This window comes from Agrobacterium sp. LY4 (genome assembly GCF_001526585.1).
GTDB classification, from domain to species: domain Bacteria; phylum Pseudomonadota; class Alphaproteobacteria; order Rhizobiales; family Rhizobiaceae; genus Agrobacterium; species Agrobacterium leguminum.
Window position 1 is genome coordinate 115344 of the sequence record NZ_ASYA01000005.1, and the last position, 57671, is coordinate 173014.

General features: G+C 57.0%; 50 protein-coding genes and 2 pseudogenes (2 of these 52 cut by a window edge). 18 read left to right on the forward strand and 34 right to left on the reverse strand.

Going from position 1 to position 57671, the window contains the following annotated elements; genetic code table 11:
• From arsB to L904_RS07560, 4 genes are all read right to left on the reverse strand, one after another.
• Positions 1–440, reverse strand: the 5' portion of a protein-coding gene (gene arsB, locus L904_RS07545) for an ACR3 family arsenite efflux transporter (RefSeq protein WP_020810061.1). Its footprint begins 631 nt before the window's first position; the window shows 440 of its 1071 coding nt (coding positions 1–440); its start codon is at positions 438–440; its stop codon lies beyond the left edge, outside the window.
• 84 nt (positions 441–524) lie between these two features.
• Positions 525–959, reverse strand: a complete 435-nt coding sequence (arsC, locus tag L904_RS07550) for an arsenate reductase (glutaredoxin) (protein WP_020810062.1) — start codon at positions 957–959, stop codon at positions 525–527.
• Between the two features lie 143 nt (positions 960–1102).
• Positions 1103–1630: an arsenate reductase ArsC gene (locus L904_RS07555; protein ID WP_020810063.1), complete on the reverse strand. Its 528-nt coding sequence runs from the start codon at positions 1628–1630 to the stop codon at positions 1103–1105.
• A complete protein-coding gene (locus tag L904_RS07560; protein WP_020810064.1) occupies positions 1627–1980 on the reverse strand; it encodes a helix-turn-helix transcriptional regulator in 354 nt (117 codons plus the stop codon). Before L904_RS07560 ends, L904_RS07555 begins: the two co-directional genes overlap by 4 nt.
• Before the next feature lie 721 nt (positions 1981–2701).
• On the opposite strand from L904_RS07560, the gene L904_RS07565 reads away from it, so the two are divergent.
• Together L904_RS07565 and L904_RS07570 are read left to right on the forward strand one after the other, a co-directional pair.
• Entirely contained in the window at positions 2702–5098 is a 2397-nt protein-coding gene (locus tag L904_RS07565) for a methyl-accepting chemotaxis protein (protein ID WP_020810065.1), read from the forward strand.
• A 65-nt stretch (positions 5099–5163) separates the two neighbouring features.
• Positions 5164–5658: a dual specificity protein phosphatase family protein gene (locus L904_RS07570; RefSeq protein WP_020810066.1), complete on the forward strand. Its 495-nt coding sequence runs from the start codon at positions 5164–5166 to the stop codon at positions 5656–5658.
• Between the two features lie 346 nt (positions 5659–6004).
• On the opposite strand, the gene phnE (L904_RS07575) is transcribed toward L904_RS07570, so the two are convergent.
• The 4 genes from phnE (L904_RS07575) to phnD form a co-directional block, all read right to left on the reverse strand.
• Positions 6005–6823: a phosphonate ABC transporter, permease protein PhnE gene (phnE, locus tag L904_RS07575; protein WP_020810067.1), complete on the reverse strand. Its 819-nt coding sequence runs from the start codon at positions 6821–6823 to the stop codon at positions 6005–6007.
• A complete protein-coding gene (gene phnE, locus L904_RS07580; RefSeq protein ID WP_020810068.1) occupies positions 6823–7638 on the reverse strand; it encodes a phosphonate ABC transporter, permease protein PhnE in 816 nt (271 codons plus the stop codon). Before phnE (L904_RS07580) ends, phnE (L904_RS07575) begins: the two co-directional genes overlap by 1 nt.
• Complete coding sequence (gene phnC, locus L904_RS07585) at positions 7638–8477, reverse strand: phosphonate ABC transporter ATP-binding protein (protein WP_031233837.1); 840 nt, start codon at positions 8475–8477, stop codon at positions 7638–7640. Before phnC ends, phnE (L904_RS07580) begins: the two co-directional genes overlap by 1 nt.
• Before the next feature lie 74 nt (positions 8478–8551).
• Complete coding sequence (gene phnD / locus L904_RS07590; protein WP_020810070.1) at positions 8552–9505, reverse strand: phosphate/phosphite/phosphonate ABC transporter substrate-binding protein; 954 nt, start codon at positions 9503–9505, stop codon at positions 8552–8554.
• A gap of 135 nt (positions 9506–9640) precedes the next feature.
• Here phnD and L904_RS07595 point away from each other — a divergent pair, with 135 nt between their 5' ends.
• A complete protein-coding gene (locus tag L904_RS07595; protein WP_245267290.1) occupies positions 9641–10486 on the forward strand; it encodes a metalloregulator ArsR/SmtB family transcription factor in 846 nt (281 codons plus the stop codon).
• A gap of 6 nt (positions 10487–10492) precedes the next feature.
• On the opposite strand, the gene L904_RS07600 is transcribed toward L904_RS07595, so the two are convergent.
• Genes L904_RS07600 through L904_RS07625 form a run of 6 tightly spaced genes read right to left on the reverse strand, consistent with a single transcriptional unit; the run spans position 10493 to position 15641 of the window.
• Entirely contained in the window at positions 10493–11155 is a 663-nt protein-coding gene (locus L904_RS07600) for a winged helix-turn-helix domain-containing protein (protein WP_020810072.1), read from the reverse strand.
• A 5-nt stretch (positions 11156–11160) separates the two neighbouring features.
• A complete protein-coding gene (gene phoU, locus L904_RS07605; RefSeq protein ID WP_020810073.1) occupies positions 11161–11862 on the reverse strand; it encodes a phosphate signaling complex protein PhoU in 702 nt (233 codons plus the stop codon).
• Between the two features lie 10 nt (positions 11863–11872).
• Positions 11873–12715, reverse strand: coding sequence for a phosphate ABC transporter ATP-binding protein PstB (gene pstB / locus L904_RS07610; protein ID WP_020810074.1), 843 nt, complete (start codon positions 12713–12715; stop codon positions 11873–11875).
• Positions 12716–12732: 17 nt separating this feature from the next.
• Entirely contained in the window at positions 12733–13680 is a 948-nt protein-coding gene (pstA, locus tag L904_RS07615; protein ID WP_049832284.1) for a phosphate ABC transporter permease PstA, read from the reverse strand.
• Complete coding sequence (gene pstC, locus L904_RS07620; RefSeq protein ID WP_020810076.1) at positions 13680–14603, reverse strand: phosphate ABC transporter permease subunit PstC; 924 nt, start codon at positions 14601–14603, stop codon at positions 13680–13682. Before pstC ends, pstA begins: the two co-directional genes overlap by 1 nt.
• A gap of 57 nt (positions 14604–14660) precedes the next feature.
• Positions 14661–15641, reverse strand: coding sequence for a PstS family phosphate ABC transporter substrate-binding protein (locus L904_RS07625; protein ID WP_059775495.1), 981 nt, complete (start codon positions 15639–15641; stop codon positions 14661–14663).
• Between the two features lie 414 nt (positions 15642–16055).
• Between L904_RS07625 and phoB the strand changes: the two genes are divergently transcribed.
• From phoB to glp, 8 genes are all read left to right on the forward strand, one after another.
• Entirely contained in the window at positions 16056–16748 is a 693-nt protein-coding gene (gene phoB / locus L904_RS07630; protein WP_020810080.1) for a phosphate regulon transcriptional regulator PhoB, read from the forward strand.
• Between the two features lie 110 nt (positions 16749–16858).
• On the forward strand, positions 16859–17773 hold the full coding sequence (locus L904_RS07635; RefSeq protein WP_245267296.1) for a PhnD/SsuA/transferrin family substrate-binding protein: 915 nt from the start codon (positions 16859–16861) through the stop codon (positions 17771–17773).
• Positions 17770–19236 carry a sensor histidine kinase gene (locus L904_RS07640; protein ID WP_020810082.1) on the forward strand — a complete coding sequence of 489 codons (1467 nt, stop codon included), beginning with the start codon at positions 17770–17772 and terminating at the stop codon, positions 19234–19236. The genes L904_RS07635 and L904_RS07640 overlap by 4 nt, the downstream gene beginning before the upstream one ends.
• Entirely contained in the window at positions 19226–20554 is a 1329-nt protein-coding gene (gene aioR, locus L904_RS07645) for an arsenic response regulator transcription factor AioR (RefSeq protein WP_020810083.1), read from the forward strand. The genes L904_RS07640 and aioR overlap by 11 nt, the downstream gene beginning before the upstream one ends.
• 155 nt (positions 20555–20709) lie before the next feature.
• Positions 20710–21219: an arsenate reductase (azurin) small subunit gene (locus L904_RS07650; protein WP_020810084.1), complete on the forward strand. Its 510-nt coding sequence runs from the start codon at positions 20710–20712 to the stop codon at positions 21217–21219.
• Between the two features lie 12 nt (positions 21220–21231).
• Entirely contained in the window at positions 21232–23769 is a 2538-nt protein-coding gene (locus tag L904_RS07655) for an arsenate reductase (azurin) large subunit (protein ID WP_020810085.1), read from the forward strand.
• 68 nt (positions 23770–23837) lie between these two features.
• Entirely contained in the window at positions 23838–24221 is a 384-nt protein-coding gene (locus L904_RS07660; RefSeq protein ID WP_031233843.1) for a cytochrome c family protein, read from the forward strand.
• A 58-nt stretch (positions 24222–24279) separates the two neighbouring features.
• On the forward strand, positions 24280–25548 hold the full coding sequence (gene glp / locus L904_RS07665; protein WP_020810087.1) for a gephyrin-like molybdotransferase Glp: 1269 nt from the start codon (positions 24280–24282) through the stop codon (positions 25546–25548).
• A 350-nt stretch (positions 25549–25898) separates the two neighbouring features.
• Here the strand turns inward: glp and L904_RS07670 are convergent, their stop codons facing one another.
• From L904_RS07670 to L904_RS07685, 4 genes are all read right to left on the reverse strand, one after another.
• Positions 25899–26960 carry a LacI family DNA-binding transcriptional regulator gene (locus tag L904_RS07670; protein ID WP_020810088.1) on the reverse strand — a complete coding sequence of 354 codons (1062 nt, stop codon included), beginning with the start codon at positions 26958–26960 and terminating at the stop codon, positions 25899–25901.
• A 41-nt stretch (positions 26961–27001) separates the two neighbouring features.
• Positions 27002–28387: an aminotransferase gene (locus L904_RS07675; RefSeq protein WP_020810089.1), complete on the reverse strand. Its 1386-nt coding sequence runs from the start codon at positions 28385–28387 to the stop codon at positions 27002–27004.
• Positions 28388–28402: 15 nt separating this feature from the next.
• On the reverse strand, positions 28403–30325 hold the full coding sequence (locus L904_RS07680; RefSeq protein ID WP_020810090.1) for a hydantoinase B/oxoprolinase family protein: 1923 nt from the start codon (positions 30323–30325) through the stop codon (positions 28403–28405).
• A gap of 67 nt (positions 30326–30392) precedes the next feature.
• Positions 30393–32435 (reverse strand): hydantoinase/oxoprolinase family protein, encoded by a 2043-nt coding sequence (locus L904_RS07685; protein ID WP_020810091.1) that lies wholly within the window; start codon positions 32433–32435, stop codon positions 30393–30395.
• A 349-nt stretch (positions 32436–32784) separates the two neighbouring features.
• Here L904_RS07685 and L904_RS07690 point away from each other — a divergent pair, with 349 nt between their 5' ends.
• The 5 genes and pseudogenes from L904_RS07690 to L904_RS26825 all read left to right on the forward strand — a co-directional run bounded on the left by L904_RS07690 (position 32785) and on the right by L904_RS26825 (position 38336).
• Complete coding sequence (locus L904_RS07690) at positions 32785–33900, forward strand: substrate-binding domain-containing protein (RefSeq protein WP_020810092.1); 1116 nt, start codon at positions 32785–32787, stop codon at positions 33898–33900.
• Positions 33901–34031: 131 nt separating this feature from the next.
• Entirely contained in the window at positions 34032–35084 is a 1053-nt protein-coding gene (locus tag L904_RS07695) for an ABC transporter permease (RefSeq protein ID WP_020810093.1), read from the forward strand.
• Complete coding sequence (locus tag L904_RS07700) at positions 35081–36568, forward strand: ATP-binding cassette domain-containing protein (RefSeq protein WP_020810094.1); 1488 nt, start codon at positions 35081–35083, stop codon at positions 36566–36568. The genes L904_RS07695 and L904_RS07700 overlap by 4 nt, the downstream gene beginning before the upstream one ends.
• Positions 36569–36570: 2 nt before the next feature.
• Positions 36571–37080, forward strand: a pseudogene (locus L904_RS07705) (SDR family NAD(P)-dependent oxidoreductase); the annotation flags it as partial.
• A 298-nt stretch (positions 37081–37378) separates the two neighbouring features.
• Positions 37379–38336 (forward strand): IS630 family transposase gene (locus L904_RS26825; RefSeq protein ID WP_245267291.1). Its coding sequence is split into 2 segments (ribosomal slippage): positions 37379–37729 and positions 37731–38336, totalling 957 coding nucleotides; the frame shifts between segments, so codons are not numbered across the junction.
• A 60-nt stretch (positions 38337–38396) separates the two neighbouring features.
• Here L904_RS26825 and L904_RS07720 read toward each other — a convergent pair.
• The 3 genes and pseudogenes from L904_RS07720 to L904_RS07730 form a co-directional block, all read right to left on the reverse strand.
• The gene (locus L904_RS07720; protein ID WP_020810098.1) at positions 38397–39491 is read right to left on the reverse strand and encodes a nitrilase-related carbon-nitrogen hydrolase; all 1095 of its coding nucleotides are present in this window, start codon (positions 39489–39491) and stop codon (positions 38397–38399) included.
• A gap of 213 nt (positions 39492–39704) precedes the next feature.
• A pseudogene (locus L904_RS07725) lies at positions 39705–40311 on the reverse strand (alpha/beta hydrolase); the annotation flags it as partial.
• Between the two features lie 62 nt (positions 40312–40373).
• A complete protein-coding gene (locus tag L904_RS07730) occupies positions 40374–41345 on the reverse strand; it encodes a carbon-nitrogen hydrolase family protein (RefSeq protein ID WP_020810099.1) in 972 nt (323 codons plus the stop codon).
• 177 nt (positions 41346–41522) lie between these two features.
• Here L904_RS07730 and L904_RS07735 point away from each other — a divergent pair, with 177 nt between their 5' ends.
• Complete coding sequence (locus L904_RS07735; RefSeq protein WP_020810100.1) at positions 41523–42434, forward strand: helix-turn-helix domain-containing protein; 912 nt, start codon at positions 41523–41525, stop codon at positions 42432–42434.
• Positions 42435–43391: 957 nt separating this feature from the next.
• On the opposite strand, the gene L904_RS07740 is transcribed toward L904_RS07735, so the two are convergent.
• Genes L904_RS07740 through L904_RS07755 form a run of 4 tightly spaced genes read right to left on the reverse strand, consistent with a single transcriptional unit; the run spans position 43392 to position 48582 of the window.
• Positions 43392–44819 (reverse strand): arabinose isomerase, encoded by a 1428-nt coding sequence (locus L904_RS07740; protein WP_020810101.1) that lies wholly within the window; start codon positions 44817–44819, stop codon positions 43392–43394.
• Positions 44820–44849: 30 nt separating this feature from the next.
• Entirely contained in the window at positions 44850–45860 is a 1011-nt protein-coding gene (locus tag L904_RS07745; protein WP_020810102.1) for an ABC transporter permease, read from the reverse strand.
• Positions 45857–47422 (reverse strand): sugar ABC transporter ATP-binding protein, encoded by a 1566-nt coding sequence (locus L904_RS07750; protein ID WP_020810103.1) that lies wholly within the window; start codon positions 47420–47422, stop codon positions 45857–45859. The genes L904_RS07745 and L904_RS07750 overlap by 4 nt, the downstream gene beginning before the upstream one ends.
• Before the next feature lie 26 nt (positions 47423–47448).
• Entirely contained in the window at positions 47449–48582 is a 1134-nt protein-coding gene (locus L904_RS07755) for a sugar ABC transporter substrate-binding protein (RefSeq protein WP_245303277.1), read from the reverse strand.
• 248 nt (positions 48583–48830) lie between these two features.
• On the opposite strand from L904_RS07755, the gene L904_RS07760 reads away from it, so the two are divergent.
• Positions 48831–49691: an AraC family transcriptional regulator gene (locus tag L904_RS07760; protein WP_245267297.1), complete on the forward strand. Its 861-nt coding sequence runs from the start codon at positions 48831–48833 to the stop codon at positions 49689–49691.
• A 132-nt stretch (positions 49692–49823) separates the two neighbouring features.
• Here the strand turns inward: L904_RS07760 and virB11 are convergent, their stop codons facing one another.
• The 9 genes in view from virB11 to L904_RS07805 are tightly spaced (at most 36 nt apart) and all read right to left on the reverse strand, a layout consistent with a single transcriptional unit that may run on beyond the window.
• Positions 49824–50825: a P-type DNA transfer ATPase VirB11 gene (virB11, locus tag L904_RS07765; protein WP_020810105.1), complete on the reverse strand. Its 1002-nt coding sequence runs from the start codon at positions 50823–50825 to the stop codon at positions 49824–49826.
• An 8-nt stretch (positions 50826–50833) separates the two neighbouring features.
• A complete protein-coding gene (gene virB10 / locus L904_RS07770; RefSeq protein ID WP_020810106.1) occupies positions 50834–52006 on the reverse strand; it encodes a type IV secretion system protein VirB10 in 1173 nt (390 codons plus the stop codon).
• 12 nt (positions 52007–52018) lie between these two features.
• Positions 52019–52873 carry a P-type conjugative transfer protein VirB9 gene (virB9, locus tag L904_RS07775; protein ID WP_020810107.1) on the reverse strand — a complete coding sequence of 285 codons (855 nt, stop codon included), beginning with the start codon at positions 52871–52873 and terminating at the stop codon, positions 52019–52021.
• On the reverse strand, positions 52870–53541 hold the full coding sequence (locus L904_RS07780; protein WP_020810108.1) for a virB8 family protein: 672 nt from the start codon (positions 53539–53541) through the stop codon (positions 52870–52872). Before L904_RS07780 ends, virB9 begins: the two co-directional genes overlap by 4 nt.
• A gap of 3 nt (positions 53542–53544) precedes the next feature.
• Positions 53545–53811, reverse strand: coding sequence for a hypothetical protein (locus L904_RS07785; protein ID WP_020810109.1), 267 nt, complete (start codon positions 53809–53811; stop codon positions 53545–53547).
• A 36-nt stretch (positions 53812–53847) separates the two neighbouring features.
• Entirely contained in the window at positions 53848–54783 is a 936-nt protein-coding gene (locus L904_RS07790) for a type IV secretion system protein (protein WP_020810110.1), read from the reverse strand.
• A gap of 4 nt (positions 54784–54787) precedes the next feature.
• A complete protein-coding gene (locus tag L904_RS07795) occupies positions 54788–55021 on the reverse strand; it encodes an EexN family lipoprotein (protein WP_020810111.1) in 234 nt (77 codons plus the stop codon).
• A complete protein-coding gene (virB5, locus tag L904_RS07800; RefSeq protein ID WP_020810112.1) occupies positions 55018–55716 on the reverse strand; it encodes a P-type DNA transfer protein VirB5 in 699 nt (232 codons plus the stop codon). The genes L904_RS07795 and virB5 overlap by 4 nt, the downstream gene beginning before the upstream one ends.
• Positions 55716–57671, reverse strand: the 3' portion of a protein-coding gene (locus L904_RS07805) for a VirB4 family type IV secretion/conjugal transfer ATPase (RefSeq protein ID WP_031233844.1). 426 nt of this gene lie beyond the right edge of the window; 1956 of the gene's 2382 nt are visible here — the last part of the coding sequence; its start codon lies beyond the right edge, outside the window — the gene reads right to left on this strand; the stop codon is at positions 55716–55718. The genes virB5 and L904_RS07805 overlap by 1 nt, the downstream gene beginning before the upstream one ends.

The window sequence follows — 57671 nt, forward strand, 5'->3', positions numbered from 1 at the left end:
ACGAGGCCCGCAACATACTGGTTGTCACCCTTGGCAAGCTGGTTCCAGACCAGCACCATGGCGATGCAGCGCGCAAGACCGATCAGGATCAGGCCTGTCATGTATTCGGGATAATCCCGTAGAAAAATTACCGCCAGAGCAAACATCAGGACCGGACCGATGATCCAGTTCTGTAGCAGGGAAATACCGAGGACACGCTTGTCGGCAAAGACCTGCGGCAACTCGTCAAAGCGGACCTTTGCTAAAGGTGGATACATCATCAGGATAAGGCCGATGGCTATCGGAATGTTGGTCGTTCCGACGGACAGGCTGTCGAGCGCGGCTGGCAGACCGGTAAAAACTGTGCCGAGAAGCACGCCGAGTGCCATGGCTGCAAAAATCCAGACCGTCAGGTAGCGATCGAGGAAAGATAGGCGAAGTGTTGGTTCCTTGGGACGCATTGGCGTTCTCCCTGGCAAAGGAACATCGTCCGCAGTCTTCACAGGAAGATTGCGGTGACACGAGTTCGGATTGAAAGTTTCAGACTAGATGACGCGGCGGCCGGCTTCGTCGACGACGACCTCACCATCTTCCTTGGTAAAAGCCGCCCTCTGTTCGGACGGCAAAATATCGAGCACGGCTTCCGATGGACGGCAGAGTTTAACGCCCAACGGCGTGACGACGATCGGACGGTTGATGAGAATAGGATGCTCCATCATAGCATCGACAAGGTGCTCATCCGTCAAAGATGTGTCGCCGAGCCCGAACTCGGAGTACGGCGTTCCCTTTTCGCGAAGTAATTCGCGTGGGGAAATCCCCATGCGAACAATCAATTGCTCCAAGAGCGGCCTGGAGGGCGGCGTTTTAAGATACTCGACCACATGCGGTTCGATGCCCGCGTTGCGGATCATGGCCAGCGTATTGCGCGAGGTGCCGCATTCGGGATTGTGGTAGATGACGATGTCAATTTGGTTGCCCATAACGATTGGACCCTTTATCAAATGAATCTGAACTGCGTCGCCAGCAGCCGACGCCGACGCGCTCTTCTCATGCACAGTGTGCCGGCAAGACCGGGAAGCACCAGCCATCGGCTCTCTTTTTGCTCACCTTACCGTCCAGGATATTAGGCTGAAGTCCGTTCAGGGCTGGTGGACCCTTCTGTGGTGCCAATCTGCCGTAGCCTGGTCTCGAGCGCCATGCGATCAAGTGATTCCAACGGCAGGCTGAGAAACGCCGCGATCCTGTTTTTCAGGAAACGGGCCGCCTGGGCGAAAGCGCGCTGCACTTCCATCTCTGAGCCTGTAGCGGCTGCGGGATCTTCGATACCCCAGTGAGCGGTCATTGGATGGCCGAGCCAAACCGGACATGCTTCACCCGCCGCGCTGTCGCAGACCGTGAAGATGAAATCCATCTGCGGAGCACCCGGCTCGGCGAATACGTCCCAACTTTTCGAGGAGAAGCCGGTCGACGGATAACCAAGAGCGGCCAACTCCTTGAGAGCATGCGGATTGACTTCGCCCTTTGGCTGACTGCCAGCCGAATAGGCGACAAACCGGCCAGCGCCTTCCTTGTTGAGAATCGATTCAGCCAGTATTGAGCGCGCCGAGTTTCCCGTGCACAGAAACAGCACGTTGAATGTCTTTTCGGTCATGAGAGTACCTTTTCCGGGGTGCAGCATGGAGTGAGTTCAGCGATGAGCGGCGCGCAGAGTTCCGCGTTGCCGCCACAACAATCCTTGAGGAGAAAAAGCGTCAATTCTCGCAGTCTCTCCATCTCTGCACGGTACGTAATGACCCTGCTCCGACGCTGAGACGACACCAGTCCTGCACGTGACAGAATGTTAAGGTGCGCGGACATCGTATTTTGTGGCACGATAAGCGCACGGGCAATATCGCCCGCCGGCAAGCCATCGGGCTCGTGCTTGACGAGAAGACGAAAGGTTTCGAGCCGGGTTGGCTGGGCGAGTGCCGCGAGGGCGAGAATTGCGTTTTCCTGTTCCATATATCCAGATTACTGGAAATGTGGACAAAGTCAATTGGCTCGGTTTTATTTTACCGTCTACCAGCTGTCCCCATGGGTGCGGCGTCGAGATGGAAGGCGGGGCCAGAACAGAACAGCCGCTTGAGGATCGAAATAAATTGGCCCGGGGGATACATAATAGATGCAACGACGCGCTCATCTCTTTTTAGAGCCGGCTGCTTCAGCGCATTGAACGCTCCCGTCACGACTGCAATCAGCAGCGCCGCCCTAAGAAGCTCCCAGGAACGACGCGGATGCGTGAGGCGTTTATCCGATGCGCGATGCCTGGAAAGAAAACTCACTTGGTGCGCTTCGCTGATCAGCCCATGGCGCACGCATACGGAAAGCACAATACGTGTGCGAATGAAACCAGTTTGCAGTGTTCGGATTTCCGAACATCATTGAAATAAATGCCGTTATTTTGTGCAGTATAGATTGATTAATATGTTTTATTTATAATATAAATTTTTGCTACATAGCAGTATTCGGATTTAATCGGAGCCAGCATTTGCTTATTGCTACATATATAAACACCTATAAGCTCTAATATGATTCTTTTATGACAATAATATCGAAAAATTAACTATGCGATCCCAGTATACCCTTGCCGAAACCAGGGGGTATCCACGTGTCGAACTACGCAAATCAGCCGCTCATTCCATTTTCGAAAAGTCTGAGAACGCGATTCTTTGCGCTGTTCCTCATGTTTATCCCGCTAGTCGCAGGTCTCGGCGGCTACTTCGCTTACAATTTTTATTGGCAAGAAGTTGGAACGTCGCTCGGTGGACTGATGAATTTCGTCGACGCTAAACAGCAGGGCGTCATTCGGTTTCTCGGCCAGAACGAAAAGCAGGCCAAGCAATTGGCTGGGCTGGCCGAAGACCTGAACGCGACCCAACTTTCAGATCACTTTGCGCGCATCGTAAAATCCGATGTCTTTAATATTGAAGATCACCCTTTCAAAGATGAGATCAAGAGCGGCTCGCGGCACATCGCGGCAACCACCGTCTACCATTACATTGACTACGTCGTCGGAGACAAGATCGCCGCCTCTTCGGACCAGAAACGCATCGGCCAGAGCTTCGACAAAAAAACCGACGTGAAGCCAGGCTATTCCGATGTTTGGCGTGATAGCTCCGGCAATGCCGTCTTGACGTTCGCAGCCACAACCAAAAGCGGGACTGTCTATGTCCATGCCAACGCAATGATGTTGAGCAACATTGTCGACGGTGAGATTGGGAACCTTGAGGGCGGAGCTGGCGCATTCTATCTTGCGGGTATCGGCAAGACCTTCGACTATTACATCGTCAACAAAGATAACGTGATGATCACGGAATCTCGAGTCATCCCGAATGCGGTATTGTCCGCAAAGGGCAGCCAGGAACCATGGCAACTGACCATGATGACGGCGGGAGTTGTTTGCTCGTCCAGCGGAAAATATGTCACGAGCGGCAACTGCACCACCGGATGCCGCGAGGCAATGGGCTTTTATACGGGTCCAACGGGGAAAGAAATGCTTGGCGTTTCCATGCCATTTTACGATTCCGGCTGGACGATCGTCGTTGAGCAGGAAGCGTCGGAATTGCTCGGACCAATGCATCGGATGTTTCTGACAGTTGCGGCGATTGCGATTGTTGCATTTTCGCTGCTAGGCGCATTCATTGTTTACATGGTGTTGGGAATGACCGGCCGCATCACAACGCTCACCAATAAAATGGCGTCCCTGGCGGCGGGTGATCTTAGCGTCGAAGTTCCGTTTGCCGATCGGGCCGATGAGATTGGCTCGATGGCAGGCGCGGTTGAAGTGTTCAAGAGAAATGGGCTGGCTGTTCGAGACCTAAATGCGCAAGAAGCTGTTCTTCGCGGTAAAAGTGCTGAACTGCAATCGAGCATCGCGACTGTTGTCGCCGCCGCTGCGGCAGGCGATTTCACGGGAAGAATCGACAAAGACTATGACGATCCTGACCTGAACAGATTCGCTGGGAGCGTAAATGCACTCGTAGAGAGCGTCGATGGCGGAATCAACGAGACAAGAAGAGTTATTGCATCCCTGGCGGCCGGCGATCTTACAGAAAGCATGACGGGCCGATTCCAGGGAGCATTTGCGGAGCTTCAGACGAATGTGAACGAGACGCTTGCCACATTGCAACGAACCTTGGCAGAAGTTCGGACGACCAGCGATACCATCAATGGCAACTCATCTGAACTGAGGTCGGCCGCTGACGATTTGTCGAAGCGAACCGAACAACAGGCGGCTGCACTTGAGCAAACATCCGCCGCTTTGGATGAGATCACCTCAGCGGTCCGCCAGTCCAGTGATCGTGCCCAGGAGGCGACACAGTTCGTCAGTGATGCCAAGAAGAGCGCGGCTCAATCGTCAACCGTGGTGAAAAGTGCCGTTGACGCCATGGGGCGCATCGAGCAAGCTTCGGTCGAGATTGGACAAATCACCAACGTAATCGATGAGATCGCTTTCCAAACCAATCTTCTTGCTTTGAACGCAGGCGTCGAGGCGGCGCGAGCCGGAGAGGCTGGTAAAGGCTTCGCGGTTGTTGCGCAGGAAGTTCGTGAGCTGGCGCAGCGAGCAGCGTCCGCTGCAAAAGACATCAAGCAGCTGATTTCAAAATCAGGCTCTGAAGTGGCAATGGGGGTCAAGCTGGTCCAGGAAACTGGTTCCGCGCTCAGCACAATTGAAACTCAGGTTTTAAAAATCAACGATCACATTCAGGCCATAGCCACCGCTGCGCGGGAACAATCCACCGGGCTGGCCGAAGTCAGCAGTGCCGTAAACCAGATGGACCACGTCACACAACAGAACGCTGCTATGGTGGAAGAAGCCAATGCTTCGACCCACAAGCTTTCGGCGGAAGCAGACAATCTTGTCACTCTCATTGGAAGATTCAGGCTGGAAAGCGCCTCGAATAGCGATCTGACCAGCACCTCCCGGTTTTCGAAATCGACAGCGGGTTCGCTCCGCCTTGAAAGTGGGACCGTGACGCACGCCTTGCCTGTACGGCGCGTGATAGCCAATGTCACTCGCGCTTCTTCCTTCGGGTCGGCAAACTCGGCACTCAAGAATGAGGCGTGGGAAGAATTTTAAGGAGCGCGCGGCAGATCCGGCCAGGCCTGCCGCACATTTTTTCAATAAGAAGCAGAAAGCGGAAAATGACGACTGCCCCCATAACACCCATATCACGCATTGAGGTCCCAGGCGCCGGCACAATAGGGATGATGCCATGTCCCGGCAGAAGCGCTAGCATATTGGCCGAAGTCAGCAAGTTGGAGGAATTGGGCGTAGATGTCGTTGTCAGCCTGATGCAGGATCAGGAGTTTCCGGACCTTTCTGGTTTTTCAGAAGTGCTGCGGTCCAGTGAAATAGAATGGATACGGCTTCCTATCGTGCCCAATAGTATTCCTGACGCAGCGAGCGATTGGAATTTGGTACGCTCTGTTCTTATCAACCGGATCACCAATGGAAAGTTCGTCGCGATTCACTGCTGGGGTGGGCTGGGCCGCACGGGAATGATTGCCGCTGACCTGCTCACTGCTTTCTCACACGAACCCAGCGATGCCATAACTTTAGTACGTCAAGTGAGGCCAGGCACCATCGAGTCTGAAGCGCAGGAACGATGGATAAGCCGAACGCATAGCCCAAGGTAACCAGCTGACGAATTTCATAATTCTTGTCGGAAATCCGTATCTCATTGAAATCTGACGCCATTATCGAGGAGTGGCCCACACTTGGGTATCGTCAGTATGCTGAGTGGTGGCCAGTTCCTCCTCCGTCGCTGAATGCAGAGCTGTCTTTGCTGAACTCGTTGCCACCTTCGACGGCATTCGAGGTACGAATAAGCCGGTCGAACAAAGTTATGGTTTCTTTGGTGTAAATGAGGGCTAACACGCTCACGCGTGTTGATCTCGCTTTCATTTGGACCAAAGCCGTAGATCGCGATAAGATCCGACGATCGATACCGCGGCTGACCGCGGTGCGTTTACGTCGGGAAGGTCACATGATCACTTTGCGCACCGCAGCCGAGATCCACTCCGAAACTATCACCGTCGCGAGGACAAGAATGAAGATCGTCGTCACCTGCGGCCATGCCAGCATGTTGAGCGACGATTGCAGCTTCAACCCCAGACCGCCCGCGCCAACGAGGCCGAGAATGGCCGATTCGCGGATGTTGATATCCCATCTGAACACGGTCATGCCGAGAAACGAGGGCAAAACCTGCGGCACGATTGCATAGTCAATCACCTGCATTCGGCTTGCGCCGGTCGCTTCCACCGCCTCGACCTGGGATTGGTCGATTTCCTCGATGGCCTCGTAGAGCAGTTTTCCCACAAAGCCGATCGAGCGCAACGCGATCGCGATGATGCCGGCAAGCAGTCCCGGCCCTAAAATGGAAACGAGAAGCAGCGCCCAGATCAGCGAGTTGATGGATCGCGACGCGACAATGAGAAACAGCGCGATGGGCCTCAGAAAAAGCAGGCTTGGCGTCGTGTTTCGGGCCGCAAGGAAGGCGATCGGTACGGCGAGCATGGTGCCCGCAAGCGTGCCGAGGGTCGCCATGTTGAGTGTGTCCCAAAGCGGGACCAGCAATTCGCTCACATAGGACAGACGCGGCGGGAAGGCGCGGGTCAGGATATCGCCGCCTTGCCTCGGGGCGTCCTGAACGAACGCCCAGATCGTGTCCTTCGTCATGATCTGCCAGCAGAACATGAAGAGCGCGACGAGAGCGAGCCAGCCCAGCCATTGCAGAAGTTCGGTGCGCGGCTGAAGTTTGCGCCAGCTCTTGCCGCCGTGGATTGCGTTGGAAACCGGCATTACTGAATCCGTTTGCGAATGAGGCTCGAACCGTATTCGGCGAGCATGACGATGACGATGATGAGAATAAGCACGGCACCCGCGCTGTCGTATTCGTAGCGGTCGATGGATGTGTTGAGCGTCGCCCCGATGCCGCCTGCACCGACGATACCGATGACGGCCGACTCGCGAAAGTTGATGTCGAAACGATAAAGAGACAGGCCGATCAGCCGGGGCATGACCTGCGGCTGAACCGCGTAATTGACGAGTTGAAGCCAGGACGCACCGGTCGCGCGGATCGCCTCGGCCTGCTTTTCGTCAATTTCCTCGATCGCTTCGGCCAGCAGCTTGGCGATGAAGCCGATCGTTGCGAAGGCCAGCGTCAGGAAGCCTGCGAACGGCCCGAAGCCGAACATGGCGACGAGCAGGATGGCAATGATGATTTCCTGAAAGGCGCGTGACGCGGCGATGATCGAGCGGCAGACATAATAGACCGGTGCGGGCGCCAGATTACGTGCCGCGCCGACGCCGATCGGAATCGATATCAGGATGCCGACGATCGTCGAGCAGACGGTCATGGTCAGGCTTTCCTGCAGCCCTGCGACGATATCGCGCCAGCGCGAGGTGAAGTCGGGAACCAGAAAACCCTGCAGAAAGCGCCAGCCCCGGTCGAGCCCGTCATAGGCTCGCACCCAGTTGACGTCGATGCTGGCGGTCGCGAGCAGCAGGTAAGCCAGCGCTGCGCCATAGACGAGCCACCGCATGCCTGCGTTCCTGATGAACAGCGGCGGGCGGCGCCATGTCGTCGGATAGGTTTTCATGCCGGCGTAGGCCATCAGACCACACCCGCCATGCGCTCGTCGGCGCGTTCGCGCTCGGCGGCTGCGACACGTTCTTCCTCGGCATCGCTTTCGGCTTGCTTCTGCATCGCCGCCCAGTCTTCTTCGCCGTAAATGCGCGTCAGCGCGGCATTGTCGAGCATGTCCGGTGTGCCATCGAAGACGACTTCGCCGGCGCGCAACCCGATGATGCGCTCTACGAAGGCCTGCGCGAGCAAAACATCGTGAATGTTGATGATGGCCGGCAGACCGCGTTCCCTTGAAATTTCGACGATCAGCCGCATGATCTGGCGAGAGGTCTTCGGATCGAGGGAAGCCGTCGGTTCGTCGATCAGGAGAAGTTCCGGGTCTTGCTCAAGAGCGCGTGCAATACCGACGCGTTGGCGCTGGCCGCCCGATAGGGCATCGGCGCGCTTGTCAGCATGGGCTGTCAGGCCGACGCGATCCAGAAGCGCGAAAGCATTTTCGACATAGGCGGAAGGATAGCGGCGCAAGAGGCTGCGCCAGAACGGAACGTAGCCAAGCCGCCCGGACAGGACGTTTTCCATCACGGTCAGCCGCTCGACCAGCGCATATTCCTGGAAAATCATGCCCATCCGTCGGCGCGCCACGCGCAATTCACTTCTGGACAGAGCGGTCACATCGAGGTCGCCGAGAAAGATTTGACCGGCGCTCGGCTCGATCAAACGGTTGATGCAGCGGATGAGGCTCGATTTTCCGGCGCCCGACGGCCCGATCAGCCCGACCACCTGACCCGCCGGTATCTCGAGGCTGATGCTCTTCAGAGCCTTGTCACCGGTCTTGTATGTTTTCGTCAGCTCTGAAATTCTGAGCATTATCATCCCCTGCCTCTGCGGAATAGTTGAACGCCGGGCCTCCACGACCCGGCGTCCGATAGATCGGCTCATGATTATTTGCAGGTATAGGATACGCCGTTCGCGTCATCGATCTGGCGGACAACGGCCCATTGATCCTTGAAAGTGATCGGGATGAACGCTTCCTGCGGCGGTTCTGAAGTCTGGAACTCCTTCAGCAGGGCCGATCCTTCCCAATTGTAGGAGAAGAACGCATCCTTGATCTTTTCCTGCAATTCCGGGGTCAGGTTATGAGCGACGCCGTAACCGGTCGTCGGGAAGGTCTGCGACTTGTAGATCGAGACGAGCTGGTCCTTCTTGACGACATCGCGAGCAACCATTCGCTTCATCACGGAATTCGCGATAGCGGCTGCCGGATAGTCCTTGTTTGCCACGCCGAGAATCGAGTTGTCATGCTTGCCGGAGAAAACTGGCTCGAAGTCGGTCCCTGCTACGAGCTTGTATTCAGACTTCAACAGCGCAGAAGGCGCCTTGAAGCCGGAGTTGGACGTCTCTGCGGTAAAGGCGAGCTTCTTGCCCTTCACGTCTTCGATCTTCTCAATGCCCGAGCCCGGATAGGTGATGATTTCCATTTCGTAACCGAAGGCGCCATCCTTGGACGCCATCATGGCCAAGGGGCGGAAGCCGGCGCAGGCGACGGCGATCGGATTGGAGCCGGTGTTGAAGCCCGAAACGTGCAAACGACCCGCACGCATGGCCTCGATCTGCGCGGCGTTTTCCTGAACCGGGAAGAACTGGACCTTCTTGCCGGTCTTTTCGGCGAGATGATCGAGGAAGCCCTTCCACACGTCGGCATAAACGGCCGGGTCTTCGACCGGCGTATAGGCGAAGACGAGTGTTGCCGGATCGACCAGCTTATCTTTTTCGGTCGGAATGTCGGCGACCATGTCGCCATCAGCATCCGTGTAACGAGCATCGAGTTTGAATTCCGCTTGGGCAGGCATTGCAAATGCTACGGAAAGAGCCAGGACGGCCGCGAGCTTCTTCATCGGGTTCTCCATTGATCCAGAAAGAGTCACCCCGCTTATTCTGCACTTCCGCTACAGGAATATGACAATTCTGTATATTTCCAGAAATACGGAAATATCGAATTTGACGCCAGTTAAGGATCCTTGCTTCCAGGCATGAAAATCGATATATCCAGACTTATGGAAAAATCAGCTATCGTAGATGCATTTGCGGCGATTGCCCAAACCACTCGACTCGACGCACTTCGCCTCCTTCTCGATAACGCGGCGGACGGATTGCCGTCAGGCGACATCGGCAGATTGCTTGATATTCCTCAAAACACGATGTCATCACATCTCAACGTGTTGAAGCGAGCAGGTCTGGTACAGACGCAACGTGTCGGCACCACGATAATTTACCGTCCGAATACGGAGCTTGTCTGGCGGCTTGTCGAGTTTTTGGCGACAGACTTCTCTCACCCTCCCGGTAAGCGTGCTCATGCCGAGACTGCGTCTGACCAGCCAGTGAGGAGAGTTTTCAACGTTCTTTTTTTGTGCCGGGCAAACTCGGCGAGGTCGATCATGGCAGAGGCTATCCTCCGCAATATGGCGCCCGAACGTTTCAAGGCGTACTCCGCCGGTAATCTGCCAGCAAGTGTCGTTCATCCCTTAACGCTTGTGACGCTCCAGAAAATCGAATGTCCGATCGGTGACCTGCGCCCCAAGAGCTGGGATGAGTTCAAGGGGGAAAACCGTATTGCGATGGATTTTGTGTTCACCGTTTGCGACACACTGACCGGCGAGCAGTGTCCGTCCTGGCCGGGTCAGCCGTTTACCGCACACTGGGGGATCGACGATCCGACTATTGTCGAAGGCACGGAACTCCAAAAGCTCGCAGCTTTTCGCCGGGCAGCCGATGCGATTACCAGCCGACTTTCCGTGTTCACGTCGCTTCCGATGGAATCGATCGATCGGATGTCTCTTCAGACGCAGCTGAGAGCACTCGGGGACGTAAATCGCTGACGGCGGCTATTGCAGTCCGTAGCCACAACCCCGCACAGTACGAACGGCGTCTTCCTTGCTACCAATGTTCAGCGATTTTCGCAGCCGTTTGATACTCACGTCGACAATACGCTCGTCCCTACTGACATCGTTCCAAACCATCTCGAGGATTTCTTGACGCGAAAAAAGACGCGCGGGCTCCTGCAACATCGTCTGCAGCAGGCGGTATTCGGTAGGGCCAAGATGAATTTGCCGACCCTTGCGCGAAACCCTGTGAGTTTCCAGGTTCAGGGATATCTCGCGATGGTTCAAAATCCTTGTGGTTTTCGAGACTGAACGCTCAATGAGGGCATTGCTGCGAGCGAGAAGCTCCTGCATGGAAAAGGGCCTCGGCAGGTAGTCGTCGGCCCCGACGTCGAAAAAGGTGGTGGGGACGGCCTCCCCACCCAAGACGATGATTGCCAGCTGTCTTCTTTGGACGTTCGATCGCATACGAACGAACGATTTGTGCAGAGCGCCGGCTCGCCCAAGAGAATCAACGACGACCAGATCCGGTTGCCGCTCGGCGACCATGCGTTCGCACTGGTCTGCCATGCCACAAACTCCGGCGATGTAACCCTCTTCGCGGAAGCTAGCCTCGAGGATCGAGCCAACGCCCGTATCTTCCTGTACGATAACAACGCTCGGCATGCACGTCACTCCATCGCGACCACGGTTTCAGCGCGCGGCCGATCGGCCGAGACATCATCACCCGTCACAATGTATTCGACCGTCTCAGCCAGATTTGTGGCATGGTCACCGACGCGCTCAAGGTTCTTCGCACAGAAGAGCAGATGGGCGCACAAGGTGATCGAGCGCTGGTCCTCCATCATATATGTCAGGAGTTCCCGAAAGAGCCCGTTATAGAGGACGTCGATATGCTCGTCCTGGCGTCGAACCTCCGACGCCATTTTCGCGTCGTTGTTTCGGAAGGCTTCAAGGGCGCCTGCCATCTGGGTTTTGGCAGCTTCAGCCAGCGTGCCAAAGCCGGCGGAAACGACACCCCTGTTGAGTGACGCATCAACGATCGCAGAGCGTTTGGCAATATTTTTCGCGAGATCGCCCACGCGCTCGAGATTTGAAACCATTCGCATCGCACCGACGATCCGCCTCAGATCGTTGGCCACGGGCTGTCTGCGGGCAATAATTTGGACAGCTGCCGTTTCAGCAGTCCTCTGCATGGCATCAAGTTGAAGGTCAGCCTTGACGACCTCTTCTGCGAGCGCCTTGTCGTTACCGATGAGGGCATCGACCGACTTGTCGAGGAGCGAAGCAGCGATGCGCCCCATGGAAGAGACTTGTTCCGTGAGGTCGTGCAGCTCTTCGTCGAAAGCGCGAATAGTGTGATCCATCGTCATGATTTTTTCCTCAGCCGAAGCGCCCGGTGATGTAGTGCTGTGTTTTTTCGTTCTGCGGGTTTGTGAAGAACTCATTTGTCGCGTTGTACTCGGTCATCTCGCCAAGGTGCATGTAGGCGGTGTAGGTCGATATACGCGCAGCCTGCTGCATGTTGTGCGTGACGATGACAATCGTATATTGATCGCGCAATTCAGCGACCAACTCCTCGATTTTCGCCGTGGCGATCGGGTCAAGCGCCGATGTCGGTTCGTCGAACAGAATGATTTCCGGGTTTGGAGCGAGCGTTCGGGCAATACACAAACGTTGCTGCTGCCCTCCCGATAAACCGTAGGCCGACTGATGCAGGCGGTCCTTCACCTCGTTCCAGAGGGCGGCGCCTTGAAGAGCCTGCTCGACCCGCTCGTCGAGCAGGCTCTTCTTTGTGATACCGCGTACTTTGAGGCCTGCCGCAACATTCTCATAGATGGACTTGGGGAATGGGTTAGGCTTTTGGAAAACCATCCCGATCCGCAATCGGATCAAGATCGGATCGATGCCTGAAGAAACCAGATTCTGCTTTTCCGGCAACAGTTCGATTGCACCCTCGTATCGGTTGCCCGGGTAAAGATCGTGCATACGGTTGAACGATCGCAGGAGCGTGCTCTTTCCGCAGCCTGACGGACCGATCAAGGCAGTGACTTGCTTGTCGGCAATCGGAAGATTGACCTTTTTCAGGGCGTGGAAATCTCCATACCAGAAATCGAGATCCCTCACCTCCGCCCGCAGATGCTCAGGATGGGTCAGAATGTTGCGGGAGGAACTTGTTTCCTGGCCTGCGTTTACAGGCCGCAGGGCGGTTGTTGTATCGTTCATTTTCGGTCCGATCTCAGTTAGAGGCCAAGCTTGCGTCGAAGCCGGAAGCGTATCCAAATGGCGATGGCATTCATGCCGAGCGTCATGAACATCAGCACAACGCCTGTCGCCGCAGCATTGACGTGGAAGGCTGCCTGCGGTCGCGAAATCCAGTTGAACATCTGGATCGGCATCACCGTAAATGGCGCATTCAGCCAATCGAAATTGATGAAAGGAAAGTTCGCGCTCACGGGTGCAGGCGGCAAGAACGCGATAAATGTCAGAGCGCCGATCGTGATGATGGGCGCGGTTTCGCCGATGGCCCGCGACAAGCCGACGATCGCTCCGGTGAGGATGCCAGGCCGGGCAGCAGGCAGGATGTAGTGCCACATCGTCTGCCATTTATCGGCACCAAGACCAAACGCACCTTCGCGGATTGTCTGCGGTATCGCGCGGATAGCCTCTCTCGTCGCGACAATGACGATCGGTAGGATCAAAAGCGCGAGCACCATACCCGCAACAAGCACAGTCCGCCCAAGATCGGCCAAGTAGACGAAAAACCCGAGCGCAAGCAGGCCGTAGATAATCGACGGCACGCCGGCAAGATTGGTGACGTTGATCTCGATCACATCTGTCAGCCAGTTCTTCTTCGCGTATTCCTCAAGGTAGAGACCAGCTCCAACACCGAGCGGAATAGCCAGAAGCGCGGTGACAAACATGACGAGGCAAGTGCCCACCCAAGCCGATAGAATTCCGGCATCGGCAGCCCGCCTTGAAGGAAACTCCGTCAGAAAAGCGTAATCAATCTGAGCCAGTCCATCACTGAAGAGGTCCACGATGAGCGCGATCAGGAAGGCCATGACGATGAACAGGATGATCAGGCCCAAACTCGCAAACACGAGATCGTTTCGTCTCGCTCGATTGACCAGTTGAACTTGTGAGGAAGTGTCGTGGAGCACAGTTATATTCTCGGCACTGATAGCCATCAGTAAGCCTCCCGGAAGCGGCGGCGAAGAAAGAAGCCGACAATATTGAAGATCAGGGTCAACACGAAGAGCGCGAGGCCAGCCGCAAAAATGGTTTGATATGCCAGCGATCCGTGCGGCAAATCACCAAGGCTCATCTGAACGATGTATGACGTGATCGTTGCAGCACCCTCTCGAGGATCTGCGGTCAGGTTCGGGTTCTGGCCCGCAGCGATGGCAAGCACCATGGTCTCACCGACGGCACGGGACATGCCCAGGAGGTATGCCGCGGTAATCCCGGAGAAAGCACCTGGAATGATGACCCTGAACGACGTTTGCAGCCTAGTCATGCCGAGTGCGTAGGCGCCCTCCCTTAGCGAAGCCGGCACGGCGCGCATGGCGTCTTCGCTGATCGAGACGATGTAGGGCATGATCATGATGCCGAGCACGATCCCTGGCGCGAGGAGATTGAAGCTGGTCAAGCCGGGGATAAATGTCTGGAGCAAAGGCGTTATGAAGAGGAGAGCGAAGTAGCCGAAAACGACTGTCGGCACCCCTCCAAGCAATTCGAGGATCGGCTTGACTGTCTCTCTAACGGCTGGCCGAGCATACTCACTCAGATAGACTGCCAGACTTGTTCCTAGAGGTATGGCGATCAGGATCGCAATCCCGGCGGCCCATAGCGTTGCCGTGAGTAGTGGCAGGATACCATATCGCGGCTGGGCGAAGACGGGCGTCCATTCTGTGTCGGTCAGGAACGTCCACAGCGAGACCTGCATGAAGAAATTCCACGACTCGCTGACGAGCACATAGATGATCGCGGCCGTCACGAAAACCGAAAGGGCAGCAGACAGAAACAGCAACACACGCATCGACATATCGATGAGACGTCGCCGTTTCAGAAAAGCGTCACTTGGAAGATATGGGTCGAGCGTTGTAGGCATCTTGTGCTCCGGTGAGAGCAGCCGCGAACGCTCGCGGCTGCCGGAAAGGTATGGATTTTAGTTGGCTGCGTCGGCGACGAGATCGGAGACCGTCACACCGACCTTCGAACCACCTTCGAAGTGGCTTCCGGTCTTGCGGTTTTCGAACTTCTTGAGCGCGAGGCCAGCGGCTTCTGCAGGCAAAGCCACATACCCAACTTCACTGACAAGCTCTTCCTGGTTCTTCGCGTCGAAGAGGAACTCGGCGAAAGCACGCACGTGCGGCTTTTCGTCGGCGGCCTTCTTGGACGCATAGTAGAACAGCGGGCGGGTCAGCGGCTGGTAGGTTCCATCGGTCGCGGTCTCGATCGACGGCGCCACGCACGATCCATCGGCTTGCTTGATTTCAACAGCCTTCACCTTGCCGGCGTTTTCGCTCAGATAGGCGAGGCCAAGGAAGCCGATCGCGTTCTTGTCGCCGGCAACGCCCTGTACCGTGATGTTGTCATCTTCGGTCGCCGTATAGTCGCCGCGGCTGGAGTGTTCTTTGCCGTTGATCGCAAGGGTGTAATAGTCGTAGGTTCCAGAGTCAGTGCCAGCACCGAACAGGCCGAGCTTGGCATCTGGGAAGTCACCGCGGACCTGGTTCCAATTGGTGACCTTGCCCTGCGCCTCAGGCTCCCAGATTTTCTTCAGCTCAGCGACCGTCATGCAGGATGCCCAGTTATTCTGCGGGCTGACGATCGTCGCCAATGCGTCGATGGCGACCGGCAGCTCGATGAACTCGACCTTGTTCTGCTTGCAGAGTTCGATTTCGTCGGAACGGATCGGCCGCGATGCGCCGGTGATGTCCGTCTCGCCGCGGCAGAACTTCTTGAAGCCGCCGCCCGTACCCGACGAACCAACCGTAACGAGCGTCTTGCCAGCCTGAGCCTTCTGGAACTCTTCAGCCATGGCTTCGGAAATTGGGAAAACGGTGCTGGAACCGTCGATCAGAACGGTCGGAGCCTGCTGTGCGAAGGACGGCGCGACAAGAAGACCGAGCGTCAGAGCCGAGATTGCGGAAGAAGCGAAGGCGGCGCGCGCCGGGCGAAAGGTTTTCGTGTTGTGTTCATGACGACCCTCTGTGAATTCAGAAAAGCTGAACGCGACATCCGCGAACGCAGGGCGGTCATAGTATTGTTCTATGACAGTTTTATGTCAATCAAGTATAGTATGGTATATCCAGATGGATTGATATTTATAGATTGAGATAGTTACTTGCAATGTTCACCAGCGCGATATTTATACTCATGAAGAATTGGGAGTCCTAATTGCGGCATCGGCCGCCAGCAAGCTCGGAGCGAAAGATAGCCCGTCGCGCCCTTTAAGGCAATCATATTTCCAGATTTCTGGATATTTAGTGTATGTCATAAATTTGCGTTGAAACTGTAATAAATGCCTCCACCAACGAAATTGAGGAAAAGCGGGCGCATGTCTCCAAAGGTATTGATCGTCGAAGATGAGGAAGCGCTGAGCGTCCTCCTCCGCTATAATCTTGAAGCAGAGGGATACCTGGTCGAAGCGATCACTCACGGCGAAGAAGCCGATATCGCACTCCAGGAGAATGTTCCGGATTTGCTGGTTCTCGACTGGATGCTGCCTGGCGTTTCAGGAATCGAACTTTGCCGTCGCCTTCGGGCCCGACCGAATACTGAACGACTGCCAGTGATTATGCTGACAGCGCGAGGAGAAGAGACGGAGCGCGTCCGCGGACTGGCAACAGGTGCCGATGATTATCTGGTCAAACCGTTCTCGACGCCGGAGCTTATGGCCAGGGTGAGAGCTCTGTTGCGGCGTTCGAAACCCGCGTTGATATCGTCTATTTTGCGTTATGCAGACATCGAACTCGACCGGGAAAGCCACCGCGTCCATCGCGAACGACGAGAGGTCAGGCTTGGGCCGACCGAGTTCCGGCTGCTTGACTTTCTCATGGCTTCACCAGGGCGTGTTTTCTCGCGCGCACAACTGCTCGACGGCGTATGGGGGCACGACCTTTACGTGGATGAGCGGACCGTGGATGTCCACATAGGCCGGCTTCGGAAAGCTCTCAACTTTTCCAATAAGCCGGATCTCATCCGCACCGTAAGAGGCGCAGGATATTCAATGGATACCGGATTAAAATAGCCACCAGCCCCTCATCTTCGATTCTTCAACAGCAATAGGAAAAACGGCACAAACATATTACAGTTTTATGACGGCTCTGGAGGAGAGCCGTGTGGAGGTCGTCGTTGCCAATTCGACACAAAGAGAGCAGTCGGCCCGTAGGTGAAGATGGCATATCGCGCCGTGCTGCGATTGGCGGAGCTTTGTCTGCAATATGCCTGGCGGCATCAAATGCGAGAAGCGAGCCATCATCCCTAGCATCACAGGCAGGCGTGATACGGTTCGGGCTGACACCGGTGTTTCTTTCGAATGACCTGGAAGTTCTTGACGAGTTGCAGGCCTACCTGTCCGGCGCTGTCGGGCAAAAGGTACAACTGGTCACTCAGCGGACCTACCAGGAGGTCACGGCCCTGTTGATCTCGGGTAATCTGGAGGCCGCGTGGATCTGCGGCTATCCGTTTATGAAGTACCGCTCCGAACTGGAACTGGTCGCGACGCCACTATGGCGAGGCCAACCGCTTTACCAGTCCTACCTCATCGTTGACCAAAATCGCGACATCAGGACCTTTGACGACTGTCGCGGGGATATCCACGCCTTTTCCGACCCCGATTCCAATTCGGGCTACCTCGTCACAAAAACCTATCTGGCGGAGCGTGCTGTCTCTGAAGAAGCTTTCTTCCGCAAGTCGTTTTTCACCTATGGACACCGCAACGTTATTCGGGCCGTCGCTTCGGGGCTAGCCGATTCCGGAAGCGTCGATGGCTACGTTTGGGAAGTCATGAGACAGACCGAACCCGAATTGGTGTCCAGGACCAAGGTATTGGTAAAGTCCGACTGGCACGGTTTCCCACCCGTCGCAGCCGCGATAGGACAACGGCAGAGCCGGGCGGTTGCCCGGATAAGACACGCTCTGCTGCAAATGGACAAGGACGAGATGGGCCGATCGGTGCTTGAACGCCTACAGCTCGACGGTTTTACCCAGGTCTCACCCGAAAGTTACGACAGTATCGCCGCCAATATGGAACGCGTCCGGAGGCTTGGGTGAGCCTCATCGAGCGTATTCGCAACATTCCGCTGACAGTTCGGGTTCCGTTAATGGTGGCAACCCTGATGATTGTCATAAGCGTCATCATCTCGGAACGGGTTCTAGCGCGCCTTCATGACATGCAGGAGCAACACCTGAACGGTGTTGTGGGAACCTATTTCGACGGCCTGTCTACGGCCCTGATCCCGGCGGTCCTGCGTCAGGATGTCTGGGAAACCTATGACCTGCTCGACCGCACCCGCACAATGTTTGAGGCTGTCTCTCCGATCGAGACAGTTGTGACAGGACGGGACGGCACGGTACTCGCTTCCAGTGATCCACGCACCATTCCGGTACTTTCAAAATTGCCGATGGCCTTTGCGGACCAAAGCAATGACAGTGAGATTCGCGTCGAGTGGCAGTCGAACACAGGTTTCGGTGTCAGGCAGCTCCTCTATCAGGGAAAGAGGATCGGAACCGTACACGCCTCGTTCGACATCTCCCATTTGGTTGCGGAGCGGCGCCAGGTTCTCAAGACACTCCTTGCAACGAACGCTGCCCTCGCAATCGTCTTCGCTGTGGTCGGCTACATTCTGACCAGGCGTATGGTCAAGCCGATCGCAACGCTTGCGCAACACATGCGCTCTGGCGCAGCCGGGCAGCCGTCGACAATCCCGCCCGAAGAGTTTCCGCATCGCAGGGGTGAACTCGCCGATCTTTTCTACGGTTTCAATGCCCTCGTGGAAGCGGAGCAGCAGCGCAGCGCGCTCAGCCGCCGACTGGCCGAGGAGGAAAAACTCGCCAGTCTGGGGCGACTTGCTTCCAGCATGGCCCACGAGATCAACAACCCGCTCGGAGGCCTATTCAACACGATCGATACGTTGAAGCAACACGGGGGAAATGAAGGGGTGCGTAACACCAGCCTGTCCCTTCTGGAACGAGGTCTTGGCGGAATTCGCGACGTGGTACAGGCAACACTGGCGACCTATCGACCCGATCGCTCCGGCCATCCATTGGTCCTCAAGGATCTGGAGGATGTGCGCCTGCTCGCCAGCCCGGTTGTTGCGGGCCGTAGACAGACCTTGAACTGGATGAGCAGGCCAGCCGAGCTCACTATCCCCACTCTGCCTGGCTCGGCTGTCCGGCAAGCACTGCTGAACCTTGTTTTAAATGCGAGCGCGGCTGCAGGCGACGATGGTGAGATTTTTGTCGAGACCCGTCTTGGGGAGGTTGGCTCGACGTTAATCCTCTCTGTTGCCGATACGGGACCAGGCCTGTCAAAGGCTGCAGTTGAGGTCCTCACATCAGCAGATCCGTGGCCCGCCGCTCAGTCAGCCGGAGGTCTTGGACTGTGGATGGTGCGCAGGATGGTCGATGAGGCAAGCGGACATATCCGCGTTCAGAGTGGTGATGCGGGCCATACCGTCATCGAACTGCATTTACCGATTTCAATTCCTGGGGAGGAAGCAAGCCATGCAGCGTGAAACAGGACGCATCGCCATACTTGAGGACGATCCGATCATGGGAGAATCGCTCCTCCAACGGCTTTCGCTTGAGGGCCACAGGGTCAAATGGTGGACGAAGGGAGAGCAGGCCATGCGCGAGCTCGCCAGCGGGTCGGAACCCTTCGATCTCGTCGTTTGCGATATTCGTCTCCCGGACATCAATGGCGAAGACGTTTTCCGCCGGGCGAGCCGCGATACCGCAACACCTTTCCTGTTCATGTCCGGCTACGCCGACATAGACCAGGCAGTGCGCCTGATGCGCAGTGGCGCGGTCGATTTCATTACCAAACCCTTCGACATGACGGCTTTCCTCGACCGCGTCTCATCGAGCCTCAGAAGCAAGCCACAGAATGAGCCAAACGGCCCCCTTGGAATTTCCGGTGCGATGCGCAGCACCGAGCAGATGTTGCGTCGCTACGCCCCCCATCCGCTCCCCGTGCTCATCCAGGGAGAGACCGGGACCGGCAAGGAGGTCAGCGCCAGGTTCCTGCACCAGATCTCAAAGCGCGCCCACGCCCCCTTCATCGCCGTAAACTGCGCAGCCATTCCAGCCGACCTTTTGGAAAGCGAACTGTTCGGTCACGAGAAAGGAGCCTTCACCGGAGCCCACCAGCTCCATCGCGGTTATGCCGAACGCGCCGGGGAAGGCATTCTTTTTCTCGACGAGATCGGCGACATGCCTCCCGCCCTACAGGCCAAACTCCTTCGTCTCATCGAAGATGGCTGGTTTCACCGGGTAGGCAGTGAAACGACAATCCCGTTTAAGGCGCGCATTGTCTGTGCCACCCATCAGGAGATCGGAAGCGAGGCAAGCTCCTTTCGCAAAGATTTGTTCTTTCGTCTTTCAGCCCTCCCGATCAGGCTCGCACCCTTGCGTGAGCGTCAGGAGGACGTTCTCTGGCTCGCCCAGCATTTTCTCGAGGAGATCATGCAGATCAGGGAAACACGCGTCCGCGGGATCAGTACGCTTGCCGAGGACGCCATGCTCGAACACTGTTGGCCCGGGAATGCTCGCGAACTCCGAAATCGGCTGGAACGCGGCGCGGCGCTTTCGGAAAACCTGCTATTGATGCCGGCGGACATCTTTCCAGACGTTGCTGGCGGATCCGACAAGGCACGGGTCGAAACGCTCTCGGATGCGCGCGACGCCGCAGAACGCCGACAGATCCTGCGGGCGCTCAGCGCAACCGGCGGACAGATTTCCCAGGCAGCAGGCCAACTCGGCATTTCACGCACGACACTCTGGGAGAAGATGACGCGTTTCGGAATAGAAGCAGCCGCACGTTCGGCCAAATGAACAACGGCGGCGAGACGCTGTTCGGAAAAGCGAACGGGCAACTGGCCATCAAACGGGAAAATATCTATATTTCAGTATTTTAGGAATTGGCATAGCAATTGCTGATCATTCTCCGACATCAAATGGAGGAGGAGCTCATGTCACGCTGCCGAAACATGGTCGATCTCGGTCGGCGCCAGTTCCTGCGCGGAGGGGCATTGGCCGCTGCAAGCGCAGGTGTCGCCGTTTCTGGCGTCGGCGCACAACAGGCCAGAGCCGCTACCGCTGTGGCCGGGGTCGAGTATCCTGCCAATCGTCTGGCCAACATTTCCGAACTGACGCTAAACGAGCCGTTCGACGTGAGCTATCCTGATGAGGATGCCGCGGGCGTCCTCATCAAACTCGGCGCCCGCGTGGAAGGCGGCGTCGGTCCCGACGGCGACATCGTCGGCTTTTCCACCATCTGTCCCCATAAAGGTTTTCCGCTGAGTTATTCGGTGGACAACAAAACCTTCAATTGTCCCGGCCATTTCTCTGTCTTCGATCCCGAAAAGGGAGGCCAGCAGGTTTGGGGACAAGCCACACAGAACCTCCCCCAGTATGTGCTGCGTGTCGCAAACAATGGCGACATTTTCGCCGAGGGCGTCGACGAGCTCATCTACGGCCGCCTCTCCAACGTCTTGTAAGGGAAGAAGATCATGGCTTTCAAACGTCACGTCGACCGTCTGCCGATCATTCCCGCAGACGCCAAGAAGCACAATGTCACCTGCCACTTCTGCATCGTCGGCTGCGGCTACCACGCCTACACGTGGCCGATCAACAAACAGGGCGGTACCGACCCGCAGAAGAATGTATTTGGCGTCGATTTGTCGGAACAACAGCAGGCGGAGACCGACGCCTGGTATTCGCCATCCATGTACAACGTGGTCAAGCAGGATGGCCGCGACGTTCATATTGTCATCAAGCCCGATCATGAATGCGTGGTCAATTCCGGCCTGGGCTCGGTACGCGGCGCCAGAATGGCCGAAACAAGTTTCTCCGAAGCGCGCAACACCCAGCAACAGCGTCTGACAGATCCGTTGGTCTGGCGCTACGGCCAGATGCAGCCGACGAGCTGGGACGATGCACTCGATCTTGTCGCCCGCGTGACCGCAAAGATTGTGAAAGATAAGGGTGAGGACGCACTGATCGTTTCTGCCTTCGATCACGGAGGTGCTGGCGGCGGCTATGAAAACACCTGGGGCACCGGCAAGCTTTATTTCGAGGCCATGAAGATCAAGAATATTCGAATCCACAACCGCCCTGCCTACAATTCCGAGGTCCACGGCACGCGCGACATGGGCGTCGGCGAATTGAACAATTGCTACGAGGACGCCGAACTCGCCGATACGATCGTCGCGGTCGGAACCAATGCGCTCGAGACCCAAACCAATTATTTCCTGAACCACTGGGTCCCAAACCTGCGGGGCGAAAGCCTCAACAAGAAAAAACAGGTACTGCCTAACGAACCGCATGAGGCAGCCCGGATCATTATCGTCGATCCGCGCCGCACAGTGACGATCAACGCCTGCGAGGAAGTAGCCGGCAAGGACAACGTCCTGCATTTAGCGATCAACTCCGGCACTGACCTCGCTCTGTTCAATGCACTGTTCACGTACATCGCCGACAAGGGCTGGGTTGACCGCGAATTCATCGAGAAATCGACCTCTCGTCAAGGCGTGGCACGGCCGCCGCAATATCCCGCACGTGGCGAATCGGACGCCAAACCGGGACATTTATCCAACTTCGAGGGCGCCGTCGAAGGCTGTCGTGTGTCCATTGAGGGCGCCGCGAAGATAACGGGGCTCGAGCAAGCCCAGATCGTCAAAGCCGCCGAGTGGATCGGCATGCCGAAAGAAGGCGGAAAGCGCCGCCGCGTCATGTTCGGTTACGAAAAAGGCCTGATCTGGGGCAATGATAACTATCGCACCAACGGTGCCGTGGTGAATCTTGCGCTGGCCACGGGCAATATTGGCCGACCGGGTGGCGGCGTCGTCCGTCTCGGCGGTCACCAGGAAGGCTATGTTCGACCATCGGACGTTCACGTCGGCCGGCCCGCAGCTTATGTCGATCAGCTTCTGATCGGCGGCCAGGGCGGGGTTCACCACATCTGGGGCTGTGACCATTACAAGACGACGCTCAACGCGCACGAATTCAAGCGTGTCTACAAGAAGCGCACCGACTTGGTGAAAGACGCCATGAGTGCCGCCCCCTATGGCGATCGTGAGGCAATGGTCAACGCCATTGTTGCCGCCATCGATAAAGGCGGCCTCTTCGCAGTCAACGTCGACATTATCCCGACCAAGATCGGCGAGGCTTGTCATGTCATCCTGCCAGCCGCCACATCCGGTGAGATGAACCTTACATCGATGAATGGCGAGCGCCGTATGCGCTTGACCGAGCGTTTTATGGACCCGCCCGGCCAAGCGATGCCAGACTGCCTGATTGCGGCTCGCCTCGCCAACAATATGGAACGTGTTCTGACCGACATGGGCGACGCGAGCTATGCCGGGCAATTTAAGGGTTTCGACTGGAAAACCGAAGAAGATGCTTTCATGGACGGTTACAACAAGCACGCTCATGGCGGTGAGTTTGTGACCTACGAGAGGCTGAGTGCCATGGGCACAAACGGTTTTCAGGAACCGGCGACGGGCTTTGCCGACGGCAAGATCGCGGGCACCCAGCGTCTGTATGCCGACGGCGTGTTCTCCACGGATGATGGAAAGGCGCGCTTCATGGATGCGCCCTGGCGTGGGCTCCAGGCGCCTGGCAAGCAGCAGCAGAAGGACAGCCACAAATTTCTGATTAACAACGGTCGCGCCAACACCGTTTGGCAATCTGCCTATCTCGACCAGGAAAACGACTTCGTCATGGATCGATGGCCGTATCCGTTTATCGAGATGAACCCGCAGGACATGACAGAGGCAGGCCTGAAGGAGGGTGATCTCGTCGAGATCTACAACGACGCCGGCGCGACCCAGGCAATGGCCTATCCGACGCCAACGGCGCGGCGCGGTGAAACCTTTATGCTGTTCGGTTTTCCGACCGGCGTGCAGGGCAACGTCACGAGTGCCGGAACCAATGAACTCATCATCCCGAACTACAAGCAGACCTGGGGCAACATTCGCAAGATTGCCAACGCACCCCGCAATGTTGCCCATCTCACCTTCAAATCGAAGGAATACCGTTCGCTCTGAACGCTCTCCGGGGGCGGCGAAGTCGCCCCCTCCCCCAAATCGTAAGTCAGAAATAAGGAAGTTTTCACATGCGGTATTTTCTCGCAACATTGTCGTTATGCGCATTTATGGCGCCGATCGCCCACGCGGAAAGCAATGTCGACAATGGTGCAATCGTATTCAAGAAATGTGCGGCCTGTCACGCGGTCGGCGAAGGGGCGAAAAACAAGGTCGGGCCTGAACTCAATGCGATTATCGGCAGAAAGGTAGCTGCAGTCGAGGGCTTCAACTACTCCGCAGCCTTCAAGGCGAAAGCTGAAGAAGGATGGACTTGGGACGAGAGCCACCTCACGGAATATCTTTCCAATCCGAAAGCCTATGTCCCAGGCACCAAGATGGCATTTGCCGGCCTTAAAAAACCTGAAGAAATTGCAGATCTCATCGCCTATCTCAAGACATTCCAGACACCATGAAAGCTTGGTGCCCGTCTGCCGATCAGGTGGGCACCGTCATCCTTTGCGAGGGGATAACATGAACATCGAGGCAGGTCTCAAAGGCAAAAACATCGGTTGTTTTGACGGTACGGACAAAATGAGTTTCGAGGATGCTGTCGAAGCTGCAATTCAGTGCGCGAAGCCTCCTTTCCAATCCGAACGCGTTGCGTTGCTGGATGCGGCGGGGCGAGTCCTGGCTGACGATGTCGCCGCACCCTCGTCTCTACCTCGGTTTGATCACTCGGCCATGGACGGCTTTGCTGTTCGAACTGCAAGCTTTTCCGGGTCTGGACCGTGGAGCGCACGTATCGAAAGAGTGATCGCTGCAGGTGCCACTGAGAGCATGCCAGCGTTCTCAGACGACGTAGCTGTCGAAATCTATACAGGCGCGTCCATCCCGGCTGGCTTTGATGCCGTCATGACGCGCGAAAGCTGCACGCGTTCCGGCGGGGAGATTACGTTCTATGTCGCTCCTAGTCAGGGGTTGAATATTCGCAGAGCAGGCGAAGACATCGTAGAAGGAACGGTCGCAGTGCCGGATGGAACTGCCGTTACGCCGCACACCGCTGCACTATTGGCGGGATTGGGTATCCGCGAGATTGCGGTGCGTCCCAAATTGCGTATCGCCTTCTTCTCCACCGGTTCCGAACTGTGTCAACCCGGCGAACGGCTTCAGGTTGGTCAGCTATACGACTCCAACCGCTACATGGTCACAGCACTGTTGGCCCTACCATGGATCGATTTTACCGACCTCGGACACCTGGACGACAACCTCGACATGATTTCCCGATGTCTCGCTGATGCGTCGAACCAATTTGACGTCGTGATTGCTTCTGGCGGAATGTCGCAAGGCGGGGCCGACTTCATGCGCCAGGCTCTGGTCGCAAACGGTGGCGAGCTTTCCGTCAACAGTGTCTTGATGCGTCCAGGCAAACCCGCGGCTATCGGCAGGGTCGGAAATGCGCTCTTCATCGGCCTGCCTGGAAATCCGATGGCCGCCGCTGTGGTTTTAGACCAAATCGGTTTACCCGCTCTTCGCGCCTCCGCAGGAATGCGTTCGAATCGTGCTCCCGGGCAGCAAGCTGTAACCGCATTCGAACTCAAAAAGCGCGAAGGTCGCACGGAGTTTGTTCCGGTTAAGATCATCGGGTCGAACGATATGGGCCTACCCGTTCTTGCAAAGCTTGGCCGTGGGTCATCAGGAAGTTTATCGCCTATGGCCCAAGGTGACGGCCTCGCGCTGCTCGAGCCGAAGACCACGTGCCTCAGCAACGGCCAAGTGGTGCGCTTCTACCCTTTCGAATAACATATTCGAAGTTCGGAAAAAATCTACGAGATCGCGATTTCACAAAACACAGCGGCCCCGGACGCCTTGATGAAATTCGAACTCATGGCCCATTAGCTTCAGCTATAACCAACTGAATGGGCATCATTGTCATCTTCTTTCGATTTGAAATCCAATGGCCGACGACAGTTCCAATCAATGTCTGTCATTGAGCATTAGGGAAGCAGATTTCTTGCGCGCGAGACCAAATGAATGGTGGCCGGTTAACAGCGTAAACCGGGTTCGCTACGCGTACCGACCCGTACTATCAATGGGCGAAAGTGTCTGATAGACACTCGTTTTTCTGATGAATTTTCAGCGCATTGCCTTTTCTAAGCACCTAGCGGCTTCTTCGTGGACTCTCGCACCACAAGCTCCGGCTGGAACACCGTCTCCGTGGAAGAGCGGATAGGGGAGCCAAGCCGCGCGATGAGCAACTCTACCGCCGCTTGCGCCATCTGAGCGACAGGCTGCCGGACTGTGGACAGACCCGGCGTGGTCAGCTGCGACAGGACGATGTCATCAATCCCAAGGAGTGACATCTCACCGGGAACGGAAATCCCGTGCTGCCTGAGAGCGGAAAGTATGCCAACAGCGATCATATCGTTGAGGGCGATGATGCCAGTGGGACGCGGATGCGTTTCAATCAACTGCTTTACGCTGCCACGACCGATTTCGAAGAGCTCGACGTCGGAATAGCTCGCTATTCCATCGACAAAGGATTGAACGATAACAGGGCAATCGGAAAGGCCATGTGCGGCAATAGCCCCTTCGAATCCTGCAGCTCTCGCTGAGCGTGCAAATGTGAAGGACGTGTCGGTGACATAGGCGATGTTGCGATGCCCGAGACTGACGAGATGATCAACCGCAAGACCTGTCGCCGCTTGGTTGTCGAGATTCACCAAATCCGAATTTGGCGAGCCTAGGTCTCCACGCTTGGCATCGATTGCAACGACTGCCAGATCGGCGGGCGCCGGCTTTCGGCGGCCGGCGATCGGCGAAACCGTGATGACGCCGCGAATACCGAAACTGAGCATCTCCTCTTCGAATTCATGCTCTCGATCCGCGTCGCGCATCGTGTTGCAAAGCAGGACGCGATAATTGTGCCGTGCAGCTGCCTGCTCAATCGCCAATGCCAGTTCACCGAAGAAAGGGTTGATGACGGTGGGCACGAGCAGTCCCACCATCGGCACTTTACCGGTCTTCAGTTGCCGGGCCGCGTTATTGGGCCGATAGCCTAGACTCTCGATGGCTTGCGTGATGCGCTCACGCGTCTCGAGCCCCATATTCGCAAAGCGTTCATTCAGGTAATTCGAGACGCTAGAGCGAGAAACGCCAGCAGCTTTTGCGACCTCCTTGATGGTGATTTTTGTGGAGCCTTCGCCTGTGCTCATCGCCTGTGCCGCCTCGACTGGATTCTCATCATTTCAAGGTTCTATCCGGCTGCTGATGATTTGGAAATGACCTCCTGCTGGAGCGTTTCCAGGCTTGCCAGCAGCGCATCCGCAATGAAATCGATCTGCTTTTCGTCGATGATGAAAGGTGGGCAAAAGGTAATCGTGTTGCCCTGCGGCCGAAGCATCAGCCCCTTCTGCATGGCGATACGCTGAAGATGCTGCGGGACGCCGTAAGCAGCGGCAAATGGCTCTTTCGTTTCCCTGTTCGCGACGAGCTCCGCTGCGAGCAGAAGTCCCTCCCCGCGAAACTGCCCGACATGGGGGAATGCGGCAAATATGGGCTCTATCTTCGCCCGCAGTATTTGCCCCCGCTGCTGCACCCATTGCGGCAGCTCCATGGACTGATATTGCCGAATGGCCTCCTTCACGATTGCCGCGCCGACGGGATGGCCGGAATTCGTGAAACCGTGTCCGAACTGGCTCCCATCAATGTTGATCGACCTAATCGCCTCGTAAATCTTGCCGGAAACTGCGACCGCGGAAATCGGGAAGAATGATGATGACAACCCCTTCGCCATGGCCATCATGTCCGGCTTCATTCCGACCGTCTGGCAGCCGAACCAGTTTCCCGTTCGGCCAAAGCCGCAAACGATCTCGTCATCCAGGCAGAGAATGCCGTATTTGTCGAGAACAGCTTGGACCTGCTCGAAATAACCTGATGGCGGCACGATGACACCAGCGCCGGCATTGATCGGCTCGGCGATGAATGCCGCGATGTTGCCCGGCCCTTCGGACAGAATGAGCGCTTCCAGCTCGTTTGCGAGACGCTCGACGAACGATTCCGTGGTTTCACCCTCACGTTGCTCGCGATAGGGATCCGGGCAGAGCGTGTGCAGAACACCTTCCAACGGCAGCCTGAATTCCCGGTGCATGTGGGGAAGGCCGGTCAGCGACGCCGCGAAGATGGTCGACCCGTGGAACGAACGTTGTCTCGCTATGATTTTTCGCCGTTGCGGTTCACCATTGGCTGCGTGGAAAAGCCAGGCGATCTTGACCATGGTCTCAATCGCTTCCGACCCAGATGTCGCAAAGAAAACCCGCGCGTCGTCAAGTGGCACCAGTTGCGCGATCGCTTCGGCTGCATCGATGACGGCCGGAGAAGCCCGGCCGCCGAAGGTGTGATAGAAGCCCATGGTGGCGTAAGCGTCCGAGGCCGCTTTCGCTAATCCATCATTGGTGAATCCGAGCGAGGCGCACCAAAGTCCGGCCATCACGTCCAGATACCGGTTTCCGGCATCGTCGAATATATACGGACCATCGGCCTTCGCGATGACGAGTGGCCCCTCCCCTTCATGCCGCTCGGGGTTTGTCTGGGCATGGAGGTGGTAGCGCACATCACGGGCAGCGCTTGAATTCGGTATCATGGAACTTTCCTCCTGTCAGGCCTTGGTCCAGCCGTAGATCCGCTCTGCCGCTTCGACAGAAACGAAGCCCTCAGCAACGTCGCGCTCTATCGCGTCCTTTGCACGCGCGGTCGGCGCACCGAAGCCGCCCCCACCCGGCGTGCGCAACCGAATACGATCACCCGGCTCGAAACGGATGTTGGCGTACTTGCTCGTTGAGCGCTTGCCATAGGCATCCTTGACGTTCTGCCACTCGGTGGAGTTTGCCTTCAGAACGTGGGTCGCACCGTTGTCGCCTTCCTTACCGTCGAAAAGCGCCCAGGGTTTGACCGCATGGCGATCCGTGCACTGGCTGCCGGTGATCGCCACATCCGTCATCAGGAGCGTGCGTTCATAGCCAAGACCACCGCGGTATTCGCCTGCGCCGGCCGAGTCCGTAATCAGCTCGCAATTTTCAACGCGGATCGGAAATCGGGTTTCGAAGACTTCCGTCGGGTTGAAGCGGCAATTGCCGTTGATGGCGATATTGCAGTTGTTTCCGTCGAAGCCCTGGCGGCCACCCCAGCCGCCGGCCATGATATCATAGCAGGCGAAATACTCGTCATATTCGGGATGGTGGCCGCCGAACACGAAATTAGTGCCTGTGGCAGCTTCCGCCGCCATGACGCGCTCAGGCGCGCAGGTGGCCACTGCTCCGATAACAATACCCGCCAGACGTGGATGAGTTTCGGTGTTTCCGGCAACTTCTGGCGCGGGGAAGTCGACGTTGGCAACTGTGCCGGGCGGGGAGACGACCTTGATAGGGCGGAAGCAGCCGGAGTTCTTCGGAATGCTCGGATCCGTCATGTGCAGGACGGCATTGTAGGTGGCGCTTGTCGTCACACCATACGTGGCATTGATCGGACCGCGTGCCTGCTTGGCCGTACGGCGGAAATCGGCGATAAACTCGTCCCCCTGGACGAAGACATCGACGGCAACCTTGTAGGACTGCGCCGTAATGCCGTCATCCTCAACCGTATCCTCGAAGCTGTACATGCCGTCGTCGAAGGATGCGATCTCGGTGCGCATGCGGCGTTCGGAGTAGTCCATCAGGTCGAGGCATGTCTGCTTGAAGACATCCTTGCCGTACTTGTTGATAACGGCCGTCAGGCGGTCGACGCCGAGATCAACGCTGGCGATCATCGCGCGAAGATCGCCATAATTCTGGCGGGGCGTACGGACGTTTGCGAGAAGCAGCTTCCAGACCTCATCGACATCCTTTCCGGCCTTCTTGATCTTGATCGGCGGCACACGCAGGCCCTCCTGGAAGACCTCCGTGGCTTCGCCAGCGAAGGCGCCGGGAACCATGCCACCGATTTCGGCGACGTGGCCGATGCAGACGGCAAATCCCATCAGTTCCCCATCGATGAAGACTGGTTTGAAGAAGGTATGCTCGGGAAGATGCAGACCGCCACGATAGGAGTCGTTGTGCAGGATGATGTCGCCTTCTTCGAGCGTCTCGAAATCGATCTCCTGGGCACAGCTCTTCATCAGGATCGGCATGCCGCCGATCATGGCCGGATTGAACTCGGCGACCGCGATCATCTCGCCGTCCTTGTCGGCGAAGGCGCAGGTGAAATCGAGGCCCTCATTGAAGATCGTCGAATAGGACGTCTTCATGAGCAAGATGCCCATCTCGCGGCAAACCGAGACCATAGTGGATTCAAGGATATTCATGGTCACGGGATCGAGTGGCGCAAGCCGCGTGCTCGTGGACGCCGATAACACGAATGGCTCGAACGGCAGCGAAATGCCGGCGGACCGATCGGCACGCAGGCCATCCCAGTTTTCGCACCATTCGCTGCAGTAGAGAGTATGGCCGCCATGCAGGCGCTCGTCGGACACGCCGTAGAGCAGCTGACCACAATTGGCGCATTTCAGATATTTTTCGATGTAGTAGCCGTTTTCAGAAAAACGCATTTGATTTCTCCGGGTATGTCGGGCCTGCGGATGAGCCATCCACGCGAGCGCCGGGGAATGACTGGGCTCAGGCGAGGATGTCGATAATCAGATTGCCGAACTCATCGACGGACAGCGTGCTGCCGGGATTGAGCACCGTCACTGACGCAGGTTCTTCGATGATCGCCGGGCCGGGAATGACGTCTCCGAACAGGAGATCGCCACGATCGTAGACTGGCGCCTGATGCGAGCCGTCGGCAAAGTAGACCGAACGTGCTGATTTCGGCTTCGTGGCTCCCGCGGTGCGTTCCAGGCGAAGGATGTCCGGCTTCGGCGTCGTTGCCACCAGGGTGACTGCGCAGCTTACGATTTCGATGATGTCGCCGGGCGAAGAAAACCCGAAGCGGGCCTTGTGTGCCCGATGGAATGCTTCCCACAGTGCGGTGCCATCGGCAGCCTCGAATGCAGTTTCGTCGATTCGCATTTCCAGTTCATAGTTCTGGCCGAGGTAGCGCATTTCGAGCAGATAATGCCCCTCGATGTCAGTGGTGTAGCCCTGTTCATGCAGCTCAGCCGTCGCCTCGGCGATCAGCTGAGAAAGGATGGACTGGCCAAGAGTCGGGTCATAGTGCCTGCTGGTAATGTGCGTAGTGCGCTGGCGATCGACGCGCGCGTCGGTCAGGATAAAGCCGGACGCCGAGAACTGACCGGGGTGATTGGGAACGAGAGCTCTTGGAATTCCCATGTCGGCGGCAAGGTCATTGGTGTGGAGAGGGCCCGCACCACCAAAGCCGGCAAGTGTAAAATCGCGGGGATCCAGGCCCTGTTCGATGAGGACGGTGCGAAGCGCGCCGACCATGTTATTGTTGGCGATCTTGAGGACTGCCAAGGCCGTGTCCTCGATGCTGCGGCCGAGCTGGTCAGCAACGCTCGAGACAGCAAGCCGCGCGGCTTCGGCGTCGAGCTTCATGCGACCGCCGAGGAAGTTGTTGGGATCGATGCGGCCGAGCACGACGTTTGCATCCGTCACGGTCGGAAGCGTTCCGCCGCCGCTATAGCAGGCCGGACCCGGGTTCGCTCCGGCGCTCTGCGGGCCGACGCGCAGCATGCCGCCATTGTCGATCCAAGCAATTGAGCCGCCACCGGCGCCGATCGTGCGGATATCGATCATCGGGATCTGGATCGGCATGCCCCACTCGATCTCGAATGCCGTGGTGAAGCGTTCGCGACCGTTTAGCACGGTGGCCACATCGCTCGAGGTTCCCCCGATATCGATGGTGACCAGGTTATCGATGCCGGTGAGCTTGGCAACGGAGCGGCTGGCAATGACGCCGCCGGTTGGACCGGAGAGAACGAGATTGACCGGCGCATTCGCGGCCGCTTCCAGCATCATCTCGCCACCGTTCGACTTGATGACGACGACATTGGCATCCATCTTCGCTTGGTCCAGCCGCTTGCGCATGCTGGCAAGCTGACGGGTGACGACGGGCTTCAGATAGGCATCGGCGATGGCGGTCGATGCGCGTTCATATTCCTTCCACTTGGGCAGGATTTCATAGGACGCCGTGATCGGCAGACCCGGCAGCTCTTCGGCGAGGATCGCCTTGATGCGCAGCTCATGTACCGGATTCACGTAGGAAAACAGGGTGCAGACGGCAACTGCCTGGATATCGGGCGTGGCGCGAATGGTCGCCGCCAGCGCGCGAACCTCGCCCTCGTCCAGCGGGATGAGCACATTGCCCTTAGCATCGAGACGTTCGGTCAGCTCGAAAGAATGGCTTCGTTTAACCAGCGGCGTCGGCTTCACCCAGCTCATGTCATAGTGGTAACGGCGATTTCCGCGCTGGATAAAGGGAATATCGCGAAAGCCCTTGGTCGTGACATAGGCAACCGTCGCGCCCTTGCGCTCTAGCACTGCATTGGTGCCGACGGTCGTACCAAGGCGGATATAGTCGATCTCGTCCCTGTGCTCGAACTCGGAAAGGCCGTTCAGGATGCCCACGACCGGATCCGTCGGCACAGACCTGACCTTCCACACATCGATGGTGCGGTTTTCGCGATCATAGGCGACGAAGTCGGTGAACGTGCCGCCGACATCGATACCGAGCATGAAACGAGATTGGTTATCCATGATAGCCTTCCTAAGACGTACTTTCGTACGTTCCCCTAATTACATGTGGTTCGTATCCCATTTAGTGTATCGATCTACAAAAGATGCGATTGTGTCAACCACGAATTTTCAGCCACATCGACGCGTTACCGCACGGTTCGGCATTAAATATTGACTTAAATCACTGTTTTAACTCCATATTGTTCTGAGATTGGGGAATTGAATAATATTTGTGCGTCGTAGATAATCGATGAAAGATACGCCATTTTTTGAGATTGCGATTGACTTCCCAACTTATTTGTGTACCGATACACATGTCATATAAAAACAAAAATAGGGCTGTTCCTTCAGAGGTGAAAAGGTCAACTCCATGAAAACCAATTCTCGCATTGCCATTCTTGCTGCCCTTCTTTCCGCAAGCGCGATCGCGCCGCTCGCCGCTCAGAATAAGGCTGTTCCCGATGCAGTCATGTCGCACAAGTTCCCTTGGGGCGACTTCAAGCTTGCACCGCGCATCGCCGACAAACTGAAAGCCGGAAAGCCGATCAACATCGTCATTCAGGTCGCCGGCACGGGCGTGCCGATTTCCGGTGCCCAGTTTAAATTTGGAACCGACAAGGGATGCGAAGACGCCAAGGCGGCCGGCCTCAAGGCAAATTGCCGGCTGGTCGGCCCGGTCAACCCAGACCCGGCGCAGCAGATCAACGAACTCGAAACGCTCCTGAACTCCGATCAAGTCGATTGCCTTGGCGTCCAGGCACCACTCCCCAACCAGTTCAACGCGATCATCAACCGCTACGTCGATGCTGGCGTTCCGGCCATGACGCTGAACAACGATGCTGTCAAATCCAAGCGCTTTGCCTTCTCGGCACTGAACGAGGTGGCTGCCGGGCGCTTCAACGGCGAAGCCACCGCAAAGCTGGTCAAGGAAAAAGGTCTTACAATCACCGAGGTCGCCCTCGGCAGCGGCGGCCCGGATGAGCCGTGGGCACAGGGTCGCATGCAGGGCTTCCAGGAAGGCTTCAAGGCTTCCTACCCCAATGTAAAGTTCTTCAACGACTATAAGACCGGCCTGCCGACGAGCCGCAACTATACAACCGCGGAAGTCATCGATAGCGTCACGCCGTTCCTGACGGGCAACCCGAAGGTCAACCTGTTTTTCCACACGGACCAGGGTGTCGAGGGTGTTGCCCGCGTCATCAACAATCTCGGCTTGACGGACAAGTCCTACACTTCAGGATTCAACGTCAGCGGAGCAATTCTCGACGACATCGAAGCGGGCCGCACGCTCGTCACCATCGACCAGGGCTTCGACAATCAATCCGAAGCTGCCGTCAAGCAGTGCGTCGCCTATCTGACAAAGGGCGATGTCCCGGCTGATCCCCTTCAGTATCTGAACCCCATCGTCATCACGAAGGACGGTGGAGGAGTGATGATCACGGTCGAAGCGGCCAAGGCGCGCCTCAAGGCTGCACTCGGCAAATAATCCAGCGCCTAGCGGCTGGCTTCGGCGAGCCGCCCACTCTAATAGAATTCAGGTGATGAACGCGACGTTTCGGGGCAGCAACTCCGACACCCGCGCTCACCGCGCCATGACTATTGTAAAAGGCCAGAGCAATGCTCGACATTCTCAAACCGGGAAACATGATCAACGGGCTGCGCACGGCGGGGCTCGTACTTGCGATCGTCGTTATCGCGGCTTTTGTGCAGAGCCAGCACGACTCGTTTCTCGGCATCAACAACCTGACGACCCTGCTGCGTTCGATGGTCGCCCTGGCCATGATCGCCTTTGCACAGAAACTGATCATTCTGCTTGGCGAAATCGACCTTTCGGTCGGCTCCGTCTATGGGTTGACCTCGATCACGATGGCGACCCTGTGGCTTGGCGGTGGAGCGATGCCGTTTACTTTGCCGCTTATCCCCTCCTTGCTCATTTCTCTCGCCATTGCCGCTTTCGTGGGCCTTCTGAACGGATGGTTCGTCGTCAAAGCCAAGCTGCCTTCCTTTATCGTCACACTTGGAATGCTGAATGTCGCCGAAGGTCTGCAGCTGTTGATCAGCAACGCACAGACATTCACACCAGCCTATTCTGATCCGACGCCGCCAGATTGGGAGCTGTCCTTCTTCAAGGCGATCGGACAGGCCCCGCTTCTTTGGAACATCCCGAGCGCGACGCTCTGGCTCGCGGCCTCCTTTGTGGTCTTCTGGTTTATCAGGCATCGTACCGTATTCGGCTTTCGTCTCGCGGCAATCGGCGGAAATGCTGAAGCTGCCCGCATCGCCCGGCTGCCGATCGTCAAGTACAAGCTTGCCGTCTTCCTGATCAGCGGACTGATGGCTGGCCTGGCGGGCATCGTCGACTTCTCCTATGTCGGCTCGGTCGGCCCGCGGCAAGCTGGCTCACTGCAATTCTCGGTCGTTGCGGCTGTCGTCATCGGCGGTGCAAGTCTGGCGGGCGGGCGCGGAACCATCGTCGGCACCCTGCTTGGCGCTATTCTGCTATCGCTACTGACGAACGGGCTTGCCTTGATGGGTGTCGGCTCCTTCGCGCAGCTCCTTTTCATAGGCATCGTCACCATCGGCGCCGTCTGGCTTGACCAGGGATCTCAGATCCTCATCCGGCGCGCAGCCCAACGTTCCGCCGCAAAGCGGGAGGCGAAAAGCGAATGATCAGGCTTTCGGCAAGCGAACTGCGCAAGAATTACGGCCCGACGAGAGCGCTTGCCGGCCTGTCCATGGAACTTTGCTCGGGGGACATCGTTGGACTGGCCGGTCCAAACGGGGCTGGAAAGAGCACCCTCACCCGCATGCTGGCAGGAGAGGAAACGCCCGACTCCGGCTCGATTACCCTGGATAGGAACGGCATCAACGTTGTCCGGGTGACGGATCACGTCGCTGTCGTTCACCAGGAACCCCAGGTCTGGCCGAACCTGACCGTGCTCGAAAACCTCGCCGTAGGCCGCGAGGCCTCCGCCGTGGGTTCGCCGCGACCTCAGGTTGATCCCCTGCCTTCGCTGAAACTGCTCGAATTGGAGCGCTTCGCGCATTACCAGCTTTCGGATCTCTCGCTTGCTGTCCAGCAGCGTGTCGAGATTGCAAGAGCAATCATGTACGACGCAGACATCTTCCTGTTCGATGAGCCGAATTCCGCCCTGACCGATGAGGAGTCAAAGTCGCTCTTTTCGGTCATGCGGCGATTGGCGGACGCAGGCAAGATCGTCCTCCTGATCACGCACAGGCTGGAGGACTTCGTCAATTCCTGCGGTCGCGTTCTCGTTCTGCGCGACGGCACTATTCAGGCCGACCTCTCAGGCAATCGCATGACAGAAATGGCGATTGTCAGGGAACTTACTCATGGCCTTAATGTGACAGAGGCAACATTGCGGACGGAAACCCGCGAGGCAGCGCTCGACCCGTCTTTTGTGGTATCGCTGGACGGCTGCTTCGATCCGGCCGGCAGCTTTGATCGGATCGATCTGAGGATCGTGCCGGGAACAGTGACGATTGTCGCAGGCGTCGAAGGCTCCGGAGCCCGCGAACTTGTCCGCGCCCTTGGCCGCCACAGCCCGATCAGCGGCAACATGAACGCCAGGCGGAAGGATGGAAAGGAGATTGCCGTCAGCTATGTCGCCGCAAGCCGGCGTTCGACCGTCTTCCAAAACCTCAGCGTCGGCGATAACCTTGTCGCCCGGCTCGACTGGTCATCACTGAGCAATCCCGTTCCTTTCCTTTCCCGCTCGAAGATTGCGGCACGGGCCGAAGCTGCGGTCAAGAAATACTTTGTTAAGACCGCAAGCATCAATCATCCCATCACCTCGCTGAGTGGCGGAAACCAGCAGAAGGTGGTCGTGAGTGCTGCGGTCGAATATGGGGCAGAACTTCTCGTGATTGAAGAGCCGACACGCGGGGTAGACTTCGGCAGCAAACGGGATATCTATGCAATCCTTCGGGACTATGCCGCGAAAGGTCATGCAGTCGTTCTATTCTGCACGGAGGTCCCGGAAATGTACGACGTTGGTGACGAAGTGGTTGTCGTATCCCATGGCCTCATCATGGGTAGGATGGCCGTTGGCGAACAAGCCTCGGCAACCGAGCTGACACACCGTATCACAGAGCTGGAATCAAGCCACCCTAGCGTCCAGGGAAATGCTTGAGCATGCTGGAAAGAACGCTCTTCAATCTGGACTGTAGGCATGCCCTCGTCACCGGATCAAGCCAGGGCGCCGGACTGGCGATTGCCGAGGGACTTGCGAGTTACGGCGCTAGCGTCACGCTGAACGGCCGCGATCCCGCGAAGCTGGAGGCCGCCCGAAGGGGGCTTGAACCAGCAGGTGCCAAGGTTAATGCCGCCGCGTTCGATGTCACGGACGCGAAGGCAGCGGAGGATGGTGTCCGTCTTATCGAGGAGCGTTTCGGTCCGATCGACATCCTGATAAACAATGCCGGAATGCAGTTTCGCTCGCCGCTGGACAAGTTTCCGCTAGAGAAATGGGACGAACTGCTGAGGACGAACATTTCAAGCGTGTTCTACGTGTCGCAACCAATCGCTCGGCAGATGATCGAGCGGGGCCGCGGTAAGATCATCAACATCGCTTCGGTGCAAAGCGAGCTTGCGCGCCCCGGCATTGCGCCGTATACGGCCACCAAGGGCGCGGTGAAAAACGTGTAGCCGAATTTCACGCGGAAGTTTTGCCGCCCTTAGCTTCACGACTTAGGCCGAATGTCCGCGTCGACTGCCTTATCACGTGAGATTTCCTCTATGAACCAATCGAACAAATGCCGTGCCAGACCGGCGCCGGCGCAATCGTTGTGATAGGTGTTTCAGGTTGCGGCAAGTCATCTGTTGCAAAACAGTTGGCGCAAGACTTCGGCTGGCACCTTCTAGAGCATCGTTCGATTTAGGCGACTCGGATGGGATTCCGTTTTTTCGGTGTTCGTGATTCACTTGCGGATGGAGGTGGCTCATGGGGAAGTTTCATTCTTTGGATATTCGCGACCGTATCGTATCGATGGTTGATGGGGGCGGGTCGCGGCGGGCGGCGGCTCGGCAGTTTTGTGTCAGCGAGAGTGCGGCGATCAAGCTTCTTCGTCATCGTCAGGCGACCGGAACGGTTTCGCCTTTGCCGCAAGGGCGTCCCCGCGGCAGCGGCAAACTTTCGGTCTATCTGCCATTCCTGATCGCCGAGGTCGAGCGCAAGCCCGACATCACCATGCCGGAACTGGCCGACAGGCTCGATGAGGCACATGGGGTTCGGGTTCCGCCTTCGTCGCTGTCGCGCGTCCTGGTGGCGCAAGGGTTCACATATAAAAAAAGTCCTGATGGCATCGGAACGCGCACGCGCGGCGGTGCGGCTGGACCGTGACGTCTGGATCGCCAAGCGCCAACCAAGGATGCAGCTTGAACCGCATCGTCTTGTCTTCATTGACGAAACATCCGTGAACACGAAGATGGTGCGGCTTCGCGGACGCTGTCCGCGCGGCGAACGATTACAGATGGATGCGCCATTCGGACATTGGGGAACCCAGACGTTCATCGCCGCGCTGCGCTGCCATGGCCTGACCGCCCCATGGATCATTCACCACGCCATGAACCGCGTGTCATTCGACACTTATGTCGAAACGCAACTTGCCCCGACACTGTCGCCCGGCGACGTCGTCATCCTTGACAATCTCGCCGTTCACAAAAGCGCCAAAGCGGCGCAAGTCCTGAAAGAAAAGCGAGCCTGGTTCCTGTTCCTGCCGCCCTACAGCCCCGATCTCAATTCCATCGAGATGGCCTTCTCAAAAATCAAGGCACACCTGCGAGCTGCGGCGGCCCGAACCTTCGACGCTCTCTCAAACGCCCTTGGGTCCATCTGCAACCTCTTCAACAGAACCGAATGCTGGAACTACCTCAAGGCCGCAGGATATGCGTCCAATTAAACGTACGATGCTCTAGAAAGCGACAGGGTCAATGCTACTGAGCAAGGCTGGACATCGTCTTCAGAACGTGTCTATCAGCACCAGGTTTCTGTTGCCATGCTCCTTGTCGGGAACACGCTGTCCAGGATAATTATCAAGGATGAACTGCAGAACTCCGAAGGAAAATTCGCCATCGGGATCCTCCGTCTTAAGCGAAAACGTTTTGGGATCGACTGTAGCAATTGAGAGCCCTTCCTCATCTGGAGGCAAGATGTTTCCAATCTCGGCACCGTTGCCTCCAAATATTCTGGCGTGCCCTCCTCCCTTGGGTACCCATCTGCTAGCAGGGATTTCTTGAAGTTTCGAATATACTTCATCGCCAACGACACCGCAGGGCACGATTGTGATGGCACCGGTGATTGTTGCATAATAGCGCGCTGCGGCAAGATTGACTGCAGGACCTGCCCAATTGAACCCGTTAGCTTCCGGTAATATGGGCCAAGCACCGATATGGATGTGTTCCATCTGTGACTGCAGGATGTAAGTCATTTGCGGATGCATATGCTCCCAGCAACTCAGCGAGCCGACGCGACCGATTTCCGTCTCGTAGACCTTCAGGCCAGATGCATCGCTATCGCTCCATACAGTTCTTTCGCTGCCAGATGGACGAAGCTTGCGACGGAGTTGTACAGGCCTGCCATCTGCCCCGATCAACGCCTGCCCCATATAGAGGTAATCGCCGTCCAATTCGCTATACCCAAGCGACACGAAAATTTTCTCGCGTGCGGCAGCCTCCAAAAGTAATCGCCATTCGCCGCTGCCTATCTGAAGCGAGTTGGCAACGTATTGCTTCAAATAGGCCTTCTTCCATTGCTCGGATTCATGACCGAACGGGTACCCGGGCAGCCATAGCTCCGGGAAGGCAACAAGTTTGGCTCCGGCACTTGCAGCTTCTCCAATCAAGCGGATCGTCTTGTCGACGCCGCCTTTGAGATGAAGGTAGACGGCTTCTGCCTGCACGGCGGCAACCTTGAACTCCTCCGTCAGGCGACTTCCCGGCAAAGCATGTCCGGATGCGGATTGCGCTGCGTCCGCGGCGTGCACATCCTGTGCTAGACGAGAAAGATAAAGCGCAGCAGCAGATGCCCCAAGTATTTTTCGTCTCGAAATATCCATCTGCTTTCTCCGTTTTGGGAAGCGAACTCAGATTAACGGCGTTTGTGTCAACCAATCCGGAGTCGTCGCATCGTTCGATTTCTAAGTTACCCGGCTCGAAGGGACGGATGTCTTGTAGTTCGCACCAGTTGAACAGTACGCGGACATCCGAGCGAAAGTAATGGCCAGTCCTGACATACCCCGCACGACGACGGTATAAGCAATTGGCTTCTACGTAATGACTTTCCGGCCATTCAGACGTGCCGACATTGCCACCTGATTTCGGGGGCAATCATCCGGTCGTCGCTGGATATTTGATACCACGACGGCTTCCTCTTACAGGCCGGGGCGCAAACGGCATCTACAAAGGTACTGGCCAGCGGCGCCCCCTGGGTGGCCGCCATGACGAGCGCCTCCTCAGGCGTCATACCCGGCAGGCCTTCATGGACTTTGTCAACCTTGAGCCAGAGGTAACCATCGCTGTCCGGCTCGATATTGGCCATCGCCGTTGGAGATGCTGTTTGGGTGATGCCGCCTGGGCTTTCGCCGGCATCGGGTGCAAAAGGCGGCGATGTAGACGAGTCCTACCACATTCGGCTGATCCCCGACTTCCGTTTTGACCGCGCCGCCGTATGAATGGCCCACCAGCAAGACGGGCTTCTTCTGTTGGGCCACATTTTGCTGGTACGTTCCGCGTCCTCCACCCGCGGCGTCAGCGGCAGTTCGACGGCGTGAATCGACTGATGATCCTTGTGGACCCCAGTTCGAGTACGGCCTTCCCCCAAATGGCTCTCTCCGTCCCAGAAGCCGTGCACCAGGCGATAGTAGGTTTGTCCGTCATGGTTTCCTCCTTTTGAGGCGTGAATGCCAGTGTCGTCTCCGAACCGGCTCCGACCGGCACTGTCATTCGATTTCGGCAAGTTCCGGGTCGAAAGACTGGACGCGTGGCTGTTCACGCTTATTGAACAGAAGGCGCAGGACATCGGGACGGGAATAGTGGCCTGTGGGATCATAGGCCGCCTTGGCGACCCCAATGAAACCGAGGTCAATGTCCGCATACATTATCGCCTCCTCGGTTTCCGGGATTGCGTCTGCCAGAGGAGAGCCGTCCGGCCCGAAAATCATCGTGAAGCCACCACCTTCAAGCAGCAAGTTCTGTTTTGCCGGCGTGTCCACTAGCATCTCGATCATCGGCTTTGAAACCAAGGCACAAGGCGCCAGCACATAGCACTGGCCTTCGAGCGCATAGACTTGGCTGGCGGCGAGGTTGGCCTCGGAGCTCAGCTGGAACGCAGCGCCGCGATAGACGGAGAAGCTTGGCCAGCTTGCCACATGGATCTGCTCGTTTTGTGAGTACATTGCATATTTTGACAGCGGCTGAATGTGCTCGGCGCAGCACAGCGCGCCTAACCGGCCCAGCTTTGTCGAATGCACGGCGATATGCGATCCATCGCCTTCGCCGAAGACCGTACGCTCGGCGTGGGTCGGTTTGAGCTTGCGGCGATTGGCGATAACCTCGCCGCTGTCGCTGAAAAGCGCCTGCGCAAGATAAAGGCTGCCGCCTGCCCGTTCCGTAAAGCCCATGACTACATGGATCGAATGTCTTGCCGCCGCGGCCCTCAGCCGCTCATAGTGGACGTCGCCAATCTCCATGGCATTGGCGAAGTATTTGCCGACAAACCGCATCCCCCAAGCTGGTGAATCGAGCCAGATCCACCAGGGATAGCCCGGCAGCCAGACTTCCGGGAAGGCAATGAGTGACGCCCCTTCTGAAGCGGCCTGTTCAATGAGGCCGATCGCCTTCTCGATACCCTTTTCGATATCGAGAAATTCCGGTGCGGCCTGCACGGCCGCAACTTTGTATTTGGTGAGCATGACGGTTCCCTCTTTTCTGACTTAGGGAACAGTCGTGCCACAGTGCACATCTTCGCACTTGGACAGACTGGCCTCCATTATTGTCAGAAACGGCCATTCGACGTGCACGGCACGATTCTTGCTTTATAATCCAGGAGAAAATGCCCACGTTAAACAGGGTAATCGAAAGCAAGCCAAATGATGTCTGCGAAATCCGAAGCTCTTTCGCTTTGGAAAGAACAGTTGTGGTCAACCTATGTACGCCTCGAAAGCAAATCCGAGGCGGCCGGCTTTTATGGCTCGGTCCAGGAGTTTTTTCCGCACAGGCATAGCCTAAGCCTGGTGGATTCCACGGCTCAGCTCACAGAGCGAACGCGGCGACACATTCGGACCGACCAGCAGGAGGTAGTACTGGTTGCCTTTCAGCTATCAGGGTGCGGGCGTGTAACCCAGGATGAGCGAGAGGCGTGGACAGTCCCAGGCGAGTTCGTCTTTTACGAAAGCATCCGCCCCTATTCCCTGGGGTTCGACGGGCCATTCAGGCAATTGGTGCTGAGGATCGATCGAGAGCGGATGATCTCGACGATGCCGTGCATCGGCAATCTGACAGCCAGAACGTTCGACGCAAGACGGGGTGCTGGTGCCGTCGCGCTGGATTTCCTCCAGAGCCTCGCGGCGCGTGGAAGCCAGATCAACGAAGGCAGCGTTTCGCCGATGGAGCGCACCGCCTTCGATCTTATTGCGACTGGCGTCCTGTCATCGACCGGAGATCTTTCACCACGGCGCGTGCTTTTTGAGCGGTTGCGTGATCGTCTCATCGAGAGAGTGCGGGACCCTTCGTTCAATCAAACAGAGATGGCGGTCCTGGCCGGAATTTCCACTAGGTCTCTCAGGCGGCTCTGCGCGGAAAACGGCATTTCACCCGTCGGTCTCATTCTGAGAACGAGATTGCAGGGCGTGAGAGACAGCTTAGCGCTCGATGTCAACAAGAGGCGGTCCGTCACGGAGATTGCCTTGAGCTGGGGGTTCAATGATATCAGCTATTTCAACAGGGCATTTAGAACGACCTATGGGATGACGCCGGGGCAGATGCGCCATTCGCATCAATGAAAAGCCGAGCCTTCGGCCGTGGTGACACATGTATCCAATCCACGCGCGTTGCGTACTCCGCGATGCTGGCCGCGACTGCCCAGTTCGACTGATCTTTGTCTCGCGAAGAAACCCTCTTTATTGACTTGTCGGAATATCAGATGACCATCTTCGCCTGCATTGGCGTCATCCGGCGAAGTGACGCAACCGTGATTGGAAGCATTTTCACGCAGTATGGCAGTTGATCCTTTCGGACCAGCTTCGTTGGCAATCATGAAGTTCGAAGAGGGTCGCTACCTGGGAGCACGTGAACCTCACCGGTGATCACATATGCGAGGAGAAGCCTGGACTCGACGATTCAGGCTTTCGACCCCTGCCGCTCTCGGTATGATCCGCTTACCGTATATCTGTGCCCCTTTAATGTTTAGGGGCCTGAAAGGGAGGCTGCAAAACTGCGACAAGAATTGCAATGTTCTCTCCCTTAGTCTTCATAGGGAAAGAGATTGTCACCTTAAATTGTGGCTATTGAGATTGCGCTTGTCGTTCCGACTCTATGACGCAGGCGCAAATCGACAAGTTTTCAGCCATTTCGCGGCACTGATCGGCCGACATTGAGAACTGAATAGTTCGTGACGTGCCTTCAGCCTCATCTATAACGAGTTTTACGATACAGGTACTATCAAGTTTAATATAACGATGGAACTCTTTGAGAGGAGGTCCATCAATTTGACCTTCTTTATTTAGCTTTGGAGGAGACATCATTTAGATCTCAGTTGTGCCAGCAGGGGCGGTTTATTTATAATAGAGGCTTACCTTGATGCGCATTTCGATCGCTTCCTAATGGATGAGGAAACTATAGATACATTATTGGTGGGCTTGTATTTTTGTAATAGCTCTCCCTAATTTCAGTAAAAAGAAATCGTTGAGTGAAATCTGCACGCCGCAGTGAAAATCACAGTAACGGCGCTTGTCCATTACTCAACAAATTTTGTTCGTTTGCAGATTGAGCAGTTTCCCAAGCTTTTCTATGCGGTTTGCGATGTGGCCTACGCCGACTGCGCAATGATGTGCCGGGCCTTGTGCATTCCATGCCTCAACGAAGCGACGGGCACCGAGGGAGAACTGATAGCGGCTGTTCGTGTTTCCGATTTCCAGAATTGGTCCGGGAACGGACGTGCCTTCGGCGCACAGCAGCTTGACCTTACCACCTTCCTCGACAACGGACAGAAGCGTGACCGGACCATGCTTGACGGACATTTCCACGCTGACGCCGGAGCCGACCTTGCCGTGATAGACCTTGAGCGGGCGAATCTTCGTGCGGCCTTCGGCAATTTTCGTGTGCCCCGGCCCGTCATGCCCCATCAGCACGACGTCTGCGGCAAAATCCATGGCGTAATATTCGGTGAATGAACCGCCTACACCGAAGCTGTCCATGATCTTCATGGCCTGAGCGTTCTTGATCTCATATTCGCCAGCGACTGGCACTCCGTTCGCCGTCAACATGGAGCAGCCGACGATGACGGAGGTGATGATATCCTCATATTCATGACCGGGCTGGGATTCGTAGTAGTAGGCAAGCGAACCGAGTGATTTTTTATCGACCAGCTTGCGAAGCGCCACGGCGGTTTTTGCGGCTCGGGCAAGCTCCTGCGGGTCGCAGTCCGGCTGAACGTCGAATTCAGCCTTTATCGTCGTCAGGCAGGCTTCAACATCCTCATCGCTCACATTGCGCCGCAATTGCGCCAGCTCATCGATTTCCAGCACTTCGATATGAGTGCCGAAGGCTGCGGCCTGGGCGGTGAGATCGGAATAGATGTCGAGCATGCCATTGTAATAGCGACCCATGACACCGAGCCTGTTATGCGCCATAACATGCGCGACGCGGGCGGCTTCGATCCAGTCATTGATGTCATCCTCAACGATCGGATCGCCGGTCAGAACGCCCGTCACCTGATGAAAGCTGACGCCCGCGCGGTGAAACACATTGGCAATTTCAGGAACGGGGCAGGCAGAGCAGTGCGCCAGCCAGTCTCCTGTCATCGCGGTTCGATCCCCAAGCGCGTTGAAGGTGGCATAGTCGATGGCTGCGGTGGGTTGCAGATTGAGAATGATCACCGGAACCTTGGCCCTTCGAACCACCGGGAGAACGGTCGAGGACAGGGCGTAAGTGGTGATGTAGAGGAAGATGATATCGACATCGGCCTGACGGAACTGATGTCCGGCCTCGACCGCTTTTTCAGGCGTATCGATCAGTCCCAGATTGACGACCTCCACGCCGGGGCGTGCAAGTTTTGCCTCGACGGTATCCACATAACCGCGCAGCCGCGCTTCCAGACCTTCGAACTGCGCCCAATAGGCCTCCAGACCAATTCCAAAAAGACCGGCCTTCAATGGACGTTCTGACATTCTCGTTCTCCGATGCTTATGTTTTGGGTGTCAGCCTTGAAGGCGCACGCGCAGCTGATCGAGGCCGACGGCCATCAATAGGACGACGCCACGAGTCACGTCCTGCCAGAAGGAGGACACGTTCATCAGCGTCAGGCCGTTGTTGAGCGTACCGAGGATCAAAACGGCGATCAGCGTACCCCAGACGCTGCCGCGTCCGCCAAACAGGCTGGTTCCGCCCAGAATGATGGCTGCGATGATGGTGAGCAGATGCTGACCGGCGGCATTGGGCGCTGCGGCCCCAAGCATTGCAGCCAGAATGATGCCAGCCGCTGCACCGGACAGGCCGGACACGATATAAAGCACCATCTGCGTCCGCTCGACCGGCACGCCAAGCAGACTGCTGGCTTCGGGATTTCCGCCGGTGGCATAAACGAAGCGACCGAAGGGTGTCTTCGACAGGATCAGCCACAGCACGACGAATACCAAGAGCATCAGGATGATCGGAAACGGAATGCCGAACAGGCGTCCGGAGCCCAGCCAGTTAAAGGCCGGAACGAACAGCGGTTTCGACAGGCCGCCGGTCATGACCATGGAGAGGCCGGAAAAAATGCTCATTGTCCCCAGCGTGGCAATCAGCGGATTGAGTTTCAGCCGCGTGACGATGAAGCCGTTGAGCACGCCGACGGCGCAACCGATGACAAGCGCGGTCAGGCAACCCGCCCAGATGTTGATGCCGTTGGCATGCATCAGCGCTACGATGACACCGGCAAGACCGGCGACGGCGGCGACGGACAAATCCAGTCCGCCGCCGATGATCAACGGAGTACCTGCTGCTGCCATCAGGCCGATGAAGGCCATGTTGGTGCCGATGTTGGACAGGTTGCTCAGCGTCAGAAAATAGGGAGACAGAAGCGAGAACGCAGCCAGAAGCAGGACATAAAATACCAGCAACAGGACAATGCCAGCGGCAGGGCGACCGAGAAGGCCGGTCAGGGAGCCGGGCTGTTTCTTCGAGACGACCGGTTCTGCCGGAACGGATGGCGACGACGACTTGATCATGCTTTCTCCAGTTCATTGGTATCGCGGACGGCGGAACGCGGCTCTGCTGCCCGCATCAGGTCCGCCGCGCTCGCATCGCAGCCCAGCTCGGCAACGACCTTGCCGTCGTCCAGAACGATACTGCGGTCTGCGAGACCCGCCACTTCTTCCGCATCAGATGAGACGATGAGGATCGCCAGACCCGTTGCCGCTAGGCGACGGATTTCCGCGTAAATTTCGCGTCTGGCACCCAGATCGACGCCGCGTGTCGGTTCTTCGAGGATCAGGAAATTCGGGTCTCCCAGCAGCCACCGGGCAAGGCAGACCTTCTGCTGGTTGCCACCGGACAACAGACGGATTTCCTGATCCGGCCCCGATGTCTTGATCCTGAGCGTCTTGATCCAGTCTCTCGTACTGGCATCCTCGCGCTTCTGGTCAACGACACCGGATTGCGTGAACATGCGTAGATAAGGCAGCGTGGTATTGGTCCGCACCGACAGATTGCCGATCAAGCCCTGCCGCTTGCGCTCCGCAGCCACGAAACCGATGCCGTTGCGCACACTCTTTCGAGGGCCTGACAGGCCGATATCGGTATTGTTCAGCCGTACCGTTCTGGCACTGGCGGCAGGCTCGGCACCATAAATGGCCCGACCGACCATTTCCGCACCCGAGCCGATCAGACCGAAAACGCCGAACACCTCACCGTGCCGCACGGACAGGGATACGTCGTCGAGCCAGCCGGGAAGGGACAGTCCCTTGACAGTGAGAACAGTTTTCGCATCCGGCACCGTCGATTTTGCGGGATAGAGGTCGCCAAGCTCGCTTCCGAGCATCGCTTTCAAAACCTCGTCGCGACTGGTTTCGCCGGTTGCGAACTGGCCGCGAACCTCGCCATCGCGCAGCACCACGATGCGATCGCTGAGCCGAAAGACCTCGTCGAGATAGTGGGAAATGTAGATGATGGTAACGCCCTGCGTTTTCAGCGTCTCGATCACGCCGAACAGATTGTCGGCATCCGCTTCACCCAGTGAAGCCGTCGGCTCGTCCATGATCAGGATTTCAGCCTTGCCAGCCAGCGCGCGGGCGATTTCAACGATGCGCTGTTCAGACAGGGGCAGCGAACCCATGCGCTGGCCGGGATCGACATGGTCGAGCCGCAAGCGACCCAGCAGTGCCTGCGCCTGCCGGTTCATGGCTGAGCGGTCAATCATGGGAATGCCTGCAAATCGCCGTCTGGGCATCGAACCAAGCGCGATGTTTTCCGCAACCGAAAGGTCGGGATGCACGGAAAGTTCCTGCGGCATCAGCCGGATGCCCGCCGCAATCGCATCCTGCGGGGTCGCGATATTCTTGATGGCGTCTTGAATTCTGATCTGCCCGCTGTCCAGCGTGTAGACACCGGAGAGGATTTTCATCAGCGTCGATTTTCCCGCGCCGTTGGCACCGAGAAGAGCGACGATCTCGCCTTCATCTGCCGAAAGCGACACGTTCTTCAAAACCGTCACACCGGCAAAGGCCTTGCTGACATTGGTAATCTGGAGCCGCGGATTGCGGCTCCCGTCATTGTTGTGGATGGCAGTCATGTCACGCTCCCTGAACGTTATCGCGCTCATTGCTGGGGGAGAATGGCCTCATAGCCCTTCAACCAGTCCTGCTTCTTGAGGTCGGCGAGATAGGTTGCGAATTCCGTTTCCGGGAACTTGTAGCCATCTTCCTCACCAACGCAGGGGAAGTCCTTGTAGAACTTGCAGATATTGGCCTTGGTGACCATCTGGTGGGTCACGAAGGTTGCTTCCGGCACAGGCTTTCCGGCAAGCGCAGACAGCGCAATCGGGATCAGATAATTGCCGTAGCTGCCGGGGAACGAACCGGTGGCGGCAACCAGGTTGGGATCGGTTGCCAGCGCCTCGGCTTCATCCGCCCCGTTGCCAACCGCAATCGCCTGATCGACGCGACCGGCTGCCCGCACTGCCTGAAGCATGCCCATGGTCGCCTGATCATTGATCGCGATAAGCAGGATCGGCACGCCCGGCGGAATGCGACCGATGACATTGTTCATCTGCGCGAAGGATTCCTGCAACGTGTTCTTGGTGTCGATCTCGATGATATGGTCGGCGGGGAAATCCTTTGTCAGCGCCATAAAGCCGGCCTTCTGGCCTTCCGTGCGCATGCGTGGGATGACACCCGATTGGGGCAGGGCGCCGATGACGAGGTAGCCGGTCTTGACCGCATCCGCCCCGAATTTCTTCTGTGCTGCCGTTGCCAGATAGGAGCCACCCATGAAGCCGGACTTCGGATTGTTGACACCGAAGAAGCTGGCACCCGGCATCGGGATGTCGATCGCCGTCACCTTCGTACCATCCGCCTTGAAGACGTCCATCACGGCCTGACCGAAATTGGCGTCGGTCTGAAATTCGATGACGTAATCCACCTTGCGCTCGGTAAAGGATTTGGCGTTGGCCAGCGCGGTCGGCCCATCGAGGCGGTTGTCGGCAATGACGAGTTCGACGCCTGCCGCATCCGCATTCTGCTGGATGCCTTTCTCGACAAGGACGCCGAAGGCGATGTCGCGTTGCAGATTGGCAAAACCGATGCTGTAGGCCTTGCCGTTCTCGGCGGCGTGGCTTTGGCGGCATCCGCGGCCATCGCTTTCAGATTGTCGGCTGACAGCATGTTGCCATCGAATTTCAGCGGATCGAACCCGTGGAAATCCTCGGCATATGCAGCAGACGCCAAAAGGCATGCGGCAACCGCCAGCAGTCTGGCTTGATGTTTCATGTCTCTCTCCTCCCGGCCTCTGCCCTCCCTGGCAGCGGCAAACGCTGATGATCTCAGCAAAATTTGACAGGGTCATTCGAAAATTGACCTTGTCTTCAGACGTTAACACCAAGCATTTCCGTTGACACGCCGCCATACTCCGCAAAAGTGATCTTTTGCATATAAAATATGATCTTAAAATTGAGTGGAGCAATGCAAAGCTACTTCGTCTATATGCCTGACAATCGCCTCTGCGCGGCATGGGGCTGCACAGCGGTCTCGACCGGCTATACGGAAATTGCACCGCATTCCGATTATCCACCAAGCCGCCACCCCAACGATCACCATTTCAGCTGGTCGCGTGGCCGTATTCTCAATGCCTATCAGGTCGTACAGATAAGCTCCGGCAGTGGCAGGCTGGAATTTGGAACGGAGCGTCGGCAGGTGACGATTTCAGAAGGCTCCGTGTTCCTGCTGTTTCCGGGCGTCTGGCACCGTTTTGCCCCGGATCGACAGAGCGGATGGACCGAACACTGGATCGAGTGTCGCGGCAGCGCTTTCGACTTTGCCCGCGATGCCGGTCTGTTGCAGCCGGAGCAACCCGTTCACGCCAGCAGCTCGGAAATTTCGGATGTGTTTGCGTCCATTCATTCGCTGGCGAAGGACGATTCCCTGCGCAACCAACCGCTGATTTCCACCCTTGGTCTTCAATTGCTGGCGCTGTTATGCCGTCCCACCGATATCACCCGAAACACGTCCGGCAGGCTCGTTGACCGGGCGCGGATGATCCTGATGGAGCGGTGCGGGCAACCTCTTTCCGTCGAACAGCTCGCCGAAGAGCTTGGCGTCAGCTATCCGTATTTCCGGCGGCTGTTTCGCGAACAGACCGGAATGTCCGCAAAGCAATACCAGATGACGGTGCGGATCCAGCGTGCGAGCGACCTTTTGATGAATACCGATAAATCGATCAAGGAAATCGCCGGACTTCTGGGGTTTCACTCGGCGTTTCATTTTTCCACACAGTTTCATCAACTGGTCGGCTATACGCCGTCGAATTATCGCCTGCAGTGTTCAATAAATAAGACAAAGGTATAACTTTATCAGCACAGACTAATCTCGGCGCATTTGATGATTTAGGCGTGAGAAGGATATGCTGCAAATTTTAACCCACTCAGGAAGCTTGCCAATCGAAGTCAGGCCGTCGAGTATTGATAGCCTTCCTTGATCTCAAAAGCCAAGTTCAGCCCTGAAATATACCTCCATTAGTCTAAACGTCCTATCTTCTCGTTTACAATGCGCGACAATATCGATCCCCGATTTGATCAACGCCAGAGAATCTTGCCGTGTAAGGCCCATCCCTCCCTCAGACTCTTTAATCAGCAGAGCTAATTGCTCGAAAGCAAGTTCTGCCGAATTCGCGTGAACGGTCGTTATAGACCCCGGATGACCTGAGTTGACATTGCGGATGAAATAGAAGGCCGTCCCGTCGCGGAGCTCCTGAAGCAAGATACGATCTGGCCGCATACGAAGACAAGACTCCAGAAGTTCGTTTGGGCCTGCGCGCGAAAGCCCCTGCCCTCCCTTCGAGTAAAATAGGCGAACGTGGTTGGGTTGGCAGATGACGAGTTCAGGGGTATCTTCGATTGAGATGACGCGCTCGTTTTGTGGGATGTGCTTGATGAGAGCCTTGGAAAGCGTTGTCTTAGCCGAACCTGTGGCGCCAGAGATTATGATATTCTTTCGTGCAATGACTGCCTGCCGCAAGAAATCCTTGAAACGCCCAGCGCGATAGCTTTCGTTCAATTCCTCATCCTCTAAGGGCCGGTCCACATTCGTAGCACGCGTTTTTGCAAAAAAACCTTTTTCCTCCAGATCGTCAAGGCTGAAATCGACCGACGAAGGCTTTCGAATTGTGATGCTGACGGTGCCTTTCATCGTCGCCGGCGGGATCACAATCTGAATCCGTTCGTCGCCCGGAAGCGTCGCCGACAAAATAGGACGTGTTTCATCGATCGACTGATGGGAAAAACTGGCGACGGCCCGGGAAAGGCGCATGAGCTTTTCGAAGGTCAGTTCCGGCGCGTCATAGGTCCGCCAACCGCCGGGACCTTCTGTCAGCACCTGCCCGGGCCGATTCACAATCACTTCATAGAGGGACGGGTCTTGGAGGTATGCCGAAAACGGCTTCAAGAGTTCGCTTACAACAGCCGAGTCCTGCCCCTCCGACATTACCTATCCTACTTCGTTACGAGCGTCGACTGTGGCGAGAAATCGCCCAGCACTGCTCGATCAAAAATACGGTTCCTCGGCTCTGTCACCCGCAGACGATAGATTCCTGAAAAATCGAGATCGCGAGCGACAAAGATCGAAACCAGTTCACCCTGATGCTTATTTAACGTCGGCGGAATGTTGATGGACTGTTCAACTGCGATAGCAGCTGCCTGTTGACCGGCGCTCGTGGTGTTCTGCGCATCGACATCACTATCCTGCAAACGACTGCTGGCATAGCTTGTCGCATCACCGACGATGGAAAGAAGAAGGGCGCTGCCGAACCGTTCCCACCAATGGGTATCGACATAACCAGCGACGCCGGCGCGACCAAGTGCATCGGTTGCCGGTGATGCTAGCGTCACGATAACGCCCTTCGGCGTCTTTACTCGATTCCAGAGAACGAAAAGACGCTTTTGTCCGCGTTGGAGCCCGCCGCGATATTCTCCGACAACCTGTGTGCCCTTTTCCATCAACACGACCCGACCGTTGTCCGAAAGGACATCGCGGTTGATCACGCAACTGGCGAAACCTGGCTGGTCGGAAGCCAATGCTGTTTCGAGTACGCAGGGTATCGACGCCCCCATCGCGACGATGAAGTCGCGGTTTCCAAGTGTACCGGCGCGCGAGCCTTCAAGTCGTGTCGGCCGCAGCAGACCGTCGAAACGCTGTTGGTCGCTGCTCTGCTGGTTCTGGGCCATCATGTTGTTGTCGAGCGGCACGAAATTCCCATTGTTTGAAGTGTCCGGATTATCAGTCTCTCTTCGATCTTTCGCGTTTTCCTGCCCACTGCTGAAGGCCATCACGGGCGCGCGGCGGGCAGATTCGAGGAGTTTATCGCTCTCCTCCGCGACTGGTTCGACGACAGGGGTCGGCAACTTCACTTCAGGTACCACCTGCGCCGGCTCAGCCTTTTCCTTCGCCGCCTCAAACGGATTTGTCTGGCGAATAACCACGCGCTCGGGCTGAACATTCTCATCCTTTGCCTTCTTGCCCGTTGTCGACCACAGGGCGAAGCCAACGAACGCGACGATCGCAATCGCTACCGCGCCACGTTTCAAAAGAGGGTTGTTGTCGATCCGGCGACCGGTGATCGTTTCCTCACGCTCCCCGGGAATGCGAGTTTCGTCTTCTTGAGTCATGGATGTCGCTCCCTATTGCGCGTTGACGTCGCTTTTCACGATGCGCTCTACCGAGGGAGACGTCGTGTTCGTATCGGGATTGATGCCGACACGGTCGTAGGCCTCGTTGAAGACGCAGAGCACATCCTTGCCCCGACGCAGGATGAACTTGCGGCTGATTGCGTGCACCATGACGAGATTGCCATCGACGGACTTCGGAACAAGGCTTTCCGACCCGTCTGAATTTTCCATATAGATCGCAGGCATTTCCTGATTGCCGACGAAGGCGAACGTCGTGATCTTGCCATTGTCATAGACGCTTTGAGGCTCCAGTGGCTGGGAGCCCTGAGCCGAATAGCGCCAGTTCCGAGGACCATACGCTTCGTGGAGGGCCAGCACATTGTCGGCGTCCTTCGCTTGAGCGGCGAGAGCCCTAGACGCTGCCTGCTGCCGGCGAAGCTCAGCTTCATCTCCGGGGTATCTGAACTTCACGTAGAAATAGGTGTTCTGACCGGCTTCGACAGTACCGTCTCGCACTGTCAATTCCATCTGGTAGCTGCGCGTGGAGCCATCCCGGCGCGTCGTCACCACAGATATGTTTGTTACCGGCTGGTTTTCGCGTGGCTTCAAGAACAGGATGTTGCCGGCCGGCGCGACTTCCCAGGCAACGCTGTTGCCAAGCGCCACATGGGCGATTTCCTCGTCTGCCGCGAACTCGATCTGCACGGAGGACCGCAAGGTGCCGACGATCCTGGTGATGTTGAAGGGTTGGTAGTTCACAAATCGGACACGACTGTCCTGCGTAGCGCCTCGGGGAATCTCCAGCGCCAGCGCCGAAGACATGGAAGTTGAAACGACGAGTGCGACGATTGATGCGATGCGCTTCATCTCACCTCCTCCGGATCTGCACGATATTCGCTGACGACAAAACCGAGTGGGTTCACGAGCCGGTCTGTCGACGACATTGGGGCGTTGACATACGAGAAGGTCAGGGTCGCAACCCAATGAGTCGTTCGAACTTCCTCACCTCGTGTGATGGTGCGCATGTAACGCACAGAGACGACATTTTGATTGATCAGAGAGATCGACGCGATGTCGATCCTCGCGGTGGCGCCACGGCCATAGATGTTCTGAGGCGATTCCGGGTTGCTGCCTCGATACACGCCTGCAAACCGTGTCTGCTCCGGTTGGGTCGATAAGAGCGCGATGGTGCGAAAGTTTTCTTGTGCCTCGCTCCAAACATAACCCTCGCGGGCGCGCACATATTTGGCAGCGAAGTATTTTGTTACGGCCTCGTCGTAGGTGCCGGCCGTCGACGTCAATGCCGAAACGACATCGACAATACCCGTCGAATTGTCGACGCGCACCACAAAGGGTTCCACCGTCTTGAGAGGAGTGAGACCCGCGACCGCAAAGACCGAAACGCTGGCGACGATGCCGGACGCGATGGCGATCGACCAGGCAATCCGGTTCGAACGTTCGATCTGCATCATTCGATCCTGGTCAAACCGACGTGCCTTGTCGAAGTAACTCCTGAGATTATCTGTCGTCACCATGTCTCATCCCTCACAACGGCGATAGGAGCCGTCGACGTCCAAATGCGCAAAGGCTGCAGGTTCTCTGGCCTCTTCGGCAAAGGGCGTCGCAGACATGGAGGAACTTGCGTTGGATTGCTGCTGTTTGAGCTTGCTGTCGCCCTCCCATTCCCACATCGAGCGGTTCAAGGGGCGGCGTGAATAGCCGTCGCATTTCGGTAAAGGGTAGGTCAGTGACGCGCAGCCGCCAAGCGTGGCGGCGAGGACGAGCAACAGGGCAGGCTTAATCATGCGGGCAGGCCTTTTCTTATTGTTCTGAATTGCATGTCATGCGCCGGCATTTCTCGATCCGAACGCGCGGCCAGCAAAGCGAGCCCCGCGACCAATCATCCGGCCGGTGTACGATGTTCCCCGAGCCAGCACGCCTTCATGCGCATCGCGTGCGGCGCCATAGCCATAAGCCAGCGACGCACCGCCAGAGGCCAGGGCCGAAGCGATGCCCGGTAGCTGGTAGAAAACATAGAGAGCGGCGATCCCGATGGCGCAGAGCGCGATTGGACGCATCAGCACGTCGCTGTAGCTATCGATCGCAGTGAAGGTCGAATCGATGCAGGAGATCAGCAGGGAGCCGACGGCAACGACGAGCACCTGCAGGATGACGAAATTCGCGAGCTGCCCGATCCAGGACTCGGTAAAACGCCGCGTCGACTGGAACATGGCGAGCGCAATGAAGATCGGCCCGATCGCCAACACTATTGCCAGCGCCAACCGCGCATAGAGCGAGACGACGTAGCCGATCCCCGCGACGAGAAAGCTGACGCCGATCACCATCATGCCACCGGCGCCGGTGACGATGTCGACCGGCCAGGAGGCTCGTGACCAGATATCGGTCGCAGATGCCTGGCCTTTGTCGAGCAGGCTGTCGAAGGAGCTGGCGCTTGGCGCAGCACCCGAATTCAACGCCTGCGCGATCTCGCGCGGCAACACATCAAAGAAGATGTTCGTGACATATGTTTGATATTCGCCGGCGTTCTTGACCAGCATGACGATGATTGCAAGCTTTATGGCGCGAAAGGCGAAGTCGAGGATGGGTTCCTGCACGGAGCCACGCAGGACCAGATAGCCATAGAGGACCACATAAAGCGTGACGGCTGCCGTCAACGGACCGGTGACCCATTCGGCGATGTTCGACGTTCCATCAGAGACGAACGTCTCCAGCGGTCGCTTGAACTGTCCATCGATGAATTCGAACACCTGGTACATTGGATCAACCTCCCAGCGCTTTGCGCATGTTCTGGAGGCGGAGCTTGCCATCGGCCGCTTCCGCGTTCCGGCAACTGATCGTGTTCTGCAGCTCGCCCGGATTGTCACGGCAATCAGAAATGGTACGGCTCAGCAGCGCTTCGTCGGCGATGAAGTCATCGACGGTGTAAGTCCGCTCGGATTCCTGCGAGCAAGCGGTCAGCAGAAGGAGCGTCGCGACCATCGCGAGCGGCCTCATTTCAGTGCCGCCTTCATTGCATCCATGCGTTGGCGCCAATCCTCGGCCTTGCGCTGTTCATCGACCTGGGTCTGCGCTTGCTGCACCATCCTCAACCCCTCCATCCGCAGTACGTCGGTCTGGAGGAATGCCTGTTCAGCCTGCAGGCGTGCCTGCAAATCGGCGATCTCCTTGGCATCTCCTGCGGTGGAGATTTTCTCACGTAGCTGGTCGATTCCATCGATGCGCTTGGTCGCGACATCATAGATCTGCTGGCCGAGGCTCATTTGGCCCGCATTTTGATTCTGAAGACGCGACAGCTCTTTTGCATAGAAATCGTCGGCGTCTGTGCGGTAGGTCGAGTTATCTTCCAAGAACTTTGATGCGGAATCACCGAACACACCGGTGCCATTGCCTTTAAGCAGGCCCTCAATGGCGGCGAAGTCGGACGGAAGCGCCTTGCGGATCGCCGGATCATTGAGAACGCTGGCGACATCCGCCATATCGGTCAGCTTGTTGAGCGAGCCATAGAGCTGCTGCGCCTGCTCGATTTGCTGATTGAGCGCGTCGAGCTGGGACTTGAGCTGCGCGATGCTCTCGATCTGCTTGGCGATAGCCGACTGGTCGATGACCGGAATCCCCTGCCCTGCAGCACCATCGGCGGAAACGATAAGCACTGTCGCGAGCACCGCGCTATAAAGTCGATAGAAAACCATCAGCTTGCACTCCTTCGCTGTTGGAAAACGGGAAGCCAATCCTTGACGTCATTCCCGACCTCCGCGCGGATCGCGTCGAGAAGTTCGACATTGGCGGTCCGGCCGGAAAGGATGGCGAGCTCGTCATCGAAGCCATTGAGGTCGAGTTCGGCAACGACGCTGTTGTGCCCCTGCTTCAACACGAACCGCCGGCTCTCGACGGAAAGTTCGCGCGCAATCAGTTCGTACTCGCGCTCCGTGAGCTTGAACCCGTCGACATAATCGGCATGGTTTCCGCGCGAGTTGGGCAGAAAGATCTGCGTTGGGCATTGCTCGATGATGGTGTGCGCGATCGGCGAGATCAACGCGTCGCGTGGGCTCTGCGTGGCAAACAGCATCAAGCCATTTTGCTTGCGGATCGTCTTCAGCTTGTTCTGCGCAAGATCGCGGAAGCCCTCGTCCTGCAGCGCTTTCCAGAATTCGTCGATGACGATGATGATCCGACGGCCATCGATCAGCTGCTCGACGCGGTGGAACAGATACGCCATCAGCGGTGTGCGGATTTCCTCGTTGTCGAGGAAGTCGGTCATGTCGTAGCCGATGAATTTGCCGGAGCCGCCAAAATCGCCAAAGCCGATATCTTCGATCACGTTGTCGAAAACCCAGCCGAGCGGCCCTCCCCTCTCCCACCGTCGGAGCCTAGCGGCGATCCCTTCCGGGTCGGTGTTGTTGAGGAAGGTCCGGAGTGCGCCGATCGTCCTTCGGTCCACGGGCAGGTCGGCGAGGCCATCGATAGCGCCGGAAATATCGCGAAGCTCAGTGACCGAGAGTTCCCGCGTGCCGGATCCGACAAGCTTGCCGACCCAGCGTGCCAGGAAGACTTTGTTTTCCGGCGTCAGGTCGAGGGCCTTCAGGGGAGCGCAGCCGGTGGGGACACCATTTTTCAGCGGCAGGTAGGTGCCGCCGGCGGCGCGAACATAGAGGTCCGCGCCGCGATCCTTGTCGAAGAACACCACATGAGGATCATGTTTTTCCAACTGGGACAGCATAAAATTGACGATCACGGTCTTACCGGCGCCGGACGGACCGCACATGAAGGTGTTTCCGAGATCACCGTAGTGGAGGTTGAAGTAGTAGGGTGACCCGGAGGCGGTCTTAAGCAGAGCGACAGCAGGTCCCCATTCGTTGCCGCCCTTCTGGCCGATCGGATAGGAGTGGAACGGTGACAGAGCCGCGAAATTCTTTGAGGTGATTGCGCCAGATCGCGCCCGGTAGCGGAAATTGCCCGGCAGCTGCGCCCACCAGGCTGCCTCGAGGCCAAGGTCCTCTCGCGCAACGACGGCGCCTCCATTGGTCAGGCTGGCGCGAGCCTTCGCGAGATTGTCCGTCAGGTCTTTCACTGTAGCCGCGAAGACGGACAGCGTCAGGTGATGCTCGCCGATCACGAACCGGTTGGACTCCAGATCGTCCATCGCATCGTCAAGTTCGTCGATCTGCGAGGCCGCCTTGTCGCCGCTGCTGACCAGCTGGTTTTGCTTTCGCCCCATGATGACGCGGGCGTCCGCCTTCGACGCAAAGCAGAACGATTGAGAAAGAATGAGTTCAAACGGACTGGTCAGAACGCCGTCCAGCATGCCGGTCCTGGTGCGAGCCGGGTATTCCTTGAAGCTCAGTATGCCCGCAAATCGGCTTTCGGCCTCATGCCGAATTTCAATCGTCTCGCGACCGATGATGACGCGATCCGAGTAGATCGCAGATGCGATGCGGCCTTCGGTCAGCGGAACTCGCTCGCGCCTGCCGCCAACGATCTGGTGCAGCACCTCGCTCGGCTCGGAGAAGAGCATGCCGTCCTGATCGTACAGAGACAAAACACGTGGCTCGAAACGTTTCAAACCGGCGACCACATCGACGACCTTGTCCTGAAGCTGTTTTAGGGCTCCCTCATCGAGTTCCACGCCAGTGCGATAGGCGCGGCG

Excerpts from the sequence above, each read along its gene's own strand:
- L904_RS07560 (WP_020810064.1), bottom strand. The coding sequence starts at position 1,980 with ATGGAACAGGAAAACGCAATTCTCGCCCTCGCGGCACTCGCCCAGCCA.
- L904_RS07795 (WP_020810111.1), bottom strand. The coding sequence starts at position 55,021 with ATGAGGCCGCTCGCGATGGTCGCGACGCTCCTTCTGCTGACCGCTTGC.
- phnD (WP_020810070.1), bottom strand. The coding sequence starts at position 9,505 with ATGAAGAAGCTCGCGGCCGTCCTGGCTCTTTCCGTAGCATTTGCAATG.
- virB9 (WP_020810107.1), bottom strand. The coding sequence starts at position 52,873 with ATGAAGCGCATCGCATCAATCGTCGCACTCGTCGTTTCAACTTCCATG.
- L904_RS07555 (WP_020810063.1), bottom strand. The coding sequence starts at position 1,630 with ATGACCGAAAAGACATTCAACGTGCTGTTTCTGTGCACGGGAAACTCG.
- pstA (WP_049832284.1), bottom strand. The coding sequence starts at position 13,680 with ATGGCTATCAGTGCCGAGAATATAACTGTGCTCCACGACACTTCCTCA.
- L904_RS07650 (WP_020810084.1), top strand. The coding sequence starts at position 20,710 with ATGGTCGATCTCGGTCGGCGCCAGTTCCTGCGCGGAGGGGCATTGGCC.
- L904_RS07670 (WP_020810088.1), bottom strand. The coding sequence starts at position 26,960 with ATGAGCACAGGCGAAGGCTCCACAAAAATCACCATCAAGGAGGTCGCA.
- virB5 (WP_020810112.1), bottom strand. The coding sequence starts at position 55,716 with ATGGTTTTCTATCGACTTTATAGCGCGGTGCTCGCGACAGTGCTTATC.
- L904_RS07700 (WP_020810094.1), top strand. The coding sequence starts at position 35,081 with ATGATCAGGCTTTCGGCAAGCGAACTGCGCAAGAATTACGGCCCGACG.
- phnE (WP_020810067.1), bottom strand. The coding sequence starts at position 6,823 with ATGCCGGTTTCCAACGCAATCCACGGCGGCAAGAGCTGGCGCAAACTT.
- pstB (WP_020810074.1), bottom strand. The coding sequence starts at position 12,715 with ATGAACGATACAACAACCGCCCTGCGGCCTGTAAACGCAGGCCAGGAA.
- arsC (WP_020810062.1), bottom strand. The coding sequence starts at position 959 with ATGGGCAACCAAATTGACATCGTCATCTACCACAATCCCGAATGCGGC.
- L904_RS07565 (WP_020810065.1), top strand. The coding sequence starts at position 2,702 with ATGTTTATCCCGCTAGTCGCAGGTCTCGGCGGCTACTTCGCTTACAAT.
- phoU (WP_020810073.1), bottom strand. The coding sequence starts at position 11,862 with ATGACGATGGATCACACTATTCGCGCTTTCGACGAAGAGCTGCACGAC.
- phnC (WP_031233837.1), bottom strand. The coding sequence starts at position 8,477 with ATGCTCAGAATTTCAGAGCTGACGAAAACATACAAGACCGGTGACAAG.
- L904_RS07685 (WP_020810091.1), bottom strand. The coding sequence starts at position 32,435 with ATGGATAACCAATCTCGTTTCATGCTCGGTATCGATGTCGGCGGCACG.
- pstC (WP_020810076.1), bottom strand. The coding sequence starts at position 14,603 with ATGCCTACAACGCTCGACCCATATCTTCCAAGTGACGCTTTTCTGAAA.
- L904_RS07735 (WP_020810100.1), top strand. The coding sequence starts at position 41,523 with ATGATGTCTGCGAAATCCGAAGCTCTTTCGCTTTGGAAAGAACAGTTG.
- L904_RS07720 (WP_020810098.1), bottom strand. The coding sequence starts at position 39,491 with ATGGATATTTCGAGACGAAAAATACTTGGGGCATCTGCTGCTGCGCTT.
- L904_RS07600 (WP_020810072.1), bottom strand. The coding sequence starts at position 11,155 with ATGCCGAGCGTTGTTATCGTACAGGAAGATACGGGCGTTGGCTCGATC.
- L904_RS07755 (WP_245303277.1), bottom strand. The coding sequence starts at position 48,582 with ATGCCTTTTGGCGTCTGCTGCATATGCCGAGGATTTCCACGGGTTCGA.
- L904_RS07740 (WP_020810101.1), bottom strand. The coding sequence starts at position 44,819 with ATGTCAGAACGTCCATTGAAGGCCGGTCTTTTTGGAATTGGTCTGGAG.
- L904_RS07675 (WP_020810089.1), bottom strand. The coding sequence starts at position 28,387 with ATGATACCGAATTCAAGCGCTGCCCGTGATGTGCGCTACCACCTCCAT.
- L904_RS07745 (WP_020810102.1), bottom strand. The coding sequence starts at position 45,860 with ATGATCAAGTCGTCGTCGCCATCCGTTCCGGCAGAACCGGTCGTCTCG.
- L904_RS07790 (WP_020810110.1), bottom strand. The coding sequence starts at position 54,783 with ATGTACCAGGTGTTCGAATTCATCGATGGACAGTTCAAGCGACCGCTG.
- L904_RS07730 (WP_020810099.1), bottom strand. The coding sequence starts at position 41,345 with ATGCTCACCAAATACAAAGTTGCGGCCGTGCAGGCCGCACCGGAATTT.
- glp (WP_020810087.1), top strand. The coding sequence starts at position 24,280 with ATGAACATCGAGGCAGGTCTCAAAGGCAAAAACATCGGTTGTTTTGAC.
- aioR (WP_020810083.1), top strand. The coding sequence starts at position 19,226 with ATGCAGCGTGAAACAGGACGCATCGCCATACTTGAGGACGATCCGATC.
- virB10 (WP_020810106.1), bottom strand. The coding sequence starts at position 52,006 with ATGACTCAAGAAGACGAAACTCGCATTCCCGGGGAGCGTGAGGAAACG.
- L904_RS07660 (WP_031233843.1), top strand. The coding sequence starts at position 23,838 with ATGCGGTATTTTCTCGCAACATTGTCGTTATGCGCATTTATGGCGCCG.
- L904_RS07750 (WP_020810103.1), bottom strand. The coding sequence starts at position 47,422 with ATGACTGCCATCCACAACAATGACGGGAGCCGCAATCCGCGGCTCCAG.
- L904_RS07680 (WP_020810090.1), bottom strand. The coding sequence starts at position 30,325 with ATGCGTTTTTCTGAAAACGGCTACTACATCGAAAAATATCTGAAATGC.
- L904_RS07690 (WP_020810092.1), top strand. The coding sequence starts at position 32,785 with ATGAAAACCAATTCTCGCATTGCCATTCTTGCTGCCCTTCTTTCCGCA.
- L904_RS07595 (WP_245267290.1), top strand. The coding sequence starts at position 9,641 with ATGAAAATCGATATATCCAGACTTATGGAAAAATCAGCTATCGTAGAT.
- virB11 (WP_020810105.1), bottom strand. The coding sequence starts at position 50,825 with ATGTCGGAGGGGCAGGACTCGGCTGTTGTAAGCGAACTCTTGAAGCCG.
- L904_RS07570 (WP_020810066.1), top strand. The coding sequence starts at position 5,164 with ATGACGACTGCCCCCATAACACCCATATCACGCATTGAGGTCCCAGGC.
- L904_RS07655 (WP_020810085.1), top strand. The coding sequence starts at position 21,232 with ATGGCTTTCAAACGTCACGTCGACCGTCTGCCGATCATTCCCGCAGAC.
- phoB (WP_020810080.1), top strand. The coding sequence starts at position 16,056 with ATGTCTCCAAAGGTATTGATCGTCGAAGATGAGGAAGCGCTGAGCGTC.
- L904_RS07780 (WP_020810108.1), bottom strand. The coding sequence starts at position 53,541 with ATGGTGACGACAGATAATCTCAGGAGTTACTTCGACAAGGCACGTCGG.
- L904_RS07695 (WP_020810093.1), top strand. The coding sequence starts at position 34,032 with ATGCTCGACATTCTCAAACCGGGAAACATGATCAACGGGCTGCGCACG.
- L904_RS07760 (WP_245267297.1), top strand. The coding sequence starts at position 48,831 with ATGCCTGACAATCGCCTCTGCGCGGCATGGGGCTGCACAGCGGTCTCG.
- L904_RS07785 (WP_020810109.1), bottom strand. The coding sequence starts at position 53,811 with ATGATTAAGCCTGCCCTGTTGCTCGTCCTCGCCGCCACGCTTGGCGGC.
- phnE (WP_020810068.1), bottom strand. The coding sequence starts at position 7,638 with ATGGCCTACGCCGGCATGAAAACCTATCCGACGACATGGCGCCGCCCG.